This window comes from Micromonospora coerulea, from assembly GCF_016598485.1.
Classification (GTDB): Bacteria; Actinomycetota; Actinomycetes; order Mycobacteriales; family Micromonosporaceae; genus Micromonospora; species Micromonospora coerulea.
Window position 1 is genome coordinate 1 of the sequence record NZ_JAEMUW010000012.1, and the last position, 57,671, is coordinate 57,671.

Here is a 57,671-nt window from a genome sequence, read left to right on the forward strand (position 1 = left end):
CGAAAGGTAACGGTTCGTCGCACAGACCAACTGCCTCTGCCTCAACGCCGGCCTGGTCGTGCAGGGCACCACCATCCACGTCCCGTACGACCGGCAGGTCCCCCGGCCTGCCCGCGCAGTCCGGCGCCGGCGGCGGGTACCTGGCGCCGTCCTCGGTGGCGCAGGCCTGGAACACGTACCAGGGCGCCCTGAAAGGCCTGATGACCTGGTCGATCAACTGGGACGGGTCGAAGGGCTGGACCTTCGGCGACAACGTCAAGGCCCTCCAGGGCCGTTGACCTTGCCGGAGCTTCACCGGCCTCGCGGAGCAGGATGGCGCGACGCCGGTTCCCCGCCGGGGAACCGGCGTCGCCCATGGAGACGCACCCGCACCGCGTGGGCTTCCCCCGCCCGCGGCCGGCGGCCCACCGCCCTGGCCGGGCGGTGGGCGGCGTCCGTCAGGTGCCGTAGACCTCCACCTCGTAGAGGCGGGCCGCCGCATCGGTGGTCTGCGTCGGGGTGAGGATGTTCAGCCGCAGGTACCTCCCGGTGGCCGTGACCGGGTGGTTGCTGACGTCGGCGGTGTTGCCCCGCACCTGCGCGGCGGTCGTCCAGGTGGAGCCGTCGGCGGACACCTGCACGTCGAAGTCCCGGGTGTTCCAGGCACGGTCCTCGCCACCGGCGCCGGCATGGTGGACGGTGACCGCCTGGATGGCGTGGGTACCGCCCAGGTCGACGCGGAGGAACTTGGTGGCACCGAGCGAGCACCACTTGTCGGAGGTGCCGCCGGTGGTGCTGCCGTTGACGGCCTTCTCCGGCCCCTCCGTGCTGGCGCACTGCGAGTCGGCGGTGGCCGACCGGTTCAGCGCCAGGTTGGTCGGGCCGCTGCCGCCGTACACCTCGAACTCGTCGATCCGGGCCGCGGTGTTTTCGTTGTTGGTCGGGGTGCTGACGTTCAGGCGGACGTAGCGGGCCGTCGCCGCGGAGATCGGGTGGTACGTGCGGCTGGACCGGTTGCCGGACGCCGTCGCCCGGGACGTCCAGGTGCTGCCGTCTGTGCTGGTCTGGATGGTGAAGCCGCCGGTGTTCCAGCCGGTGTTCTCGGCACCGAGTCCGGCGTGCTTGACGACGAAGGACCGGAGGGTCTGGTTCGTCCCGAGGTCGACCTGGAGGAACTTGGTGCCGGTGGCGAGGGAACACCATTTGCTGGTGCTGCCGAGCCGGCCGTCGAACGCCTTCTCCGGGCCTTCGGTCGCGGCGCACGGGGTCGAGCCGGTCGCCGGTTTGCCGGCGGCCAGGTTGGTGCCCAGGTCGGCAGCGGCGGGCGGCGGGGTGAACCCGTCGGTGAACGACGGCGGCACATCGGCTGGGTTGGTGCCCCACGACGACGGCGAGCCGCCCATCGTGTACGACAGCGTCGCCCCACCGGCGAGGTCGCCGTACCGCAACCAGGTGCGCTGGGTCGGGGTGCCGTTGACCGACAGGTTCTGGACGTACTGGTTGCCCTGGCCGGCATTGACGGCGTTGATCTGGAGGTCACCGGTCGGCCGATCGACCAGGATCGACGGGAACAGCGGGCCGTGCAGGGCCAGGGTGTCCGCTCCCGGCGTCGGCGGGTACATCCCGAGCGCGGACCAGACGAACCACGCGGAGGTGGCGCCGAGGTCGTCGTTGCCGGGCAGTCCGCCGGCGCCAGTGGTGAACGACTCGTTCATCACCCGCCGGACCACGGCACTGGTGCCGGCCGGCGCGGCCGCGAAGTGGTAGGCCCAGGGCACGCCGTGCTCCGGCTCGTTGCCGATGTAGAAGTACGGCTGCGACTGGCCACCGTTGGTCTGGGTGAAGTGGTGGTCGAGCCGTTGGAGCGCGGTCTGCCGCCCGCCCATCAGGTTGATCAGGCCGGCGAAGTTGTAGGGGACCATCCAGGTGTACTGGGAGGCGTTGCCCTCGACGTAGTTCGACTGGCTGGCGGGGTCGAGGGGCCACGGCCAGGTGCCGTCGGCGTTGCGCGGGTGGATGTAGCCCGACTCGGTGTTGAAGACGTTGCGCCACCATTGGGCGCGCGCCATGTGGGTGTCGTACGTGGCGGTGTCGCCCAGGGCGCGGGCGAACTGGGCGACGGCGAAGTCGCTGGCCGAGTACTCCAGCGAGTCGGAGGGGTCGCCGTCGATGTACTGGCGCTGGACGTAGCCGCTCTGCCGGCCCCGGATCGGGCTGCCCTGCATGGTGCCACCGTTGGAGCTCTTCTTCATCAGCGCCAGGGCCGCGGCCGTGTCGAAGCCGCGGGCGCCGAACTGGTAGAGACTGTCCGCGATGATCGGCCCGGGGTCGCCGGTCATGACGAAGGCTTCGTTGGTGTTGTGGGACCACTTGGGCAGCAGGCCCCCCTGCTGGCCGTCGAGGACCATGGACTTGGCGATGTCGGTCGCCTCGGCCGGCGCGAGGAACGCGATCAGCGCCGCCCACGAGCGGTAGATGTCCCAGCCGGAGTAATTCTGGTAGACGGTGTGGCCGGCGGCGTGGATGGCGTTGTCGAAGCCGCGGTACTGCCCGTTGACGTCGTTGGACACGTTGGGGTTGATGAGGACGCGATAGAGCGCGGTGTAGAACTTCTGCAGATCGGCGGCGGAGCCGCCGGTGACCTGCACCCGGTTGAGGATCGCGTTCCACTCCGTGTCGGCCCGGGAGCGCACCGCGTCGAAGTCGAAGCTGGACTGCTCGGCGGCGAGGTTGGCCTGCGCGCCGGCCTGGCTGACGAACGAGATGCCGACCTTGACCTGCACGACCGGATTGCTGGACGTGTCGAAGGTCAGGTATCCGCCGGAGCTCGTGCCGCTGGTGGTGGTGGAGCCGGCGTTGACTGTGCCGCCCAGCCAGGTGCCGACGCCGGTCGGGGCGCGGTCGAATTCCATCCGGTAGAAGATCTGGTAGGTCTTGGAGTTGCCGCAGAAGCCTCCTCCAGTGACGCTGCCGGTCACGGTGGAGCCGCTGATCGTGATCGAGCCGTTCCGGTTGCCGGTGGCGCTGCGGCTGGTGTTGATCAGGACCCGGGCGGTGCTGGTCGCCGGGTAGGTCAGGCGCAGCGCGGCGGTGCGCGTGGTGGCCGAGGCCTCCACCCGGGTGTTGCCGTAGTTGCTGAGCACCGCCTGGTAGAAGCCGGGGCGGGCCTGTTCCTGGCTCTTGGTCTGGGTGGCGCGGTAGGACGTCCACGCAGTGCCGGGCGACGTGCCGATGGCGCCGGTCATCGGCAGGATGCCGAGGTCCTCGTTGTTCGCGCAGCCGGCACCGTTGAAGTGGGTGAGGCTGAACTCCTCGATCTGGGCGTCGCTGTACCGGTAACCGGACGGCGAGGCGGTGGGCGTGTCCGGACTGAGCTGCACCATCCCGAAGGGCTGCACCGGGCCGGGAACGGTGCTGCCGCCGGCGCCGCCGGGGACGGGGTTGGGGGCGTTGCTGTCGTCGGTGCCGATGAACGGGTTGACGTACTGGGTGAGGCTGAGCGGCGCCGCTTCGGCGGGTGAGGCGACGGCGAGCAGGGACGTGCTGGTGACGGCGGCGGCCAGCAGGCCGAGCAGACGGGACGGGCCTGGTCGGAACATGGTCCGGTACCTCCTTGGGTGCGCGGGCAACCTCCAGTGACAACGTTGTCATCGAACGCTGTCGAATTCCTGTGTAGACCCTTCAAGAGGCAGGTGTCAATGAAGAGCCGAACGGCTCAGCCGACGTCCGGCTGACCGGCAGGAAGGCGTTCACCCGAGCCACGGGCGAGCAGCCGGGTCGGAAGCACCACTTGCCGGGCCGGTCCACGGTCCCCGTCGATCCGGGCCAGCAGCAGCTGCGCCGCCTGGCGTCCCATCTCCTCCGGGTCGTGCACGATGACACTCACGCCCAGCACCTCGCCGAGGTCCAGGTCGTCGAAGCCGACCAGGGCCGGTGGTGCCGGGTGACCGCGCAGCGCCCGCAGCGCTCCGCTGGTGATCCGGTTGTTCATGGTGAACAGGGCGGTCGGCGCGGGGATGCGGCTCAGCAGCTGGTGTACCGCCCGCTCGGCGGCGTCCACGTCGTGCGCGCTCTCCACGAGATACCGGGCCCAGTCCGCCAGCCCGGCGTCCTCCATCACCTCGGCGAATCCCGCCAACCGGTCCCGGTGGGTGCTCAACCCGGGCAGGTCCCCCACCACCCCGATCCGCCGGTGCCCGGCCGCGATGAGGTGCGCGCCGGCCTGCCGGGCACCACCGTGGTTGTTTAACAGGACCGCGTCCGCGGCGAGGTTGACCGGAGGCCGGTCCACGAACACGAAGGGGATGCCGTGGCGGTGTTCGGCCTCGAGATAGCCGTGCTCGATGGCGCTGGAGGCGATCACCAACGCCCGGACCCGCCGCTCCAGCAGAGCGTCGGCGAGTCGGCGTTCCCAGTCCGGGTCCTCGTCGGTACTCGCGATGACCAGGTGCAGACCGTGCGTGCGCAGTTCGCGTTCGAGGCCACTGGCCAGGCGGGAGTAGAACGGGTTGGCCAGGTCGCCGATGAGCAGGCCGACCAGCGTCGACGTGTTTGCGCCCCGACGCAGCTCCCGGGCCACCCCGTTCAGTCGGTAGCCGAGCTGGTCGGCGGCGTTCCGCACCCGCAGCCGGGTTTCCGCGGCGACTCGCGGCTCATCACTCAGCGCGCGGGAAGCCGTCTTGACCGACACCCCGGACAGTGCGGCCACCTGCCTCAGGCTCGGCCGGCCAGGGGTCCGAGCAGCGGGCATGCCCGAGATTATGACATCGCGCCATAACGCTGCCCTGATGGCCGAGGCATTCCGCGGCTAGGACGGGAACCCATGTGTCGGCCAGCTCGCCCGCGACCAGTCTGCGAGGGCCGTCCCTGACTCCTCGCTCATAAGAGGAACATGCCGCTGGCGTGGCACCTCGGCTGCCTGGAAGCAGCCCAGACTGGACCATCTCACTCACGCCTGCGGCTACTTCCGTCTGAGGCGCTTTCGGCAGGACTCGCATTGTCCGCTGACGTCCGATGGGGTGGGGGCCGGCGGCGAGATCCGTACGAACATGTCCGACGACGGCCGACACCGTTGATGTCAGCCACGGATGTCAATCCCCTCTGCCGCCCGCCGTGCCGACCGCGCGATCAGCTCCTCGGACGGAGCGCGCCAGATCCATCCAGCCGGTTCACTGAATAACGACTCGCGTTCGCAGCCGGCTCGATACTCTCGGGTTCGGGATCCCCACGGACATTCGGAGCCGCTCGATCGGCGAGATCGCCGGTGCCGCAGACGATCGACGTCCCGGCGTGCAGCCGGCTCTCGCCACGACTGGCGCGGAGCATCTCATAGTCGATAGGAGTGCCATGCCCGGGAAGTTACGATCGCCTGTCCTGCACCTCGTCGTCTGCCGCGCTGAGCCCGCCGTCGAGCTCGGGCCGTTCATCACGGCCTGCCAGGAGCTGAGCTGGGAGGTCCACCTCATCGCCACCCCGGACGCGGTGGACTCGATCGACCGGGACGAGCTCGCCGACCTCACCCACCATCCGGTACGCGAAGACGAGCATTCGGAGACGCTCCATCCCCTGCCGCCGGCCGACGCCTTCGCCGTCGTGCCGGCCAGCTTCGACCTGGTGAACAAGTGGGCGTACGGCCTCAACGACAACCTCGGCCTGCGGCTGCTCAACGAGGCGATCGCCGTCGGCCTGCCGGTGGTCGCCGTGCCGGCCCCGGATCCGGCGCTCGCCCGGCACCCCGCCTTTCTGGAGAGCCTGGACCGGCTGCGGCACTGGGGCGTGACGGTGACCCGGCCCGCCGAGCCCTCCGAGGTCGCCGACCCGGTCCCGTGGCACGCCGCCGTGCAGGTGATCTCCGCCTGGACGCGGTTCGCCCGGGTCCCCGGGCAGCCCACCGGAGAGCGACAGCGCAGCGCCGACGACTTGGCGCGACAGTCCGGCTAGTGTTCCGCGCCGGAAGTTCGCCTCATAAGTTGGTGTAAGGCGATGGGATGCCAAGGACCGGGCGTCCCACCGCGCCGCTGGTGCTGACCGATGAGGAACGTTCGACGTTGACCCGCTGGGCAAATGGCGGCGGCGGTTCGATACCTGCGATGGCGCAACGCCAACGTTGTTGACGTTCGCTGCGGATGCGGGCTCGTTCCCGGCGTTGGGCGGCGAGGACGTCGGGGTGGCGGGCGCTGGGGACGGCCCCGAGGCCGAGGCCGCCTGATTCGTTCCTGTCACACCTCGCCGAGCTATTCGGTCTAATAGGTGCAACTCAGCAGATCGACGACCTCGCCGGAAAGGCCGCCCGCGCATGAAGACCATCGTTCTCGTCCACGGCTTCTGGGTGACCCCGCGCAGCTGGGAACACTGGATCGACCGCTACCAGCGGGCCGGCTACCACGTCATCGCGCCCGCCTATCCAGGGTTCGAGGTGGAGGTCGAGGCACTCAACGCCGACCCGACGCCGATCGAGGAGGTGACGGCCCCGGCGATCATCTCGCACCTGGAGGCGGTGGTCGGCGCCCTCGACGAGCCACCGATCATCATCGGCCACTCCGCGGGCGGTGCGTTCACGCAGGTCCTGCTGGACCACGGATTCGGCGCCGCGGGCGTGGCGATCAACTCCGCGGCGACCGAGGGCGTGCTCGTCACCCCGCCGTCCCAGATCAAGTCGACGTTCCCGGTGCTGAAGAACCCGATGAACCGGCACAAGGCCGTCGGCCTGACGCCCAAGCAGTGGAAGTACACGTTCGCCAACACCCTCACCGAGGAAGAGTCCCTCGCGCTCTACCAGCGGTACCACATCCCGGCATCCGGGCGGATCCTCTGGAACAGCGTGCTGGCGAACTTCCAGCCCGGCCCGCAGGACATCCACGTCGACTACCACAACGACAACCGGGCGCCGCTGCTGTTCGTCTCCGGCAGCGAGGACCACCTCATGCCGCCGAGCGTGCAGCGGTCCAACGCCAAGCACTACAAGTCGTCAAAGACCATCACCGAGATCAAGGAATACGAGGGCATGGCGCACCTGCTGCCCGCGCAGAAGGGGTGGGAGGAGGTCGCCGACTACGTCCTGGCCTGGGCCGTGAAGCACGCCGGCTGGCCGGCCGCGGCCGGCGCCTGAAGGACGTCCGGCGTCACGCACATCGGCGGGCCGACGGTCCTGATAGAGGTACACGGGTGGCACCTGCTCGCTGAGCCGACGTCCTCGCGATCACCCTGTGACTGTGCGCTCCATGCCTTGAGCGGTCGCATGGCCACCAACCGCCGCAGCCACAACTCGTCACGCGGATGGCGACGATCGCGGGGCAAGTGGAAATCGAGCCAGCCGTCGGCCGCCGGCAACCCCAGGTCGAGTCTTCAGCGCGTCTCCTCGATCGCCTGCTCGGCAGCGCGGCGTACGTCGTCGAGCAGGATCTCCATGTCGCGGCGGGTGGTGCGGTAGTTGAGCACGCAGCCGCGCAGCGCGAAGCGGCCGTTGATGGTCGCGTTCGACAGGTACGAGCTGCCGGCCTGCTGCAGCGCCAGCATGATCCGTTCGTTGAGGCGGTCGAGTTCCTCCTCGTCGGACTGGGACCGCGAGCCGGCACGTGCGCTCATCGGCAGGTAGCGGAAGCAGAAGATGGAGAGTTCGACCGGGGCGAGCAGCTCGAAGTCAGCGCTGGCGTCGACGAGCTCGGCCAGGTGACGGGCACAGTCGAGGTTGCCCTCGACCGCGTCGCCGACAGCTCGCGAACCAGCGTGCGCCAGCGCCATCCAGACCTTGAGCGCACGGAATCGCCGGGACAGGTCCGGGCCGTAATCCCAGAAGGCGAAGGCCTCGGCCGACTCGGTCTGCATGACCCGGGTGTAGTCGGCGTCCAGGCTGAAGGCGGGCCGCGCCGCCTCGGGGTCGCGGTAGATGAGGCAGCCGCAGTCCGCGGGCAGGTAAAGCCACTTGTGCGGGTCGAGGGCGATCGAGTCAGCCTCCGACATGCCGTCGAAGAGCGGACGAGCCGAGGGGGCAAGCCGCGCGAAGCCGCCATAGCACGCGTCAACGTGCATCCACAGCCTGTACCTCCGCGCGACCGCCGCAATCTCGGCGAGCGGGTCGACCGCGCCGGTGACGACGGTGCCGGCGTTCGCCACCACACAGAACGGTTCCGCCCCGGCGACCCGGTCCTCCTCGATGGCGCGGACGAGGGCGTCGACGTCCATCCGGAAGCAGGCGTCCACCGGGATCTCGCGGACGTTCGCCCGCCCGATGCCGAGCAGCGCGGCGGCCTTGTGGATCGAGTGGTGGGTCTCGGTGGAGGCGTAGACGCGCAGCGGCGCGGGGTGTGCGGCCGCACCGTGGGTGGCGACCGCGTCGCCGCAGTGGCGGTGTCGTGCGGCGGCGAGCGCCGTGAAGTTGGCCATCGAGCCGCCGCTCATGAATAGGCCCCCGGCGCCCGGGTCGCAGCCGAGGGCCTCCTTGATCCAGTCGATGGCCACGTGCTCCAGCTCGGCGGGAGCCGGTGCCGACCGCCACGCGGTGAGGTTCGCGTTCAGCGCCGACGCGAGGAAGTCGGCCACCGCGGCGACCGCGGTGCCCGGCGCCGAGACGTACCCGAAGAAGCGGGGATGCCCGTTGTGCCGGCTGCCGGGCACGACCACCTCACGGAAGACCGTGAGCAGGTCGGTGAAGTCACGGCCCTCGACGGGCAGCGGCTCGGCGAGCAGCTCCTTCAGCGCGGCAGCGGAGGTTCTCGGGCCGATCGGCAGGTCCCGGATCGAGTCGTGGTAGGCGGCGATCCACTCGACGGCGCGGCCACCCATGTCCCGGATCTGCTCCGCCGAGGGGTCCAGGGCGGAGTCGACGCTGCGCCGATCGGGTGAGATCGAAGTCATGCCCCGGAGGATAGTTTGGATCACGTCCTGGCGTTCGCCCGCGCCGCCGCCCCCGCCCCGCCCCAGGTCGTCCTCCGAGAGCATCCGCACGATGGATCGCTTGTACGTACGGACCGGCTTTCCGCGGCCATCAGGAGGGCATGGGTGCGAGGTGCAGTGGTCGCACCTCACCGTCCTGGTCGAATCGCGTCTGGCGGGCCCATTCCCTGTCGGCGTTGAGTCGCTTCACTGCTGCCTTGACCACCTCGAGGCAGAGATGGCCGCTCTCCGGCCAGGTGCTCGAGACCTTGCTCGTGGTCTGCGGGCTTAGCCCGGCCAAGTCCTCGCCGAGGCTGTCGAGGCATCGTCGGTCTTCGGCCGGCTCTGCGTGCGCCGGCTCGTCGGCGTCGGCGTGCTGCTCCTGCTCGCGCTCCCGCTGGCCTTCGGTGAACGTTAGTGGACACCGCACTAGGGCTGAGCACGGCATGGGTCTTCACCCTGCACCGGGTCAGGACGGTGCCGAGCTGTGCCGCGGTCGCGCAGCATCCAGGCGCCGAGCACCGAAAGGCCGAGCAGGGCGATGAAGACCAGGTTTTGCTCCGCTCGCTGTCCGGCGGCGCCAGCGGCCGTGAGGAGCAACGAGGCCGGGAGTACTCCCGCGGCGGCGGCCAGCGTGACGCGACCCCAGCCGAGGTCGGACGTGCCGGCGAGCATGGCGACGGTTTCGGCGAGCACCGGTACCGGCCGGGTGAGAACAACGGCGAGCAACCCGTAGCGGTCGAGCAACGCCTCGGCGCGGGCGCGCTGCGCCGGCGTGGTGATGCGGGTCAGCAGGCCGCGGCCGCGCCGGCCGATGCCGAAGGCGGTGAGCGTGGCCCCGAGCCCGCCCATCATGGAGAGCAGGGTGCCGGGAAGCACGCCGAACAACGCTCCGTTGGCCACCATGATCAGGCTCGCGGGGACGGGCAGCACCACATCCGCCACCAGCAGGGCCAGCCCGGCCGCGGCTGCGGCCGGGCCCGCCGTTCCGAGCATCGGGGACGGATCGGTCAGCAGGGGTACGTCGAGCACCTCCACCGCGGCGAAGACGGTCAGCATCGCCGCCGGCACCCCGGCGAGAACCATCGGGTACCCCCACCGGTACGGCATGCTCACACGTCACTCCGGTACAGGATCGCCTTGGCCGCCATCTCCAGGTAGCACTCGCGGATCAGCAGTTGGTGGCGCGACTTCTCGGCGACGATCGGGAAGGTGATATCGATCACGGCGGGCCGAGCCAGTGTGAGGCCGAGCTGTTCAGCCACGGCGAACCCGCTGATCGCGTCGAGGTTGCTGAGCAACAGAACCCGCATGTGCCGCCACGTCCGGCCGCGCGCGCCCGCCCCCAGGCCCTGCACCTCGCCGATCAGCTCTCGAGCCGTCGCCAGCACCGTCGGGACCACGGGTGTGTCGCTGCCCGCTGTCCCCGGTCTCTTCTTGGATTCCTGGCCGAACGCGCCGTACAGGTCCTCGACGGCTGCCTCGTGCCGCCGCGCGGCGTCGGCGATCTCGTGCAGCCAGGCGCGGATGTGCGGCTCGCCGACCTCGTCGGCGGTGTCCTCCAGCATCTTCCGGTACGCGGACTGCAGAGTGCGGGTCGTGCGGAGCCACGGTGTGACGCGGTCGAGGTAGGCGGTGACGGTGGGGGCGTCAATTTCCACCAGCATCGTGCGGTTCACGGCCGACTTCCATCGCGTACCACGCGCCACAGCACGCCGGTGTGGCCGTAGGACACGTGCGTCGACTCCATGACGCGGGAGACCCCGAAGTCGAGTACGTAGAGGCTGCCATCCGGGGCGAACTTGGCGTCGACCGGCCGTTCCAGGCCACCGGTGCCCAGCGCCGATGCCGGGCCGGGTCGGGGGTTGCGCATGAACGCCTCGGCCGTGCCGTCGGACGGGTCTACCGCCACCACGCGGAATCCGTTCTCGAGGTCCCGGCTGTCCGGGGAGTTCAATGGCGCCAGGGTGCCCCACTCGCAGAGGAACAGCCGCCCGCGGTAACCGAAGGCGTCGCTGCGTGAGACATCCAGACCGGTCAACGCCGAGTGCGGCTTTTCGAGGAACACCGCGGGACCGGCCCACGGCGGTGGGTCCTGGAGGAGCGGTTCGGCGGGCGTTCCGCGACGGGGCCGGTGGGATTCGTGCCAGACGGGTAGGCCGTCACCGCAGATGTCGGGGAAGCCGTACCAGGCCGGCCGGTCGATCGACCCGGGTGGGGTGCGGGCCGCGTCGATGCGCCAGACGCGGTCGGGATCGGCCTGGACGGCCCGGTCCCCCGTCTCCTCGAAGTCGTTGTCGGACACGTACAACTCGCCGTCTTCACCGAAGACCATGCCGTAGGGGTTGCGCAGACCCCAGGCCACGAGCTCCATGTCGGTGCCGTCGGGCTGTGCCCGCCACAACCCGGAGCTGCACTTGAGCTGGCCCTTCACCACTTCGCCGCGCCGGGCCGGCTTGCCGAACGGCTTGAACGGCCCGGTCTCCACAAGGTAGGGGTAGGGCGCGGTCGGATCGTAGGTCTGCACGTTGTTGCCGGTCAGCACCACATCCTCACCGGGCACGTCGTGCACACCCATATGTTTCGCGAGGTCGACCTGGAATCCCTGCGGTAGCACCACGCCCTGCTGCGACACCGAGCCTTGCGCGAAGTAGATCAGGCCGTCCGGGCCGAGCACCGGCCCGCCGGGCTCGTGCCAGCCACCGTTGGGCAGCCCGTCGATGAGCACGTCGCGCTTGCCGCTCTTGAGGCTGACGCGGTCGATCCGCGCGTGCCGGCCGCCCTTGCATGACACCAGGAGAGTGTCGCCGTAGACGAGGACGTGCCGGGGCCCGCCGAGGGATTCCTCGGCCACCACGTCGAGGCGTCCGTCCGGCTCCAGCCGCAGAATCCGGGCGGGCAGGTAGGGACGGGTTGGCCACGTGCTGCCGCCCTCCAACACGAACAGTGTGCCGTCGTCGGCGAAACCCATCCCGCAAGGCATCGACAGGCCGGCCAGCACCACCTCGACGTGGTAACCGTCGGGCACCACGACGTCGGCCGGATCGACCCGCGGGCGGGCTGGCGTCGGTAGTTCCCTCAGCCTCTCGGGCTCCGCCACCGTCACCGACAGCGGCATTGCTGTGGTCATCCCACCTCCATTGAGGGATATCTGTCTTTAGGCACCCGCTCGGTTGAACCAGCCGGTGGTCACAGGTCACAGATCCGATCCCTCCCATAGGGAGGCGTCCGGGGGCCCGGGGGCGCCTCGTTCGGCGGGCCAAGGATCGCGGGCTGACAGGCAATAGCCCGCCGCTCGCCATTCGTAGGTGCTCGCCCCGCGACGGCCGTGTGTGCGGATCGGCGTCATGACCCTATGCAAAGCAGACCGCAGAAGCGGAGAATCCCGGCAAAGGACCCCACTTTCGCGTGCACGACATCGAGCCAATCTGCTGGCCGAGGCGGTCCACCACGGTGTCGAGCGCGCCGACCGCCACTCCGCATAGGTGCGGCACTTCGCCGACGGCAGCATCATGGCCACCCACGTGATCCGGGCCTGGCGCACCAGGATGCGCTTCTTCCTTGACGAGCTGGCACCGTGACGGCCCGGCCGAGTTTCCTCGGCCGGGCCGTCCGCGTGTCACCGCGGGTCGGGCGTCAGACGGACCCGACGCAGCAGCTGCGCGTTGAGCGCCACCACGATGGTGGAGCCGGACATCAGCACCGCGCCGACGGCCGGGCTGAGCGTGATCCCCGCCCAGGCCAGGGCGCCGGCGGCGAGTGGGATCGCCACCACGTTGTAGCCGGCGGCCCAGGCCAGGTTCTGGATCATCTTCCGGTACGACGCCCGGGACAGCCGGATCACACCGGTGACACCCCGCGGGTCGGAGGAGGCGAGGATGACTCCGGCCGACTCGATCGCCACGTCGGTGCCGGCGCCGATGGCCAGACCCACGTCGGCCCGGGCCAGGGCAGGGGCGTCGTTGACGCCGTCACCGACCATCGCCACGGTGAGTCCCCGCGCTTGCAGGTCGGCGACAGCGCGGTCCTTGTCGGCCGGCAGAACCTCGGCGAAGACCTCGTCGACCCCGGGCCGGAAGCCGAGGTCCGCGGCGACCGCCTCGGCGACCGGCCGGGCGTCCCCAGTGATCATCACGATCTTCTTGACGCCCTGCTCGCGCAGCTCGGCGATGGCCTGACGTGCCTCGGGGCGGACCTCGTCCTCGAGGGCGAACGCGCCCACCACCTCAGCCCCGCCGGCTTGCGCAAGGCGGATCAGGTGCAGCACCGCCGCGCCGCGACGGGACCAGCCCTGGGCGGTCGCGGCCAGCTTCTCAGGCACGGTGGCGCCGAGCTCGCGGAGCAGCGCCGGGCCGCCGACGGCGTACGTGGTGCCGTCCACCACGGCCTGGACACCGCGGCCGGTCAGCGACCGGAAGTCGCGGGCAACTGACCGAAGTCCGCGCTCCCGCGCGACCGTGACCAGGGCCCGTGCCAGGGGATGCTCGCTGTCGGCCTCGACCGCGCCGGCGATGCGCAGCACCTCGTCCTCGCCGACGCCGCCAGCGGCGGCGGTTGCGGTGACGGTGTGCGCCCCCTTGGTCAGGGTGCCGGTCTTGTCGAACAGCACCGCATCGACGGTGCGCATCCGCTCCAGCGCCAGCCGGTCCTTGACCAGGATGCCGGCCTTCGCCGACACGGCGGTGGACAGGGCGATCACCAGCGGGATGGCCAGGCCGAGGGCGTGGGGGCAGGCGATCACCAGCACCGTCACCGTGCGGACCACGGACTGGTTGAGGTCGCCGAGCGCCCACCAGGAGAGGAAGGTGACCAGCGCGGCGGCGGTGGCGACGTAGAACAGCAGGGCGGCGAACCGATCGGCAAGTACCTGGGCGCGTCCGCTGCTGGCCTGCGCCTGGGCGACGAGCCGACCGATGCCCGCCAACGCGGTGTCGTCACCGACGGCGTCGACCTGGACCCGCAGGGCGGAGTCGGTGGCCACCGTGCCGGCCACCACCCGGTCCCCGATGCTACGCGGTACCGGGCGGGACTCCCCGGTGATCATGGACTCGTCCAGCTCGGCGGCACCGTCGATGATCCGGCCGTCGGCCGGCACGCGGCCACCGGAGCGCACCAGCATCACGTCGCCGACGCGCAGCTCTGCGACCGGGACCCGCTGTACCGTTCCGTCCTCGCCCACCCGCTCGGCATCGTCGGGTAGCAGCGCGGCCAGCGCGGCGAGGGCGCCCTGCGCCTGGCCGATCGCCTTCATTTCCTGCCAGTGCCCGAGCAGCATGATGGTGACCAGTGCGGCCAGCTCCCACCAGAAGTCCAGGTCGAACGCCCCGAGGCTGGTCGCCAGCGATGCCACATAGGCGACCACGATCGCCATCGAGATCAGCAGCATCATGCCCGGCGCCCGGTCGCGGACCTCTCGGAGACCACCGACGAGGAAGGGCCAGCCGCCGTAGAAGAAGACCACCGATCCCAGAACGGGACCGACCCAGCTCATACCTGGGAACTCAAGGGAGTAGCCGAACCAGTCCATCACCATGTGGCTGGTCGCGACGATCGGCACCGTCAGCGCCAGGCTGAGCCAGAACTTGCGCCGAAACATCTCCGGGTCGTGGCCCGCGTGCTTGTCGTGCCCGCCACCGTGATCGCCGTGCGCTGCATGACCATGCTGCGCCGCCGGCCCGCCGTGCTCACCCGGATGATGGTTCGGCGGTCGCCGCCCCGGCACCTGGTCCTGATGCCGCCCCGCCACCGACGGCACCCCGTGATCGTGCGCATGCCCTGCCGTGCCCAGCGTGGCGGTCGCCGTCTCCTGGCCGTTGTGTTCGTGTGTCATGCCGTCCACCTCCGCTGTCAACTTATACCCCCGGGGGGTATCTGGCAATGGTGGCACAGGACACTTCCGCCACGCCGGACCATGCCGCCAGTCTCGCTACCCATACCCCACCGAGGTAGGGACCTCTGACCCCTCGTGAGGGCATTCCTTCCGTGGCCGCCGCAGGGATGCACGGGCAGGGTCGGTGGTAGGACCGCGGGAAGGAACATGATGAGACGGCAACATCTGCCGCTGTACGCCATCGCGCTCGCGATCGTCGTCGTCGGCGCACTGGCAGCGGGGGTGCCGGCCAACGGGTGCCCGGGCTGACCCAGCGGCCGACCGATGCATCTGCACGGGCATACCTTCGCGGTGACCGGAGGGGGCGCCCGTAAGGACACCACCCTCGTCACCCCGCGGCAGACCGTCACGGTCGACCTCGAGGCCGACAACCCGGGCCAATGGATGACGCACTGCCACAACATCTACCACGCCGCGGCGGGCATGATGATCAATCTGGCCTACCGGACCTGAGCACCGGGCAACGAGTACAGGATTGCTACTGCTGGCTGGCCAGCTGCCAGAGCGGACCCGCCGCGAGACCCGCGGCGAGGCTGAGGGCGGCCGCGACGACGGCGGTGCGCGCGGACCACCGTAGAGGGCTGACCTGCTCCGTAGCCACCATGCCGGCGTCGGCGTGGCGGTAGGCCGGCACGATCCAGCGCAGGTAGTAGAACAGGCTGAGCACAGTGTTGACGAAGACGACGACAGCGAGCCACGCGTAGTCGCCGTCCCAGGCGGCGGTCGCGGTGGTCAACTTGCCGACGAACACCGCCGTGGGTGGGGTTCCCACCAGCCCAAGCAGCGCCACCAGCAACGCTGCGGCCAGCCACGGCCGCCGCCGGGCCAGGCCACCGTAGGCGGTGAGCTCCCGGTGCTCGGGCAGTGCGGCCGTGACCGCGAAAGCGGCGATGTTGGTCACCATGTAACCCGCGAGGTACACCAGCAGCGACGGCAACGCGAGGTCGCTGCGCCCGGCCGCCACCACGGGTACGAGGAGAAAGCCGACCTGGCTGACGGTCGACCAGCCGAGCAGGCGTCGTGGGTCGGTCTGCCAGTAGGCGGCCAGGTTACCCAGGGTCATGCTGGCGACCGCGAAGATCGCCACCAGCAGCGCCCACGACGTGGTGTGGGGAAGCACCAGGACGAACCGGTACACCGCGATCAGGGCGCCGATCTTGGGCACCGTGGTCAGGAAGGTCGCCACCGTGCCGCCGGCACCCTGCGCGGCGTCCGGCACCCAGAAATGAGCCGGTACGCCGCCGGCCTTGAACATCAGCCCGGCGACGATGCCGACGGTCGCCGCCGCGACGGCCACCGCTGGCGCCTGAGTGAGTCGGTCTGTCAGGTCCCCGTAGGTGGTGGTGCCGGTGACTCCGGACAGGATGGTCACGCCGAGCAGCAGGAGGATGCCAAACAGCGCGCCCATCAGGTAGGTCTTCATCGCGGCTTCCGCGCCATTGGCGGTGTTCACCAGACCGATCAGCCCGTAAAGCGGGATGCTGGCGAGCAGGAACCCCACGGCGAGGACGAGCAGGTCGTCTGCGCCCGCGAGGACCACCGTCCCGGTGGTGGCGAAGAGCAGCAGCGCGTAGGTCTCGCTCTCCCGCGCCGAGGCGGCGATCTCGTCGGCGGCGAGGGCGAGGACGAGCAGCGTCCCGAACGCGACGAGGATCCGGGCGACGCCGGTGGTGGTGTCGACGGCGTAGGTGCCCTCGAACGCGCGCTGCGCGGGACCCGCGAGCTGGACCGCGGCGGCGGCCATGGCGGCGACGAGGACCACCACGGTGAGGACCCGGATCAGCCACTGCCGTTGCCGAGGAACGAACGAGCCGCCGATCAGCGCGCCGAGTCCCCCGACGAACAGCAGCATCTCGGGCAGCAGGAGCAGGGGGCGCATCCCCATCTCGGCGTTCACCGGTCACCTGCCGACGAGGCCGACGACGGCGGCGGAGGCCGGCTCGATGACGTCGAGCAGCGGTCGGGGCAGGATGCCGATGACGAGGGAGAGCAGCAGCAGGGGCCCGGCCGACCAGATCTCGCTCGGGCTCAGGTCGGTGAATCCGACGGAGTTCCCTCGGGTTTTGCCGGTGAAGACCCGTTGCACCGCGCGCAGGAACAGCGCGGCCGTCACCAGGATGCCGACCAGCGCGATCGCGGTGACCGGTGCCACGGCGACGCTGCCGGTGAAGATCTGGAACTCGGCGATGAACCCGGCGAACGCGGGCAGGCCCAGGGACGCGAAAGCCCCGACGGCGAAAAGGGTGGCGAACGCCGGTGCGGGCGCGGCGAGTCCGCCGTAGGCGCCCATCTCATAGGTGCCGGCGCGGTCGTGCAGGACGCCGACGAGGAGGAACAGCGCCCCGGTGATCAGGCCGTGGCTGACCATCTGGGTGACCGCCCCGGTGACCGCTACGGTCCGAGCCTGGGTGGTGTCGGCGGCGACCAGCCCGGCGGCGCCGACTGCGAGGGCGATGTAGCCCATGTGGTTGACCGATGTGTAGGCGATCATGCGTTTGACATTGGTCTGGGCCAGCGCGACCAGGGCGCCGTAGATGACCGACACCACGCCGACGACGATGACGACCCACGCCCAGGCTCGCCATGCCTGCGGCAGCATCGGCATGGCGATGCGGACGAAGCCGTAGGTGCCCATCTTCAGCAGCACCCCCGCGAGGACCGCGGAGCCGACGGCGGGCGCGTCGGTGTGCGCGGGTGGCAGCCAGGTGTGGAACGGCACGGTGGGGGTCTTCACGGCCAGGCCGACCAGGATCGCGGCGAGCACCAGCCCGCCGGCGAGGGGCCGGCCGGCCAGCGGCGCGGCGGCGGCGAGCGCGGGCATGTCGAAGGTGTGGGGTTCGGCGGCGACGTAGAGGCCGATGAAACCGACCAGCAGGGCCAGCGAGCCGAGGAAGGTGTAGAGGAAGAACTTCATCGCCGAGTGGCCGCGGTTGCCGTGGCCCCAGCCGGCGATCACGAAGTACATGCCGACGATGGACAGGTCGAAGAAGACGAAGAACAGGATCAGGTCGGCGGCCACGAACAGGCCGAGGCTGACGCTCTGCAGGAACAGGAACAACGCGGCCTGGGCGCGGGGCCGGTGGCGCTCGCGCAGGGCGTACACGGCGCAGGCGAGGAAGATCACCGCGGTCATCGCGACGAGCGGCAGGGAGAATCCGTCGACCCCGAGGTGGTAACTGCTGTTCACGCCCGGGATCCAGGCCGCCCGCTCCTCGAAGGCGAGTCCCCCGGGAGCCGGTTTCTCGTACCCGGCCCACACGACGCTCACGAGCGCGAGGTCGAGGGCCGCCACCGCCACCCAGGCCCACCGCGCCGGCGCGTCGCCGAGCCGGGGCAGGGCGACCAACGCCAGGGCGGCGGCCAGCGGCAGGAAGACGATCAGACTGAGCACTCCTCACCTCAACGCGACGAGTAGGAGGACGCCGACCACGACCACCACGACGGCCTGCAGGTAGTACTGGTGCAGCTGGCCCGTCTGCGGCCGGTGCGCGAGCTGCCCCAGCCGGCGCGTCCCGCCGGCGAACCGCTCCACGGCACCGTCCAGCCACCGGTCGTCGGCGCGGCCGGACCGGTCCGCCACCCGCAGGGTCGCGGCCGCGACCCGCTCGACGCCCCGGTCCAGAACCCGGTCGTCGAAGCGGGCGAGGGCGGCGGCGAGCCGCAGCGTGGGGTGTACGACGAACAACCCGGCGGCTTTTTCCAATCCGAGCCAGCGCAGCGCCCACCGGGGCTCGGGGACCCGCGCGCGGGCCACGACCAGGACGATCACCAGCGCGATGGCGGCCGACACACCGAGTTCGAGCGGAGTGGCCCGGGGCGCCTCCCCCGTTGCAACGGCTCGGCCCAGCAGGCCTTGAACCGGCGGGAGGGCCAGCACACCGAGTACGGCGGCGGCCACCGCGAGCACGACCACGGGCAGCTGCTGGAACAGGCTCACGGCGCCGGTGCCCTGCTCCTCCTCGTCGTGGGCCTCGGCGCCGGCCCGCCGCTGGGCGGGCACCCGTCGCCACATCACGATCAGGATCTTCCCGGCGTAGGCGGCGGACAGGGCGGAGGCGACCAGGCCGACCGCGTAGAGCCAGGGGGACTGCGCCAGTGCGGCGGCGAGGACGGCGTCCTTGGTCGCCCAGAGCGACAGCGGCGCGATGCCAGCGAGGGCGAGCGCGCCGACGGTGGCCGACCAGCCGACCAGCGGCCAGCGCCGGGCGACGCCGGACAGGCCGGTGAGCCGCTGGGTGCCGAGGGTGGTCAGCCAGGCCCCGGCGGCGAGGAACAGCAGCGCCTTGGTGGCGGCGTGCGCGACCAGGTGGGCGGCGCCGCCGGCGACCGTTCCGGCACCGGCGGCCATCACCACGAAGCCGAGCTGCGCGGCGGTGGAGGCCGCCAGCAGCTGCTTGAGGTCCCGTTGGGCGACCGCGACGGCGCCCAGCAGCAGGGCCGTCGCGGCACCCAGCCAGGTGGTCACGGTTCCCGCCCAGCCGGTCGAGACCAGCAACGGCTCCACCCGCAGCAGCAGGTAACCGCCCATGGCCACCATCGCCGCGGAATGCAGCAGGGCACTGACCGGGCTGGGACCGGCCATCGCCCGCGACAGCCAGAACGAAAACGGCAGTTGCGCCGCCTTACCCAGCGCGGCGACCAGGATGCCGGCGGCAACCACGTGTCGCCACCCCATGCTGCCGCCGGGCAGATCGGCGAGGGCCAGGCCCCCGCCGCCGGCGAGCGCGGCGGCCGCGGCGACGTAGAGGCCCAAATCTGCGGTACGGGTGGTGACGAAGGCGGTCAGACCGGCCGACATGCGGTCGTCGTCGCGCCACCAGAAACCGATCAGCGCGTACGAGGCCGCCCCCATGATCTCCCAGGCGAACAGCAGGGTGGGTAGCGTCGCCGCGGTCGCGGTCAGCGCGGCGGAGGAGGCGAACAGCAGCATCAAGCCGTGGAACCGGGCCGGCGCCGGGTACCTTTCCCCGGCCGCGAAGAGCAGCACCAGCGGGGTCACCGCCGCGACCGTGGGCACGAGCACGCCGGCCAGGCCGTCCACGGTGAGCGCGAAGTCGGCGCCGGCCATGAACGGCACCGCCACGCTCGGCCGCTGGAACGCCGCCACCGCCGACAGCGCCAGGGTGAGCGCGGCTGCGCCCAGCGAGACCGGTACGACGACCCGGTCCGCCCGCCGGGCGAGGGCGAGCAGGCCGCCTACAGCGGCCGGCAGGATAACCAGCAGCCAGAGGGAGGCCTGGGCGAGGTGACTCATCCGGACAGGTCCGCGGCCATGTCGGTCATGTCCGCCCGCCGTACCCGATGCAGGTGGGTGGCCACGGCGAACCCCATCGCCATCTCCACGGTCATCGCGACGATGATCACGAGTAGCAGCACCTGCCCGGACGGGTCCGGGGCGAGGAACCACCAGAATCCGGCCGCGGCCAGGATGAGCCCATTGAGCATCAGCTCCAGGCCCATCATCACCATCACCACGACCTGCTGGGACAGCGCCCCGTACAGCCCGACGCTGAACAGCGCCGCAGCCACCAGCAGAACCGTTTGCAGGGTCACCGGCCGACGCCTCCCGGTTGCGGGTCCTTCGCCGGCCGGTGGCGCAGGTCGTCACCGAACCGGTCGTACCGGGTGCGGTGCGCGGCCAACACCACGCCCGCCACGATCGTGGCCGCCATGACCGCGCCAACCACAGCCATGACCAGCATCTTCGGCCCCATCAGCTCCTCGCCGAGCGCCTTGGTGAGGTCAGCGGGTGGGGCATCGCGGCGAGCCGGCCAGGGAATGAGCACCGCCCCGGCGGCCAGGAGCACGAAGGAACCGACGGCAGCAGCGAGGGCGTGCCGCTTGCCGTGCACCATGCTCATCGGCATGAGCGCCGGGTTCATGCCCATGAACATGACCATGTAGACGGCCATCACGGCCATCTCCATGACCATCATCAGGATCGTCACGACCCCGACGTAGTTCTGCTGCAGCAGCAGCACCTGCACGCCCACCGCGATGAACGACACCGCGAGGGCGTAGCTGGCCCGGGCCATCGAGTTGACATAGAAGACCGCGGCGCCAGCGAGCACAGCCACGACCGCGAGGGCCCAGAACGAGATGTGAGTGATCATGGGTCACGCCCTCCAGGCCGCGACGACAGCGACGAGCAGGTCCTGCACGAGCACGGCGGGGAGCAGCACCAGCCAGCCGACCTCCATGAACAGGTCTGGTCGGAAGGCGGGCAGGCGGCGGCGCAGCCACACGAAGACCGCGAGCAGGGCGACGGTCTTCACCAGCACCCACGCCCAGCCGGGCAGCACCGGGCCGGCCCCGCCGCCGAGGAACATCGGCACGGCGAAGGCCGCCCCCGCGGCCAGCAGCGCGTACCGTCCGCCCTGGAACACCAGCCGGTCGGCCCCCGACAGCTCGGCGGTGACACCACCTGCGATGTCGGACCCCAGTGCCGGTGTGAACGGTCCCCAGACCGCGATCGCGACGACTCCGGTGCAGTAGACCAGGAATGCGACAGGCATCCATACCACGAACCACAGGTCCGCCTGCGCGGACGCGACCGTCCCGACGTTCAGGCTCGACGCGGCAACCGCGGGCGCTACCAGCGCGAACATCAGCGGCAGTTCGTATGCCAGCCCGTGCGCCAGGAAGCGGTAGCCGCCGACGAGCGAGTGCACGGAATTGGCGCCCCACCCGGTCAGCCACACGAAGGCCCACGCCAGGACGTCCATCGCGTTGAACCAGATCACCCCGACGTCGAGGTCGAACAGCGTCCACTCCCCCAGCGGCACCACCGTCACGATCATCAGCGCCATGAAGAGCAGACCCGAACTGCCGATCCGCCACAGCAGCGTGTCGGCGGCGACCGTGGTCCTGCGCCGCTGTCGCATGAGCCGAGCCAACTCCCCGAACGGTCGGGTCAGCCCGGACGGCCCTGCGCCGGCGGCTCGCGCGGTGAAGACCCCGTCGAGCACAGCGGCGAAGGTCGCGAGCAGGCCCAAGATGGCAGCCGCAGCCAGTGCCCATCCGGCGGGGACCGTGGTGACCGTGTCAGGCATGCGCCACCTCGCTCGCCGCGGGGAGCGGATCGAGGTCAAGGCTCGCGACGACCAGCCGCGCGGTGGCGATGTCCAGCCCCCGCACCAGGTCACAGACCTTGACGATCGACACGGGGTCGCTGGCACCGCTGCTCCCGCCGTCGGGGCCGGCGATGTCAGCGGTCGCCCGCTCGATCATGCAAAGCAGCCGGTCACAGGTGTCTCCTCGCAGATGGCCGGGAAGACCCAGCCGCGCGAGGTCGGCCTCGGTAAGGAGCCCGACACCTCGCAGCGACCAGCGCAGCAACCACGCGCGCTTGATGCGGCGATGTAGCCGGGCGAGACCCTCTGCCGCCTTCCTCGCGTCCCGGTCGGTCAGCAGCCGGTCGCGCAGACGCCGGGCGCGGCTGGCCGCGTCGTCCCATCCCGCAAGGGCGAGCAGACCCGCGGCGTTGTCGCAGCGACGCGCCGCGCGGTGGTGTACGTCGGGGTAGCTGACGTCGCCCTGGTCGCAGGGGAGGCGGGCGTCGACCAGGGTGACCTCGGCGTCGACAATAAGGTCGCCCTGCAGCGAGCTGCGTAGGACGAGGCCCGCCGGCCAGTGCGGCAGCACCGGGCCCATCCGAAGGTGCAGGACGTCCATCTCCAGGCCGTCACGGTCCTCGCCTCCCTGCGCGAGCGGTATCCCGGCCGGCGCCATGTCCATCCCGCCGTGGCCCATCGCGCCGTGGTCCATCCCGCCGTGGCCCATCCCGCCGTGGCCCATCGCGCCGTGGCCCATCCCACCGTGACCCATCGCGCCGTGACTCATCCCACCCTGGCGGTCGTGCTCGTGGCGCTCCATACCGTCTTGATCTTCGCGCGCCCCGTGGCCGCCGTGGCCCATCCCGCTGTGGTCCATGCCGCCGTGGTCGTCATTCCCGCCCTGGCCGCCCTGCTCGTGGTGGTCCATTCCGGCGTGCTGAGCGCGACCGACCTGATCGGTGTCGCCCCCCTTGCCATCGCCGCCGTGGCCGCCGCGGTGATGGCCGCCGTGGTGCACCTCCCGGTGCTCGTCACGGTGCGGCTCGCCGTCCGGCACGGCGGCTCGGCTGCGACTGTCGTCCTGTTGCCCGCCCACATCGAGAAGCTCGGCCTCAGCCCTGTCGAACGCCGCCGCGAGGTGCGGGGCGTCGATCTCGACTCGGGCGCGTGGCCCGGGCATCTGGTCCCACAGTCGGGCGACTACCGCGGTCATCTCCGGGCCGGAGGTGCCACAGACTGCCAAAACGTCGGCGTTGGCGGGCGTGGACACGGGCAGCCAACCTCGCTCGCGGATGTGCTGCTCGGCCGCGACACGCGTCAGCCAGTGTCCCGGCAGTTCCACCAGAAGGACGTGTGCCTGATCGACCGCATACTTGGCGAGGGCGTCACTCAGACCCACCGCAGGGCCCCCTCCCGCCACGCCCACAGCACCGCGACGAAGACTGCACCGAGGAACAGGAACATCTCGACGATCGCCGTGGCCCCCAGCTCAGCGGCCACGACCGCCCACGGGTACATGAACAGCATTTCCACGTCGAAGGCGAGGAAGAGCAGCGTCGCGAGGTACCACCGGACGTGGTACCGGGACAGTGCGTGTTCCTCGGGCCGCCAGCCCGACTGAAACGGCAGGACCGTGAGGGCGTCGGGTGCCAGGGCGACCAGACGGTGCAGGCCATACAGGCCGGCGACGGCGACCGAAGCGACCAGTGCCATCGCCGCGGCTCCTGAATACATCTGGCCTCCTTGATGGTCGTTACGAGTCTGCCCGTCCGCGACCGGTCACCGGGGGCATATCAGCACCACAGGCAGGATTGTCAAGGCGGCCCCGGCCAGCAGCGCCACGACCGGGAGGCGGATCGCACGATCGAGGAGCAGTGTCCACATCTCAGCGGGAAGCCCACATACCCTGATCTCGGCCTCGGGCTGACGGCGTCTGGTTCCCGTGTGGTCCCGGTCTGGTCCCCTCTGCCAGCCGTGCGGCGACCTCGATCGTCCCGGCGTTGAATCCCTGCGCGGCTATCAGGCGGCCGGTCGAGGGAGCAGCTGAGAGACCCTGGCCGGGCTTCATTCCACCTGGCTTCAGGCGGCAGCCTCGCGGTCAAAGGATCTGCGAGCCCGGAGCAGCTCGATGACGCGGTCGTGGGGCAGTCCGGGGGTGCGGTTACCGTCCCGGCCCACCATCTCGGTGTTGGCGACGATGGCGTTGAGGACGGCTTCCTCCGTCGCCTGCACGGTGGCTTCGTAGAACCGGTCAATGAAGCCCCACGGCACGAACCGCAGAGCCTCGAGCTCTTCCCGGCTCGGATCCGGGTACCGGCTGGCCAGCGCCCCAGAGTTGGCGGTGGAAAAGGCGAGGAAGAGGTCGCCGGAAAAGTGCGAGCCGGTCGTACCGGTCCGGGCCAGACCAAGCGGAACCCGGCGGGCCAGCGCCGCGCATTGGCCCGGCAGCAGCGGGGCGTCGGTGGCAACGATCGCGATGACCGAGCCGGCGCCGGCCGGAGCCGCCCACCTGGTCGGGTCGCCGAGCGGGTCGTCATCGGCCAGTGCACGTCCGGCGGGCACGCCTGCGATGGTGAGCTCGTACCGGGCGCCGAAATTGGCCTGCACGAGTACGCCCAGGCGGTAGTCGTGGCCACCGAACGGGAGGATCCGTGAGGCGGTACCGGTGCCGCCCTTGAAGCCGTAGCAGTTCATGCCGGTACCACCGCCGATCGAGCCCTCCTCCATCCAGCCCGAGGCGGCGGCGTCCAGAGCGGCGACGGCGGTGGCAGGCCGGACGTGGTCGCCGTTGATGTCGTTGAGGTAGCCGTCGTAGGTCTCGGCGACCACCGGCATCAGCCAGGTCTGGGTGAGCGCCGAGCGATCACGGACCAGCCAGTCCACGACGCCCCGGTGGCAGGCGCCGATGGCGTGCGAGTTGGTCAGCAGCACGGGCATGCTCAGGGAGCCGGTCTCGTTGATCCACGCCGTGCCGGTCATTTCGCCGTTGCCGTTGAACGCGGACACACCGGCCGCGCACGCGTCCCCCACGCCGGCGCGCCCGCGCGGCAGGATCGCGGTAACGCCGGTGCGTACCGGACCGAAGCCCGTCCTGAGCGTGCCGTGGCCGTCGATCAACGTCTGCGTGCCGACCTCGACGCCCGGCACGTCAGTGATGGCGTTCCACGGCCCGGTGGTGCCGGCGAAGGGAATGCCGATTGCTCGGGCCCGTGGCTTGCCGGCCGGGGTTTGCAGGTGCGGGTCGACGACGGTCACGAAGGCTCCTCGGATGCGTTGTTCGCCTGCAGGGCGCGGCGGGCCTGCGCGACGGCCGTAGGGTCCCAGCCGGGTCGCGGCACGGAGGCGAGCAGCAGTTGGGTGTAAGGGTGTCGCGGTGCGGCGAGAACGGCTGCCGTTTGTCCCCTTTCGACAACTCGACCCCGGTACATCACGGCGACGTGGTCGGTGACGTAGCGGACGACAGCCAGGTCGTGAGAGACGAAAAGGTAGCCGATTCCGGTCTGCGTGCGGATGTCAGCCAGCAGGTTGAGTATCTGGGCCTGGATCGACACGTCGAGCGCGGCGACCGCCTCGTCCAGGATGAGGAGGCGCGGACGGGCGGCCAGGGCTCGGGCGATGGCGACGCGCTGGCGTTGACCGCCGGACAGTTGGCGCGGCAGGGCGGCGGCCTCCCGGTCGCCCAGTCCCACCTGGTCGAGTAGCTCGTCGACCCGTTCCCGGCGTGCCACCCGTGTCCCGCCGTCGTGTAGGGCGATGACCTCGGTCAACGTCTCGACAGTGGTCAGGCGGGGATCCAGCGACAGGTATGGGTCTTGGAACACCATTTGCACCTGTCGCGCGCGAGCCAGGCGTGCCGCTCGTCCGCGGACGTGAACACCCCGGTCGGTGCCGTCGACACGGACGGATCCACCGTCGGCCCGTTCCAGTCCGGCGACGATCCGGGCAATCGTCGTCTTTCCAGAACCCGACTCGCCGACCAGTCCGAGCGAGCCGCCGTCGGCCACGGAGAATGACACGTGGTCGACCGCCAGCAAGGGTCCAAACCGCTTGCACAGTCCCTGCGCTTCCAGACTCATCCGCCCGCTCCGACTGACTCGTCTGCACGGTGGCAGGCGACGCGTTCAGCGCCAGAGGAATGCAGGTCTGGTGCCGTGGCGGTGCACAGTGCAATGGCGCGGGGGCAACGCGGCGCGAACGCGCAGCCGGGTGGGGTGTCGGTCAGGCTGAGTGGCCGCCCGGAAATCGGCACCAGCCGGCCGCTCGCCTGTACGGCACCGCCTGTCGCGCTGGGCAATGTCGGGGTCGCCGCGAGCAATCCCTGGGTGTAGGGATGCCGCGGAGCGCGGAAGAGCCGGTCGGCGGGCTGTTCCTCGACGATTCGACCGGCGTACATCACCGCGATGCGATGACAGATGCTGGCCGCGAGCTCCAGGTCGTGGGTGACGAAGAGCATTCCCATGCCGCGCTCGGCCTGCAGACGCAGCAGGATCGCCACGATCTCCGCCTGGGTGCTCACGTCCAGGGCGGTGGTGGGCTCGTCAGCGAGTAGCAGCATCGGGTCCACCGCCAGGGCAGCCGCGATCATCACCCGTTGCAGCATTCCCCCCGAGAACTGATGCGGATACCTGCGCATGGCCGCCCCGGGGTCTGCGATCCCGACCTCGCCCAGCAGCTCCACGACTCGGTCCCTCGAACGGGCCCGCGCCCAGCCACGGTTGGTGCGCACCGCCTCAGTCAGGAAGTCGCCGACTCGACGCAGCGGATTGATCGACGCCCGCGGGTCCTGGAATATCATGGCAGCCTGCTCGGCGCGCAGCCGGCGCAGTGCCTCGCCCGCGAGCCCGACGACCTCAGTGCCGGCTACGCGGACCGAGCCCGTGACGCGGGATCGGGCGGGAAACAAACCGAGTGCCGAGCGAGCAGTGACGGACTTGCCCGAGCCCGACTCCCCCACCAGCCCGACGACCTCGCCCGCGCCGATCCGCAACGCGATCCCGTCAACGAGCGGCCGATGGGAGCCACCGGGCAGAACGACCGTCAGGCCGTCGACCTCCAGGACGTTCACGCTGCCTCCCGGCGGGCGACCCGGTCGGCGATTCCTTCGCCGACGATCGTGAAGGCGACCACGACCACGACGATGCACACTCCCGGCGCAACGGACGGGAGGAAGGCGCCCTCGAGCATCGCCGCCTGATTCTCCTTGATCATGGTTCCCCAGTCGGGCGAGGGCGGTTGCACTCCGAACCCGAGGTAGGACAGGGCCGCCAGATCCATCAACGCGTAGCCGAAGTTGAGCGTCGTCTGGGCGAGCACCACCGGAAAGATGTTCGGCAGGAGGTGCCGGGCGTTGACGGCCAGGCCCGAGAACCCTTGCACCCGGTAGGCGGCGATGTACGGCTTGGCCGCCTCCTGGCTCGCAGCCGCGCGGACCAGCCGGGCGATGTACGGGGTGTACGCGATGGCCATGGCGATGACGGGCGCGGTGAGGCCGGGCCCGACGAGGGCCACCGCGAGGATGGCCAGGAGCAGTCCGGGAAATGCGAAGACCAGTTCCATGGACCGGGAAACGAGCCAGTCGACGAGCCCACCACGCCACGCCGCCCAGACACCGAGCAGGATGCCCGTAGCCGTGGAGGCGACGACGACAGCAAGCGGTCCGAGCAGGCTGCTACGGGCACCGTGGAGCAGCCTGGACAGGGTGTCCCGGCCAGACTGGTCGCCGCCGAGCAGGTGATCGGGGCCGGCGGGAGCGAGGGTGTCGGACAGGCTCACCGCGAGCGGATCTGCTGGCGCGACGACGTCGGCGAGTACCGCGACCAGGACCACGATCGCCAGCAGCCCTGCCGCGACGAGGTAGAGCCAGCCGCCCGCGGCGGCACCGCGCAGCCGCCCGCCGAGGCGCCGCCGGACGAGTTCAGGCGCTGCTGTGTTGACGGCGGTCACGGCAGAACCCTCGAATCGTGCCGACCCATCCGCGGGTCGATGAGCGGATGAACCAGGTCCACCAGCAGGTTGATGACCATGAACGCCACGACGACGAGCAACGAGATCGCCTGGACCACGGGGAAGTCCTTCGCCGTGACGGCCTGCACCAGCAACGAGCCGAGGCCGGAAAGCCCAAAGGCGGTCTCGACGATAGCGGTGAGCACGAACATTCCGGCGACGATGAGGCCGGTGAGCACCGTGATGGGGCCGAGCGCGTTGCGCAGCACGTGGCGACGGACGACGGTGCCCGGGGGAATGCCGCGGGCACGGGCGACCTCGACGTGCTCACGGCCGAGCTCGGCGAGCATCGCGGAGCGGGTGACCCGGGCGAGCAATCCGACGGTCGACAAGGCCAGGGCGACGGCGGGAAGGGTCAGGTGCCAAAGGCGATCGGCGAACCCCTCGCCGTTTCCGAAGGTGGGAAACAAGTCCAGGGTCACGGCGAAGACGGCGCTGAGGCCGATGACAGCGACGAATGACGGAGTTGCGGCAGCCACCGTGCTGCCGACCATGATTGTCGTGTCGACAGGGCCTGGTCGCAGGGCCGCCAACGCTCCGAAGAGGACGCCGGCGACGACGATGAGCACGGTCGCGTACCCGACCAGCCAGAGCGTCGTGGGGAGTCGGGCCGCCAACAGCCCACCGACGTCCTGACGGAACTGCAGGGACCGCCCGAAGTCACCAGTCAGAACGCCGGACAGCCACCGCCAGTACTGCACGGGTAACGGCTCGTCAAGATGGTATTGGGTGCGAACGGCGGCCAGCGCCTCCGGCGACACTCCACGGCCACGGAGCAGGAATGACTCGGGGTCACCCGGGGCCACGTGAATCGCTGAGAAAACCAGGAACGATGTCGCCAGCAGGGTCAGCACGAGGCTGACCAGCCGACCCGCAACGAACCGGGAGACGCCGGCCACCGCGCTCATGCTCCCGTGCCCCCGATCTGCGCTGCCCACGGGTAGTACAGGTAGGCGTTCGTCGCCGGGGCACCGCTGATCCGCTTGTTCATGAAGACGGTGTTGGGGCCGTTGACGATGGGCAGCCACACCATGTCGTCCACGGTTATCCTCTGGAGCTGCACGACCAGCTCAGCGCGCTTGACCGGGTCGCTCTGGGCCAGCGCCTCGGCGTAGATCCGGTCGTACTCGGGATTGCTGTAGCCGCCGTAGTTGGCGAAGCTCTTGCTCTCCCAGTTCTGGTAGATCTGCAACGCGTCCGCGACGTCGGCGTACCAGCTGGTGTAGAACAGGTCGATCCCCTTGCGCGCTTCGGCCCCGCCGAAGAGTGCGCCGTACTGGTCCGGGGCGATGGTCTTGAGTTCGACCTTGAGGCCGATCCGCTCGCCGGCGGCCCGTACCTCGTTGGCAAGCGGTGCGAAGATCGGACTGGAGCTGATCGCGAAGACGATGGGCTTCGCCGGGGCGCCGGCTTCGGCGACCAGCTTTTTCGCTGCCTCGACGTCCTGCTTGGCTTCAGGCAGCTCGTTCCACGCCCGCTCGTACACCTCCGGTGCACCACCCCAGGTCAACCGCGACGCGACGGCGCGGGAGGGTTCGGCCCGACCGCCAAGCGCCGCCTTGATGTAGCCCTCGCGGTCGAGCGCGAGCCACAGGGCCCGACGGATCCGGGGATCCTTCAGCGGTCCGGTGAAGTCGTTGACGATCAGATTGATGGTCGACGTGGTGGGCCCGAAGTGGAGGTTCCCGACACCGCTGGAGAGCAACTTCTGCCGGCCTTGGACCGGCGGCGCGTAGACGCCATCCACCTCGCCGGTGGTCAGGGCGTTCAGCTGGGTGGTGGGATCGGAGAGGATGACCAGCTCGAAGTTCTTGACCTTTGCCTTCCGAGCGGGATCCCAGTAGTTGTCGGCGCGGGTCAGGGTGATCGACTGTCCCTTGGTCCACGCCCCGATCCGGTACGGTCCGGTGCAATTCACGGAGCCGTCGGGGCTGCCGTAGCCCTTGCCCTTGCTTGTGACGTACGACTTGCTCTCCACTACTCCGGGCACGACGGCCATCATCTGGTTGAACAAGGCGTCGGGCGAGGACAGCTTCACCGTGACCTCGTGGGGGCCGCTCGCCGTGACGTCCTTGACCTTGGCAAACGCCGTTGACCAGTAGGAGCCGAGCGCTTTGTCGCGGTGCCGGTTGAGGCTGAAGACCACGTCCTGGGCGGTCATGGGGCTTCCGTCATGAAACGTGACGTCGGAGCGCAGCGTATAAACCCAGGTGAGCGGGTCAGGGTTGGTGAACTTCTCGGCGAGGTTGGGGCGGACAGCGAAGTCCGCGTCGATCCGGAGCAGGCTTTCGCAGACGTTGGCCAAGACCGAATTGGGCGGATAGTCGTAGCTGTAGATCCAATCGAGCGATGACGGCTCCGATCCCAGCAGCCAACGGACCGATTCCAGTTCGCCGTGGGCAGCGGGGGTCATGCTGGTCAGTTCGACGTCGGTGCTCTGCTTACTGGGACGGTCGGCGTTGGAACACGCGACGGTTGCGGCCACGGCCAGCGCTGCCAGCGCTGCCCCGCAGCCACGACGCTGTCGAGATTTCACCACGGCTCCTCGGGTCAGTTATTCTTCGTATGGTCCAGCAAAGAACTCCGCCGCGGTGCTGTCAAGGGGCAATCTGGTTGCAGGAGATACGCTGACGGGGAGCTACGACGCCAGCTCGTCGTAGCGGCAATGTCGGACGAGACCGGAAAGATTGGACGATGGCCCGACCGAAAAATCAGGACGAACGGCGCGCTCACCTCGTGCAGGCGGCGCGACGCGCCATCGTCGAGCAGGGTCTGACCTCGGTGCGCGTGCGCGACGTCGCCGACGCCGCAGGCATGGCGCCAGGCTCCGTGACCTACTACTTCCGAGAAATCGGCGACCTCTTCCAAGAGGTGTACAACGAGGCGATCGACCGGTTCGACGCCCGTCGGACCGCGGCGATCGAGTCAGTCACCGATCCACGGCAGCGGCTGCTCGTCACGATCCGGTCCGGGCTGCCGACCGGACCCGACGACGAGCTGTGCTGCCTGCTCTACGAGTTCGCACCGCAGGCCCGCCGACGTCGCGTCGACGCCACGCTCCGCCGCACCCTCTACGACCGGCAGGTCGCGCTCTATCGATCGATCCTCGACACCGGCGCCGGCCTCGGGCACTTCCGGTTGACTGCGCCATCTGTCGAAGTCGCCAGCAACCTGGTCGCCCTCGAGGACGCCTACGGGTACCACGTCATCGCCCGCACATCGATCACACGCGATCGCGCCGAGGGCCACATCGTCAACTACGCCGCCACCGCCACCGGCTGCGACCTGGCCTACATTCCCCAGACAGACGGAGCGATCAGGCGCCTCACTTCGAGCGCATGACGGCACAGCCCTGACGTCCGGCTCGTGCAATCGGTCGGCGACACCTAACGGTCGGACATCGACCGGACCCTGCCGGCGGTGCCGGCGTACTGCCGCTGCCCCGACCGACCCGGTGCCCTTCTTCAGGAACCCCGTCTCGTCCGGGATCAACACACCACCCGGCTCACCCAGGGCGGTCATCGACTCCTCGCACGTCCGTGCGGCCAGACGTGCCAAAAGCGGGCCGAGCCCGGTCGACCGCGCCCGCCCAGGCTCGAAGCGACACCTGCTGACCGAGGGCGCCGGTATCCCCCTCGCTGTGGCGTCGACCGGCGGCAACCGCCACGACGTCACCCAACTACTCCCGCTGATCGACAAGATCCCACCGGCACACGGACACCGCGGCCGGCCACGCAGGCGCCCCGACGAGTTGTACGCCGACCGCGCCTACGACCACGACCACGACCGCAAAGCCGTACGAGCCAAGGGCATCCGCCCACACATCGCACGCCGCAGCCAACCCCACGCCTCGGGCCCGGGCGTGTACCGGTGGGTGATCGAGCGCACCATCACCTGGTACCACGGCATGAAACGGCTACGCATCCGATGGGAACGCCGCGACGACATCCACGAAGCCTTCCTCGCCCTCGCCACCTGCATCATCACGTACCGACACGTCGTCCGACTTTGTTAGGACCTCTTAGTGTCCGGACCGCGATGGGGGCGGAAAACCTCCAGGCGGAGTCGGATGGTTTCCGGCTTCCGACCGCCGACGGCGCTGCCTAGCGTGGATCGTGTGATCGAACTACGTGAGCTGACGAAGCGCGACGGCGACCGGGTCGCCGTTGACGGGCTGAGCGTCCAGGTGCAGCCGGGGGTGGTGACCGGCTTCCTCGGCCCGAACGGATCCGGCAAGTCGACGACGATGCGGATGATCCTCGGCCTAGATGCCCCGGACCATGGCGAGGCACTGATCGGCGGAGTCCGGTACCCGGACCTGAACTGGCCGTTGAAGACGGTCGGCGCGCTCCTCGATGCCGGGGCGTTCCATCCCGGCCGCAGCGCCCGTGCGCACCTGACCGCGCTGGCCGCGAGCAACGACATCCCCGGTTCCCGGGTCGAGCAGGCGCTGCGCATCGTCGGTCTGTCCGACGCGGCAACGCGGCGTGCCGGTACGTACTCGCTCGGCATGCGCCAGCGGCTCGGCGTCGCTGTGGCCCTGCTCGGCGACCCGGGCGTCCTCCTGCTCGACGAGCCGGTCAACGGACTGGATCCGGAGGGCATCCGCTGGATCCGGGACCTGCTGCGCGGACTCGCCGCCGAAGGCCGGACGGTGTTCGTGTCCAGCCACCTGATCGCCGAGATGGCGCTGACCGCCGACCGGCTGGTGGTCATCGGCCGCGGCCGGCTGCTGGCCGAGACGACCGTCGCCGAACTCGCCGCCGGCGACGACAGCCTGGAGGACGCGTTCTTCCGGCTCACCTCGCAGGCCACCGACTATCGCGGAGTGGGAGCGTCATGAACGGGTACGGATTCCGGCACGCGGCCCGGATGGAACGGATCAAGCTGAGCAGCGTCCGGTCGACGTGGTGGCTGGCGATCGCTGCGGTGGTCTCGATGGCCGCGGCCGGGGCCGGGGTGGGACTCGGATACCGATCGCACACCCCGGTCGCCACCGCCGCCCAGATCCTGAACAACAGCCTCGGCGGCGCCATTGTGGCCCAGCTGCTCCTCGGAGCGCTCGGCGTCCTGACGGTGACCGGCGAATACGGCACCGGGATGATCCGCTCGACGTTCGCCGCCGTCCCGCGGCGTCGGATCGTCCTGGCCGCGAAGGTCGCCGTGTGCGGCGGCGCGGCTCTCACCGTCGGCCTGGTCGCGAGCTTCGCCGGCTATCTGAGCGGGCAGCTCGCGATCCGCGGCACCGCCATCCCGGCCGCATCCCTCGGGGACCCGGCGATCCTGCGCGCGGTCGTGTTGACCGGCGTCTATCTGGGCGTCACCGCGCTGATCGGGGTCGGCATCGGGGCGATCGTGCGGCATTCGGGCGCCGCGATCGGCACGCTGTTCGGTCTGATGTTCGTCCCGATGATCGTGGCCGGCCTGTTCGGCGAGAGTGGAATCCAGGTCGGCCGCTTCGTCCCGCTGTTGATGCTGCTCAACTCGATCGCGGTGACCTCGCCGGTACCCGGGCTGTTCTCCAGCTGGATCAGCGCGCTGCTGATGTGCGGGTACGCGGCGGTAGCGATCCTGTGCGGCGGCGTGCTGCTCCGCCATCGCGCCGCGTGACCAGCGACAATGGGCCGATGACAGCGTTGCGCGCTCCGTTCACCACACTGGCCCTGCGCCGGGCGGTGTTCTGCGTCGTCGGCGTGGTCAGTGCGGCCGCGATCCTGAGCGTACCGGCGATCGTGCCGGCCCTGGGCGTCCTCATCCTCTGGGCGACCGGAGCCATGTCCAACCAGCCCGCACCTGCCGTCGCCCCGGTGTTCCTGGTCCTGTTTCCGCTCACCATCGCGCTCCTGGTCGGGCTGGCCGCCCCGACCGGGCGCGCGATGGGAGCCGTGCATCGCTCACTCGCGGACCGGCTGCTCGACGTGCAGGTGGACGCCCCGCCGCCCCGGCTCTCGAAGCGGATCAGCGCCGTGGTCTCCGACGGGCCGGGCTGGCGCGCCGTCGGGTACGGCCTGCTCAAGGTGCCGCTGGCCATCCCCGAGGGCTACGGCGCGTTCTGCTACGTGTTCGGCCTGGTCAACCTCAGCTACCCGGTGTGGTGGCCGCTGTTTCGCAACCACCCGCCCGGAACGCGCCTCGGACCGGTGTGGGCGCTGACGCCGTTCGGCACTATCGGTACGCGGACGTTCGCCGGAACGTTCCTCATCGCCGCGGCCGGCCTCGTCATGCTGCTGGTCGCACCGTGGTTGATGCGGGCCGGTACGACACTGGACCTTGCCGCGATGCGACTGCTGCTCGGTCCGCGTCGGCTCGCCGAGCGGGTACGCGAACTGCAGGTCACCCGGGCCCGCGCGATCGACGACGCGGCCGCGATGATGCGCAGGCTGGAACGGGACCTGCACGACGGCGCGCAGATCCGGCTGGCCACGCTGGCGATGAACCTCGGCATGGCGACCGAGAAGCTCGGTGTCGACGGCCCGCCACCCGACCTCGCACAGGCCCGCGAACTGGTCGCGCTCGCCCACTGCGGAGCGAAGGATGCCCTCGCCGACCTGCGCGACCTGGTGCGCGGGATCCACCCGCCGGTCCTCGACAACGGTCTGGGCGATGCGCTGGCGACGCTCGCGACGAGCAGCGCCATCCCGGTCGCGGTGAACGTCGAGCTGCCCGACCGCCCGGCGCCCGCGATCGAGACCATCGCTTACTTCTGCGCCTCCGAGCTGCTCGCGAACGCGGCCAAACACAGCCGGGCGACCCGTATCGGGCTCGGCGTCGTCCGATCCGGCGAGCGCCTGATGCTGACCGTCAAGGACGACGGCATCGGCGGGGCGATCCCGGACGGTCCCGGCCTGTCCGGCCTGGACCGCCGCATCGCCGTCGTGGACGGCCGGATGCGCGTACACAGTCCGACCGGCGGTCCGACCCGGGTCGAGATCGAGCTGCCCACACAGGTGTGAACGGAGGCGACGACATGCGGGTGGTGATCGCGGAGGATGCCGCGATGATGCGCGAAGGGCTGGTCCGGCTGCTCACCGACCGCGGTTTCGAGGTGTGCGCGGCGGTGGCCGACGCGGATGCGTTGCGGTCCGCGATTGCCGCCAACGTACCGAATGTAGCCATCATCGACATCCGGATGCCACCGACGCACACCGACGAGGGACTGCGCGCCGCGATCGACATCCGACGCGACCATCCCGACGTCGGTGTGCTGGTGTTCTCCCAGTACGTGGAGACCCGCTACGCGACCCGCCTGCTCGCCGACCGGCCGACCGGTGTCGGATACCTGCTCAAGGACCGCGTCGCCGACGTCGCCGATTTCGTCGACGCGCTGACCCGGGTGGCATCCGGTGGCACCGCACTGGATCCGGAGGTGGTCGGCCACCTGATGCGGGCCGGGCAGGACACGGCCGGGGTGGCGTCGCTGACCCCCCGGGAGCGTGAGGTGCTTTCGCTGATGGCCCAGGGACGATCCAACGCCGGGATCGCGGCGGCTCTTGTCATCACCTCCGGAGTCGTGGAGAAGCACGTGGTGAACATCTTCGCGAAACTCGGATTGCCGTCCTCGGACAGCGACAACCGCCGGGTCCTGGCCGTCCTCCGCCACGTCGGCGGCGCCTGATGTCACGTGATGCTGTTGTCCGCAGGTGACGATGGTGTGGTTGGCAGTCGGGGGGAGTTGACGGCGGAGCAGCGTGCTGAGCTTCCTGCGCTCATGACCAGCACGGAGGTGCGCCACCCACGACCATTTCTGCCGCCCACTGGTCGTCCACGCACTCGCCCGGACCGTCACCCCTCCGCCGAGGAACGACGTGGTCGATGTCGAGATCCGAGGCGGCGTACCAGGTCGCCCCGTAATACGGGCTGTACCAGCGCCCGGACACGGCCGCGCAGGAGCTGTCCACGACAACGGAGATGCCGTCGCGCTTGAAACCTTCTCGCGGGTGTTGCCGGTGCCGCTGATGGTGATCCAGTGCGGGAACTTGTCCCGCGAGTACCCAGTCAGCGTCGCATTCCGCCGTTAGCTCGCACCGCGCCGGCTCGGGTCACCCGAGCTGTAGCCAGGGGTAGCGAGCGGCGTCCTGCCCGGCGTAGTCGGGATCGAGGTAGATGAAGACACGCTGGATCTTCCAGTCCCGGATCTCAAACACGTCGCACCAGCGTCCGGCGCCCCACTCGGGAAGCCCTGCACGCCACGGTCCGTCCCGGTGCTCGCCGTGGCTGGAGCCCTCGCACACCACGGTGTCGGTTCCCGAGAAGAGCCAGTTGAAGTGCGAGTAGTGGTGCTCGATTTTCTTGATCGTGCCACCCACCTCGGCGAACAGTCTGCCGATCTGTTCCTTTCCGGTGGCCAGTCCCCACTTCGGGAAGTACACCTGGGCGTCGTCGGCGAACAGGTCCAGGATGCTGCCTCCGGTGGACGTCACACCACCGTTGTCGAAGGCTTTCAGGTATTCCAAGGCGACCGACTTGCGCTGTTCATCGGTCATGGTCTGGGTGGTCAGGGCCATGGTCGGTTCCTTTCGATTCGATGGTTTTCCGGGCGGCTTGAGCGGCTCCTGGTGCGCCGCCTGGGCGGCTCGGTACGCGAAGGCGATGATCGGGCCGAGCGTGGCGCCGCCGGCCCAGTACGCCCGCGCCTGATGGCGATGCCGACGCCGTACAGTCCGGGATTCGGGTGGGCTTTGTCCACGCCTGCGTGTCAGGTGCCGGTCATCGGTCTCCTTCGCGGGTCCGATTCAGCAGCGGCACCTCGAGAAGACGCACCAGCTCGTCGAACGTGCAGTCGAACAGCTCCCGTACTGCCACACCCTCGTCCTCGATGAGGAACACCGCGAGGTCGGTGTAGACGCGGCTGACGCACCCCACACCGGTCAGCGGGTAGGTACATTCCGGCACCAGCTTCGGAACCCCGTCCCGCGACAGCAGATTCATCATCACGAACGTCTCCTTGGCCCCGATGGCAAGGTCCATCGCGCCGCCGACGGCCGGGATGTCGTCGGACCGGCCGGTGTGCCAGTTCGCGAGGTCACCGCGGGCCGACACCTGATAGGCGCCGAGCACGCAGACGTCCAGGTGACCGCCGCGCATCATGGCGAAGGAGTCGGCGTGGTGGAAGTACGAGGCGCCGGGCAGTTCGGTCACGGGTACCTTGCCGGCGTTGATGAGGTCGAGGTCGACCGCATCCCCGTGCGCCTCAGGCCCCATGCCCAGCATGCCGTTCTCCGTGTGCAGCACGATGCCGCTGCCCGGGGAGAGGTGGTTGCTGATCCGGGTCGGGAGCCCGATGCCGAGGTTCACGAAGGCTCTGTGTGGGATGTCGCGCGCGATGCGGGCGGCCAGCTCGTCCTTGCCGAGCCCGCGCCGGCTCTCCCCGGTCACTGACCCGCTCCGATCGACTCAGGCACCGGGGCGGGCGCCGGCACGCGGACGATGCGGTCGACATAGATGCCCGGCGTGACGATGACCTCGGGGTCGAGCGCACCGACCGGCACCAGGTCCTCGACCTGCACGATCGTCGTCGTCGCGGCCGCCGCCATGATCGGCCCGAAGTTGCGGGCGGTCTTGCGGTAGACCAGGTTGCCGAGCTCGTCGGACCGGTACGCCTTCACCAGCGCGTAGTCCGCTCGCAGCGGGTACTCCAGCACGTAGTGCCTTCCGTCGATCTCGCGCACCTCCTTGCCCTCGGCCAGCGAGGTCCCGTAGCCGGTGGGGGTGTAGAAGGCTCCGATGCCGGCACCGGCGGCGCGGATGCGCTCGGCAAGGTTGCCCTGCGGAACGAGCTCCAGCTCGATCTCACCGGCGCGGTACTTCTGGTCGAAATGCCAGGAGTCCCGCTGGCGGGGAAAAGAGCAAACGATCTTGCGTACGCGGCCCGCACGGATCAGCGCCGCCAGGCCCACGTCCCCGTTTCCGGCGTTGTTGTTCACCACGGTCAGATCCGTGGCGCCCGACGCGATGAGCGCCTCGATGAGCTCGACCGGCTGACCGGCGGTGCCGAATCCGCCGATCATCACCGTGGCGCCGTCGGCGATCCCCGCGACCGCCGCGGTCGGGTTGTCCAGGATGCTGGCCACGTCAGGTGTCCAGGTTCTCGAGGACCATGGCGAGCGCCTGCCCGACCCCGATGCAGATCGCGGCGACTCCCCACCGCTTGCCCGAAGCCCGCAGCGAGCGGGCGAGCGTGCCGAGCACGCGGGTCCCGGAGGCGCCCAACGGGTGGCCGATGGCGATGGCACCGCCGTGTGCGTTGACGATGTCGGGGTCGATGCCCCAGGCGTTGATGCACGCCACGGTCTGGGCGGCGAACGCCTCGTTCAGTTCCACCGCGCCCACCTCACCCCAGCCGATGCCGGCGCGCTTGAGCGCCAGGTTGGCGGCCTCCACCGGCGCGAACCCGAAGTACTGCGGGTCGTTCGCGGCAGCCCCGCGACCGGCGATGCGCGCCAGCGGCGACCGACCGACGATCTTCTCGGCGGACGGGCTACCCAGCAGCACCGCGGACGCGCCGTCGTTGAGGGGCGAGGAGTTCCCGGCGGTCACCGTGCCGTCCTGCTTGCGGAACACCGGTTTGAGCGCGGCGAGCTTCGTCAGGCTGGTGTCGGGCCGGATGGACTCGTCGCGGGCGAGGTCAACCCCGGGCACGCCGACGACGAGGTCGTCGTAGAACCCTTCCTCCCAGGCCCGGGCAGCCGCTCGGTGCGAGCGCAGTGCGAAGGCGTCCTGCGCTTCGCGGCCCACCTGCTCACGTGTCGCGAGCAGCTCGGTGGCCTCGCCCAGCGAGACCGTCCACTCCGGATTCATCCGTGGGTTCACGAGCCGCCAGCCCAGGGTGGTGGACACCAGCGCCGCATCCCCGGCCGGGTACGCCTTTTCCGGCTTGGGTAGCACCCAGGGCGCTCGGCTCATTGACTCCACGCCCCCGACCAGCACCACGTCCGCCTCGCCGAGGGCGATCTGCCGGGAGGCAACGATGGCGGCGTCCAGACTGGAGCCGCACAGCCGGTTCACCGTCGTGGCCGGCACCGACGTTGGCAGGCCGGCCAGCAGGCCGGCCATGCGGGCGACGTTGCGGTTGTCCTCCCCGGCGCCGTTGGCGTTGCCCAGCACGATCTCGTCGACGCGGTCCGGTTCCAGCGCGGGCGCCCGCTCGACCAGCGTCCGCAGCACGTGCGCCGCCAGGTCGTCCGGCCGCACACCGGCCAACGCACCGCCGTACTTCCCGAAGGGGGTGCGTACGGCGTCGTACACGTACACGTCGGTGGGCACGGGTCAGGCCTCCTCGTGAGCCGCGGCCGCGGGCGCCAGGACGATGTCGAACCGCACGCGTGACCACGCGCGGTCTCCCAGGTCGCGGCCATCGGGAGTGGGGGAACCGGCCGGCTGGGACTCGAAATCCATCACCAGCGAGTCCCGTACTCCGAAGACGCTGTCGCGGTCCAGCAGCTCATCCCCGCGGACGAAGATGTGCGTCACCAGGGTTCGGTATCCCTCCCCCTGGATCATGAAATGCAGGTGTGCGGCCCGCATCGGGGACCGTCCGGTGGCGGCCAGCAGCCGACCGACCGGGCCGTCGTGCGGGATCGGGTACGGCGTCGGGGTAACCCCCCAGAAGCGGTAGCTCCCGTCCGCGTCGCTGGACAGGTGACCACGGGCGGAGACCCGGTCGTCGCCGTACTGGACGTCGTAGAAGCCGTCCTCGTCGGCCTCCCAGACCTCGATCCGGGCGTGCGGCACCGGCTTGCCGTCCGTGTCGGTGACCGTGCCCTCGACCCAGCACGGCTGCCCGGACGCTCCGGCCGCGATGTCCCCGCCGAGCTCGATCTCCGGTGAGCCATCGACGAAGAACGGGCCGAACACCGTCGCCTCAGTGGCGTTGTCGTACGCCTCGTTGTTGACGGTGATGGTCTGCATCGAGGCGCCCAGGACGTCGGAGAGCAGGATGAACTCCTGACGCCGAACGTCGGTGATGTGCCCTGTGGCGGTGAGGAACTCGATGGCGCGCTGCCATTCCTGTTCGGTCAGCCGCACCTCCCGCACGAAGGCGTGCAGGTGCCGGGTGAGCGCCTGCATCAGCTCTCTGACCCGCTGATCCGGCGCGCCGTCGAACGACGCGACCACCCGTTCGACGAGCTGCGACTCGCGGTGCTGCTGCTCCAGGGTCATACCGGCTCCCCTCCGTCCCATGCTCGGTGTAACAAGTGCTCAAGGTTGTCGCGGGTGACCGGCGCCGGGTTGTTCGGCGGTACGGCCGCCAGGACCGCGTCGACGGCGGCCGGGATGTCGCTCTCGCGCAACCCGTAGTCCCGCAGGGCGCGAGGTGCCTCCACCCGCTCCCGCAGGCGCTGCAACCCGTCCAGGGCGGACGCCTCACCGAAGGCCGCCGCCATCCGCTGCTCGCTGTCGGGGACCGACGGTGCGTTGAGCGCGAGGACGTACGGCAGCACCACGGCGTGGGTCTGCGCGTGCGGGAGGTTGTACATCCCGCCGAGCACGTGGCAGATCTTGTGGTGCAGCCCGGAGCCGGCCGAGGCGAACGCCACTGCGGCCAGATAGGCCCCGTACAGCGTCTGCTCGCGCCCCTCGATGCCCTGGGGATCGCGCACGACCTCGGGGAGTCCCTGGCGAAGGGCGCGGATGCCCTCCAGAGCCAGGGCCTGGTCGATCGGGTCGACCCGCGGCGCCCACATCGAGTCGACACAGTGCGCCAGCGCGTTCAATCCGGAGGCCACGCTCAGCGGCAATGGCAGGGAGAGCATCAGGCTGGCGTCGTAGACGACGGACCGCGGCAGTACGCGGGCGTCGACCCCGGTGGTCTTGCGACCGCCCTCGGTCAGCCCCCAGACGTTGGTGGCCTCGGAGCCCGCGTACGTGGTCGGAACGGCGACGATGGGCAGCCCGGTGGTCAGCGCCACCGCCTTGGCCAAGCCGGTGGTGGAGCCGCCACCGATGCTGACGAGGACGTCGACGTTGTGTTTCTCGGCGGCCGTGCGGGCCCGCTCGGCAACGTCGGTGGGCACGTGCATCACCACCTCGGCATGGCGCACCGCGGCCGGCAGGGCGGCCACCAACGGGTCGGCCAGCGCGCTGTCGGCCTCTGCGGCGATCACCATCGGGCGGGCGGCGCCGAGCCGGGACACCTCGTCGGCCACGTGACCCGCCGCCTCGTACGACGCGAATACCACCCGCTGCGGCAGCGTCTCGTGGGTGAAGCTGACTCTCACGCCGCACCATCCCGGCCGAGGAGCGCCGACATCGCATCGCGCAGCGCCCGCTCCGGATCGGCGGGCAGCCGCATCGACCGCCAGCCGATGTGCTTGTCCGGGCGCACCAGGAGCACGCCGTCCTCCTCGACCTCCCGCACTCGCGCCCAGTCGTAGTACAGGTCGGTCACCTGACGCCCGGGGCCGATCACCACGGCCTCGAGCGGCACGCCGAGCTCCTGGCCGACCTTCTCGGCAGCCGCCACCCACGGCTCCCCGGCGATGCCGGTCAGCACCGTGAACCGGGTCATCGGCGCCAGGTCGAGCGTGGAGACCTTGTGCCGGGCATCGCCCACCCAGGCGTGCGGCAGCCGGGATCCCGGGACCGTGGACGGCTCGTAGTACAGCTCCGGGTCCCGGCTCGGTTCGGGCCGGCGGGTGAAGTCGGAGACCACGGCGTCGGACTCGTAGAACTGCCCCAGCTCGACACCGTGGGCGTTGAACTCGTAATGCTTCAGCTCCATGGCCGACAGCAACGCGGCCCGCTTGGCCGCCCCCTCGGGGGTGTTGGCTTTGCGCTCCTCGATGCGCGCGGCCATCTCGGTCTCGTCCTTGGCGTCGAGCAGGCCCAGCGCCTCGAAGAACTGGACGAACTCGCGGCTTGACTTGTTCGCGCGCTGAACGATCTGCCTGGCCACCGGCGCCCGTTCCACCGAGTAGGTCTCCAGCAGCGAAGGTGTGGCCTGCCCACGGAGGACGGCTGCCAGCTTCCAGGCGAGGTTGTAGGAGTCCTGGATCGAGGTGTTCGACCCCAGTCCGTTGCTCGGCGGGTGACGATGGATCGCGTCCCCGACGCAGAACACCCGCCCCGACTGCAGATGCGTCGCGTACATCTCGTTGTTGCCCCACAACGACGTGCCGGTGATCTCCACCTCGATGTCCGGCAGCCCCAGCAGGTTGCGCACGATCTGAATGGCGGCGGCCTCGTCGACGACCGGTGGGGGTTGGCTGATGTCGTAGCCCCAGACGATGAGCCACTCGTTCCAGGGCCGCACCATCCGCACCAGTCCGGCCCCGATTCCACCGACGTTCGAACCGGGCTGGATCACCCAGTAGAGCACCGATGGCCGGTGTCCGACGTACGCCGAGATGTCGGCCTTGAAGGTGATGTTCATCGAGCCGGCGATGTCCATCGCACCCTCCATCGGAAGGTCGAGGTCGGCGGCGACCTTGGAGCGGGCGCCGTCGGCACCGATGAGGTACCTGGCCCGGATGGTGTATTCCTCGCCGGTGAGGCGGTCCCGAACCTCGACGCTGACGCCATCGGAGTCCTGCCGGTGCCCCAAGTACTCCGTGGAGAATCGGGCCTGAGTACCCCGCACCACGGCGTTGCGCAGGAGGATCGGTTCCAGGTGGGTCTGGGGAATGTCGACCGGCAGGCACGGTGACGCGAGGCGGTAGTCGGCCTGCCGGGCGGGATGCGTACCCCAGGTGAGGATTCGCCCGATCTCCTCGCCGGCGATCGAGGTGCAGAAGACGGTGTCGCCCATCAGCTCGTGTGGAGTGGCGTCGGCGAGCACCTGATCCTCGATGCCCAGATCCCGGAAGGTCTCCATCGCGCGCTGGTTGGTGATGTGCGCCCGCGGTGTGTTGGCCGTCCAGCGGTACTTCGTGATCATGATGTTCGGGATTCCCAGCGTGGACAGGAACAAGGCAGCTCCTGCCCCGGCCGGGCCCGAGCCGATGACCACGACGTCGGTCGTCACCATCGATCCCTGGGGTAGCGGCGTCTCGGCCATCCCGTCGCTGAACTCTGCCATCAGCTCACCCACTCCACTGCTCGGCGTGTGGTCCTGGCCACTCGCTCGACCAGTGTGCGGCGGTGCTCCGCCGTCGCAGCAAGGGCTGAAGCCGTAACACGGCGGAAAGGCGAAGCTGTGGCGGAATCCGAGAACTAACTGAGCCGGCCTGCCCGGGCCTGCCGACGTAGGTCCGTGGCGCGCATGCCGAAGCGCGCCCGGAATGCCTGCGAGAAGTGGGTGGCCGACCCGAAGCCGCAGCGGGCCGCGACCTCACCGACTGGCAACTGCGGCGAGGAGGCGAGCAGCGCACGGGCGCGTTCCAGCCGCCGCGCCAGCACGAACTGCGGAACAGTGGTGCCAGTGGGGGCGAACGCCCGGGACAGATGGCGCTCGCTGATACCGATCCCGGCCGCGACGCGGGCAGCAGTCAGGCCGCTGTCGGTCAGGTGATCCTCGATGAACGTACGCGCGTTGGCCAGATGCACCGTGCCGAGGTTTATCGGCTGACTGCCTGCCATGCTGGCGAGCAGCTCGAGCGCCATTCGTTCGTCAACGGGCTCGCCTCCCCCGGGACGCAGGGCACGGTCGATCAGCCTCGCGAACGTCCGTGCCGGTACATCACCCCCGGCGGAGTCGCGCACCAGCGGGGTGCTCAGCGAGCCGAGCCCGGTCAGCTCCCGGAACAGCGGCCGCGGCACCTTGATCGCGAGTTCCTCCAAGCCACGCGAGAAGCCGCGCATGAACGGACGATCTGCATCGCAGATCAGGACCTGTCCCGGTCGCAGGGTGAGCACGCCGTCGCTGTGGTAAAAGAATGCCTCCCCGACGAGCGTCAGGTAGACCGCGACCGCGTCCGCCGGATGCCTGCGGATCACTTCGGCCGGACGTTCGACGACGTGCGCGTTGCTGCGGACGCGGGCCAGGTGCATCTGCTCGAGCTGAAGGTTGAGCTCGGTCCCGTCGAACGGCGCGTCGCCCAGCGTGTGACACCGCAGGCCGATCAACGCGTGCGCGTTGTGGTCCTCCCACAACGCGATCCTCTGGGCCTCCGGGAGCCCCGTTGTGCTGAAGCTCACCGGCCGCCGGGCCGTCGCCGAACCCGTCGTCACGTCACCCCCAACTGTTTCGGGCTCAAATACTACAGCCACCGCAATGTGATGAATGGCACACGATGCACCTCGCGGACGCGGGCCTTGCCCAGCCGCTGATCGATCCGGCTGGTCGGGTCGAGGGATCGGACTGACACAGCGGGCGACTGTTATGTCCGGTGTCTGCCTGGGCATCGGTACTGGTCATGGAGACCGGGCAGTTGCTCAACGGTCGCTACCGGCTGGTGGACCGCTTGGGCGCCACCCGAACATGGCGGCGGAAGCCGCGACCGAGGGCTGCCCCGCGGACCCGGTGAGGGTGTCGCGGCGCGGTGGTGGGAACCGTGTGCGGCACATGGCTGACCGGACCTGACGGGTTGGTCTCCTGGGGTGTCCGTCCCGCCGGACGCTGACCCAGGTTGGGTGAGTTCCTACGTTGGTGTTGTGGGTCTTGGGGCGACGGCGGGGATCGGTGGAAGTCGGCGCAGTGCTCGGATGGCTAGTACGGCGAGCGGTACGCCTACCGCTAGGACGGCGATAACCTCCACGGAAGCAATCGTGGTGAGTGTTGTGCGCTGCGCCTGATTGCTGTAGTCAGGCAGGGTTGCGGTTCGCAGGGCGAGCGCGGTTACGGCGAGCAGGGTAAGCGCCAGTGACCATGGCAGCGTGCGAGATGAACGATTGGTTACTCGACCGACCAGGTGGACCACCATGGCGACAGTGACCACCGCGCAGGACAGGCCCGGCCAGTCCAGCAGCCTCAGCGCCGGTCTGGTCGCCTGGATGGTGAACAGCGGCACGGGGACGAGGAAAATGCCGATCGGCAGCGCGAGGAGCCAGGGGCGGCGCGGCACCGGTGGGGCGCCGTGGTGAAAGGCCGCCATGGCGAGTAGCAGGACGACGTCGATGAACCGCATCGCCCAGGGCGACAGGGACAGCGGTACGTCACCGGCGGCTTGTTCGACGGCGGTGGTGATGGCGGGCGGCACGATGGCGAGCAGGGCGACCGCTTGGGCCACGCGCCGGTGTCCGAGGACGAGCGCAATGTAGGCCGGTAACCACGCGTAGCCGGCGAGATTCCACGCGGTGTGCCAGATATTCGACGGCGGGCTGAGTGGCCATTCCAGTGCAGGAGCCGGCAACCAGGCGATCTTCCCGGAGAGCCACAGTGTGACGGCGATGCCGGCGGTGACCATGACGGCGTGGGCCAGCATCGCCATCAGGGTCGACAGTCGCACGGCTTGCCCCCAGGCGTACGAGCGGGGTGGCGCGTCAGCCCCGCCGAGACGCAACCGAACGGCGAGGGACACGATGCTGGCGACCTCGGACAGGGTCGGCCGGCCGTAGTCCGTGACGTACGCGGTCGTCTCGGGATCGCCGGTGTCCATGCTGTCCAGGAAGGCGGCGACCATGTCGTCTTCCCATTTCTGGCGGTAGGCGGCGGGCAGCAGCCGCAGAACGAACCGGTAGCGCTCCTCCAGCGGGCTCACGACGGTGTCCCCGCGATCGGGTCCCGCCGCTCGCGCAACCGGGTCGAGGCGAGGCGTGCGTTGGCGGCCAGGCGTTGAGCCTCGGCGTCGAGGGCATGGCGGCCCCGCTCGGTCAACCGGTAGTACCGGCGTAACCGTCCTTGCCATGCCTCCTCGCGGTCCAGTTCGACCAGGCCATCACCGACGAGTCGGTCCAAGACCCCGTACAGGGAGCCGATCTTCAGCTGCACGCGGCCGTGCGACAGTTCTGCCACCTCGGCGACGACTCCGTAGCCGTGGCGCGGAGCGTCGAGCAGCGCGGTGAGGATGAAGAAGGCTGGCTCTGTCATCGCCCGAGAACTCATCCACCTAATATAGTGGAAGGCAAGATATCCGGCTACGCCGGAGTCAAGCTGGCGCCGGTGGGTTTCACCCGTGCCCCGGCACGCGCCGAGCCTCAACGAGCGCGTCGACGTCAAACACAAGCGCAGCCAACGCCCGCAGCGGCGGCAGTGCTGCCCTCTGGGCGGTCTCGGCCACTGAACGTCGGCATTGTTGCTGGTCAGAGCCGCATTGGCCGCCGGGTCCGGGCGAGCGATTCAGACGCGGTGACCTCTTCGCCAACCTGCACACACCAGCAAGACCTGATTGCCCCCAGTTCCTTGTCGCTCTAACTGCAGACACTCTCCCACCCGGCCATATAGAGCACGCCGTTACTGCTCAATGCCGTTGGGTGCAGTTGACCGAAACGGGACGCTAAACCACCTCTGAGCTGGGAAAACACGGAGCCGCACCTGATCGAGGGTGCCGTTGGGTGCATTTCAGTGCCGTAGGTGCAGTTCAGCGCGGTTGAGGGCACCCCGTTGCTCCCAACTCGCTCCCTGCCGGGGGAAGCGCCGGCCGAGCGACTGGCCGAGCGCGACCGGTGCGAACGCGAGCCGACCGCGCTGATCACGGGGGACCCGCGCGGGGGCGCGCTGAGCGCCGCCCTGCCCGGCCCGTACGAGCTGGCTCACCACGCCGACGACCTGTGGGCATGGGCGGGACCATCCGCCCGAAGTGCCGTCCGCAATCCGCCGGCTCATCACATAAATCCGAGGTGTACGCGATTGCCCGATGTTAGCTTTGCCTCCTGTCCATCCCGGTCCAAGAAGATCGGATCTGGGCAATTCCGACATTAAGCACTAAACCGCTCGACCATGCGCGGGTTCACGGGGGAAGAGGGGCTGATGGCAGGCACATCCAATGTCACCGCTGGCGGTACGAGGAAGACCGACTTCGCACCACCGAACGGTCTCGCGGCGTCCCCTGGGAAGGGGGATCCGGTGACACTGAACCGGGACATCGACCCTCACGTCCCCAGCCTGCTGTCCACGCCGCCACTCACGGCACCACCGCCGGGCCGTGCCGACCGGCCCCTGAGCATCCTGCGGATGCGGGAACGCCCGGAGAGCGACACCGCGGTCGGCAACGTCGGTCCCGAGCGACAGACCGTGAGCGTGGTCATCCCGACGCTCAACGAGGAGAAGAACATCAGGTGGGTGCTCGAGCGCATCCCGCCGATCGTCGACGAGGTGGTCCTCGTCGACGGGCACTCGTCGGACCGTACGGTGGAGGTGGCCCGCGCCGTCCGGCCGGACATCGTGGTGGTGACGCAGAACTGCCGGGGCAAGGGTGACGCGGCGCGGGTGGCGTTCGCCGCGGCCACCGGCGACCTGATCGTGATGATCGACGCCGACGGCAGCATGGATCCCGCCGAGATCCACTGCTTCGTCACCCCGCTCCTGAACGGCTACGACTTCGTCAAGGGCTCCCGGTTCCTGGCCGGCGGCGGATCGACCGACCTGACCCCGCTGCGCCGGACGGGAAACCAGATGCTGGTGCGGCTGACGAACAGCCTGTTCCTCGTCCACTTCACCGATCTGTGCTACGGCTTCTGCTCGTTCCGTCGCGACTGCCTGCCGGCGCTCGCCCTGACCGCGCACGGCTTCGAGATCGAGACCGAACTCGTGGTCCACGCCCTGAAGGCGAACCTGCGCATCGCCGAAGTGCCGAGCAACGAACTCCCACGCCGCTGCGGCACCTCGAACCTGCACACCTTCCGGGACGGTCAGCGGGTGCTCCGGACCCTGATCCGGGAGCGGGTCGTACGGCGCCCTCGACCGGTGGTGGACCCGATCGACCACCGGGTGCTGCACCGGTGGCAGCCCCTGACAACCGAGCCGGCCGGCACGGCACTCAGTGAGGTGACCAGCTCATGATGCGTTCACGTGCCCGGGTGACGGGCGGCAGTTTCGCCCTCGCCCTGCTGGTCGGGGTGCTGTTCGGTGCCGCACCCGTTCCCGGTGGGCTCCCCGCACCGGCCGGCGCCGCCGCCGGCGACATCGGCTTTGTCGGTCCGTCCACCTCGGGCGACGGTTCGGCGGCGACCGCCGAGAAGCCGGAGAGCAAGCTGTGGTGGAACGACGGCGCCTGGTGGGCGGTGCTCTTCCACACCAGCAGCCAGACCCACCACATCTTTTGGCTGGATCGCTCCACAGAGCAGTGGGTCGACACCGGGACCATCGTCGACAACCGGCCGAAAACCCGCTCCGACGTGCTGTGGGACGGCACCAGGCTCTACGTCTCCTCGCACGTGCGGGCCAGCTCCTCGACCGGCGCGGCGTCCGGAAACCCCGCCCGGCTCTACCGCTTCAGCTACGACGCCGCGACGAAGACCTACACCCGTGACACCGGCTTCCCGGTGCCGATCAGCAACTACTCCAGCGAGACCCTGACCATCGACAAGGACTCGACGGGCGTGCTGTGGGCGACCTGGACCCAGGGCTCGAAGGTCTACGTGAACAGCACGACGGGCGGGGACGCGGTCTGGGGCGTCCCGTTCGTGCTTCCGGTGGCCGCGGCCGCCAACCTGTCCAGCGACGACATCTCGGCGGTGGTGAGCTTCGGCGGCGGCCGCACCGGCGTCATGTGGAGCAACCAGGTGGCGTCGGCGATGTACTTCGCCGAGCACACCGGCGGCACGTCGCGCTCCAGCTGGGACGTCACGCGTACGGCGATCCAGGGTCCGAACAGCGCCGACGACCACATCAACCTCAAGGCACTGCAGGCCGACGCCTCCGGACGGGTGTTCGCGGTCATCAAGACCGGGCTCGACGACGCCGGCGCCGCGTCCTCAGCGCCCTTGATCATGCTGCTCGCCCGGGACCCGTCGACCGGCGACTGGTCCAGCTATCCGGTCGGGCGGATCAGGGACTGCCACACCCGGCCGGTCCTGCTGCTCGACTCCGAACATCAGACGCTGTACGTCTTCATGACCGCGCCGGACAGTGGCTGTCCCTACTCGGGCTACCCGGGAACGATCTTCATGAAGAGCTCCCCGATGGACGCCATCGCCTTTCCCGACGGCCGCGGTACCCCGGTCATCAGGGACGCCCTCTCGCCCAACATGAACAATGTGACGACCACCAAGCAGGACGTCACCAGCGCCACCGGCATGGTGGTCATGGCCAGCAACGACGCCACCCAGCGCTACTGGCACGCCGACCTCCGGCTGGGCACGTCGTGAGCGCGGGGACCCGGCTCGAGCCCCGCCTCGGGCCGGCCCCCGGCGACCCGCGACCGCTGCGGGTGACGAGTCCAGCCCCGGTCGACGCGTGGGAGCAGGTGCTCGCCTCCGCGCCGACCGCCCTGCCCAGCCAGACGCCGACCTGGCTCCGCTGCGTGTGCGCGGTCGAAGGCTACGAGGACGTCTCGCGGCTCTACGAAACCGTCGACGGAAGGCGCCTCGTCCTTCCGCTCGTACGACGCCCGGGGCTCGGTCCGATCCTCGCGACGGACTTCGGGCTCCCCGTCGGTTGGGGACCGGGCGGGCTGGTCTGCGACGGCGGTGAGCTCCGCCCGGAGGACGTCCGGATGGTGGTCGCCGACCTGGCGCAGCGGCGCGTACTGAGCACCCTGGTCCGCCCCGACCCGGCGACCGCCGGGACCTGGGACGCGGTGGTTCCGGCGAGCGTGCTGCGCGAGGAGCGGATGACGCAGACGCTCTTCCTCGACGGCGGCTTCGACGAGGTCTGGCGCAAGCGGTTCCGCAGCGACACCCGCAACCGGATCCGCCGGGCGGAGCGGGCCGGCGTGGTTGTGGAGCGTGACGACGAGGGCCGTCTGGTCGCCGTCTTCCACCAGCTCTACAGCGAGTCCGTCGACCGCTGGGCGCGGCGGGACCGTCTCCCGGTCCCGCTCGCCCGTCGGTTGGCGGCCCGCCGGGAACCGCACCGGAAGCTGCGCACCGTCGCGGCCATGCTGGGCTCCCGGTGCCGGATATACGCCGCATACCATGAGGGACGACCGGTCGCCGCGATCGTCGTGCTCCTCGGTGAGACGACGGCGATGTACTGGCGCGGCGCGATGCTGGAGAAGCTCGCCGGCCCGGTCTACGCCAACTACCTGTTGCACAAGACGGCGATCGCGGACGCCGTCGACGCCGGACGCACGGCCTACAACATGGGCGACTCGGCACGGGTTTCCTCGTTGGCGCTGTTCAAGAGCCGCTTCGGCGCCGTCAGCCAGGACTACGCCAGCTACCACTTCGAGCGGATGCCGATCACCCCGCTGGTCCAGCATGTCCGCGGCGGGGTACGGCGGATCCTGGCGCTCCGGCCGGTACGGGAGTAGTACATGAGCCCTACACCGCCTCGCTGGTCGGGCCTGCCCCTGCCAGCCGTCCCCCGCTGGCTGGTCCTCGCCGCGGCCCTGACCGCGATCACGCTGCTCGGGATCTTCAGCCGCCCCGCCCCGGATGCTCCCCACGGCGCCGAACCCTCCCCGATCGGCTCCGACGCGGCCGGATACGACTGGTCCGCGCCACAGGGCCACCGCCCCGACCCGGGCACGCTCTCCATCGGCGTCACCCACACCCGGTACTCGATCGACCACTGGGGCAGCCCGCCCGCCATCGCCTCCGCCAAGGCCATTCTGACCACGACGGCCAGCTACCAGAACCAGCACATCTTCGGCTGGGGGACGGAGAACCCGGAGCCGAGCCCAGGGAGGTTCGACTGGTCCTCGCTGGACCGGCGGATGGAGCTGATCAGGTCGACCGGGGGCACCCCGGTCATCACCCTCTGCTGCGCGCCGGACTGGATGAAGGGTGGACGCCCCGGGCAGACCGACTGGAACCGACTGCACGCCGCGCCCCGCCCACAGCACTACGCCGACTTCGCCGCGCTGGCCGCGGCGGTCGCCCGGCGCTACCCCGACGTACGGCACTACCAGGTCTGGAACGAGATGAAGGGCTTCTGGGACAAAGCCCGGAACCGCTGGGACCACGAGTCCTACACCAACCTCTACAACGTGGTGTACGACGCACTCAAGGCGGTGGACCCCGCCATCGCCGTCGGCGGTCCGTACGTCGTCATCGACATCTGGGCGAGCCGGAAGACCGCCAGTCACCCGTCGGAGCTCGCCGGAGCATGCGGCGTGGCCGACCAGCGTGGTCTCGACGCGCTGGACTACTGGCTCCGGCACAAGCACGGCGCGGACTTCGTCGCCGTCGACGCCGGGCTGTCGACCCGCGACCAGGGCAGGATCACGGCGACCACCACCAGCAGCGCGCTCTTCGGCGCACTCACCCGATGGCTGCGCCAGCGGACGTCCCTGCCGATCTGGTGGAGCGAATTCCACGTGGGCCGGGCCGACGCCGCCGGCCAACGGAAACTGACCGCCCGGGCCGTCGCCGCCCTGCTGCACATGGCCGACCAGGGGGCCACGACGGCGTTGATCTGGGAACCCCAGGGCGACACCGGCAAGGAGTACGGGCCGGCGCTGTGGAGCTCGACGAACCGCCACGACGAGGGCCGCCCCCTCCCGTACGCGGAGGCGGTCGCCCGGCTGCAGCAGGTGCTCGCGGACCGCGCCGGGCCCGACCCCGTCTCCTGGCCGGTGCCGGAGCTCGGCCTGATCCGGGGCCGGCAGGGCGTCCTCCTGGTGCACACCGAGGACGCGCCGATCGACCTGGAGATGCAGGGACGGCCGCTCCGCCTCGGGCCGTACGAGGTGCGATACGTCCCCCTGCGGACCGACACACCCGTGGAGTTCACGTTCCCCGTCGACCCGGGGCCGTCGACGCCCGCCGTACCGACGGCCCAGTGCCTCCGCCTGACCGAGGCAACCGCGCAGCTTTCGGAGACGCGATGAGAGGCGACGAGACGACCGTCCCGGCGACGACGATGGTGGCGGGCCATCCGGAACCGCCAGGGCCGGCGGAGCCGGCGACGGCCGCGCGCGGACTCGCCCGGGCGGTGCTGGCCGGCCTCGACGGGGCCGACGTGCGCTGGTGCCTGCTGCGCGGCGGTCCGGCGACACTCATCGCCCCCGGAGACCTGGACGTCCTGGTCGCGCCGGCCGATCTCACACGGGCCGTGGCCGTCGTCGAGGCCCACGGCCTGATCCGCCTGACCAGTCACGGCCGGGGCACCCACCGGTTTTTCCTCGGCCTCGACCCGGCCACCAGCTCGTGGCTCGAACTCGACCTGGTGACCGAGCTCGCCTACGGCCGCCACTTCGAGGTGCGCACCCTGGCGGCCGACGAGTGCCTGGGCCGCCGCGAACGCCAGGACGGCGTGTGGGTGCTCGCGCCCGGGGACGAGTTCTGGGCGCTGCTGCTGCACTGCGTGCTCGACAAGCGCAGCATCGCCGACCACCACCTTCGTCGGCTGCGACAACTGGAGGGCCACGCCACGCTCGACGGTCCACTCGCCCGGGCGTTGCCGGAGCGGGCGGGCCGGATGCTTCTGGCGTACTGGCGGGCCGATCGCCCGGCGGCGCTGCCGGCCGTACGTCGGCAACTGCTCGCCGCCTGGTGGCGGGCCCGTCCGGCGAGCGCGGCCCGCCGTCTCGTCGGCTCGGCCGCCCTGCGCTCGATCGAACGGCCGCTGCAGGCGTGGAGCCGACGGGGTGTCGGCGTCGCCCTGATCGGCCCCGACGGCTCGGGCAAGTCCACGCTGGCCCAGGGTCTCGAGTCGAGGTTCTACTTCCCGGTACGCCGCGTCTACATGGGGCTCTGGCCGTCGAACGAGGCACCGCGCAGCACCGCCGAGCAGGGGGTACGCATCCTGCTGCGCCCGTTCACCGTGTGGCGCCGCTACCTGACGGCGCTGCGCCACCGGGCGCTGGGCCGGATGGTGGTATTCGACCGCTACGTCTACGACGCCCTGCTACCGCCGCGCGGGCCGCTGGTCTGGCTCAAGCGGCCGTACTTCCAGCTGCTGAGCCGGCTCTGCCCGGCACCGGACGTGGTGCTGCTGCTGGACGTCCCGGGCTCGGTCATGCACCGCCGCTCCGGGGAGTACGACCCCGAGCACCTCGAGGCGGAACGCGAGCAGTACCGGCGCCTGCGCCGGCGAATCCCACACCTGGAGCGCGTGGACGCCGACCGGGCTCCGGAACTGGTGCTCGGGGACGCGCTCGGCCGGATCTGGCGGCACTACGTCGAGCGGACGGCCCGGTGAGGGGCGCCGTGCAGTGGGCGCAGCCGGTCCTGCGGGATCGGCTCACCTGCTGGCTGCACCGGCCGCAACGGAGCTGGACCGCCGCCGTCGCCCCTCGCCTGGTCGCCCGGGCGACCGGCACCGACGACACGCGGTGGCGCACCGAGACCGTCGCCTTCACCAGCACGTCCGTCGCCGTGGCCACGGTGCGGGGTAGCGGAGCCGGCGACCGCTACATGGTCAAGGTGCCCTGGACCGACCGGGCCGCCGAGGGGCTGCGGCGCCAGGCCGAGGTGCTCGACCTGCTGTGGACGAACCCACGCCTGCCCGGCCTGCGTGGGGTCCTGCCGTACTGCGCGGCTCAGGGAACGGCCGAGGGGCGTTACTACTGCGTGGAGGGGGCGCTGCGGGGCGCTCCGGCGAGCGGGATGATGCTGCGGCGTACCCGGCGAACCGCCCTGCTCGCCTCCGCCAGCCGGGTCATCCGCGACCTCCACCTGCGCACCCGGGAGCGGACCCTGCTCGACCGGGCCGCGGTGGTGCAGTGGGTGGACGCCCCGCTCCGACGGCTGGAGGGGTTCGCCGGCACCCACCCGCAACGCGACCGGCTTCTCGACGCGGTCTGGCGGCTGCGGGAGGAGCTGGTCGCCGCCCTCGTCGGCCGCACCGTGCACACCTGCTGGATCCACGGCGACTTCTGGCCCGGCAACCTGCTGGCCACCTCGCCCGACGGGCAGGTGACCGGGATCGTCGACTGGGACCGGGCCGCGGCCCGTCAACTCCCCCTGCACGACCTGCTGCACCTGCACGTCCTCGCCCGCCGGCTGGCCCGCGGCGAGGAACTCGGCGAGATCGTCGTGCACGCGCTGCGGCACGGCATCGACCGGACGCTCGACGTCCCCGCCGGCGAGGCCGCCGCCTGGCTGGACGGCATCCCGCCACGACCGGCCCTGCTCCTCTACTGGCTGCGCCACATCCTGCTCTTCATCGACTCGGAAGGTGACCATGACGATCCACGCTGGATCCGCGGCAACGTCGAACGCGTCCTCGTCAACGTCTGAGCTGGTCTCCGTCCTCGATCCCGAGGCGCCGGCCGGGCACGAGGTAGCGCTGACCGTCACCGTCGTCATCTGCGTCTACACCGAACGGCGGTGGCCGCAGATCGTCCGGGCGGTCCGCTCCGTGCTGGCGCAGGACGTACCGGCGGCACAGGTCGTCGTGGTCGTCGACCATAACCCGGCGCTGCTGGAGCGGGTGCGCGCCACGTTCCCCGAGCTGACCATCGTGCCGAGCACCGGTCCGCGCGGCCTCTCGGCTGCCCGCAACACCGGGCTGGCCCAGGCGAGCGGCGAGATCGTCGCCTTCCTCGACGACGACGCCGAGGCCGAGCCCGACTGGCTGGCCCGGCTGCTGCCGCACTATCGGGACGAACGGGTGCTGGCGGTCGGCGGCCACGCCGTACCGGCCTGGGAGGAGGAGCGGCCGCGCTGGCTGCCTGCCGAGTTCGACTGGGTCGTCGGGTGCAGCTTCACCGGGCAGCCCACGGAGGTCGCCCCCGTCCGCAACGTGATCGGGTGCAACATGTCCTTCCGCCGGTCGGTCCTGGACCGCACCGCCGGCTTCGACCCGGCGCTCGGTCGGGTCGGCCGGACGCCGGTCGGCTGCGAGGAGACGGAGCTCTGCATCCGCATCCGACAGCTCGAACCGGACGGCGTGGTGCTGTACGAACCGGCGGCCCGGGTCCGGCACCGGGTCACCGTGGACCGGGCGACCTGGCGTTATTTCCGGCAGCGCTGCTTCTCTGAGGGGCGGTCCAAGGCGGTCGTCGCCCGGCTGGTGGGCAGCGACGCCGGGCTCGCCACGGAGCGCACGTACACCCGCCGCACCCTCCCGGCAGGGGTGCGGCGTGGACTGCGCCAGGTCCGCGGCGGCGACCGCGCCGGGCTGCTGCGGTCCGGGGCGATCGTCGCCGGGCTGCTCGTGACCGCCGCGGGCTACGTCTCGGCCCAGGCCCTGCGCGCCTCCCAGGCGGTCGGCGGGCCCGCCCCCCGGCGCACGGCGAATCCGGTGCCGGCGCGGGTGCTCACCGTCGAGCTCGCCGAGGGGATGCCCGACGTGCCGGACTCGGGTGGCCCGGACGGCACCCGGTACGGCGGGGCGCAGGTCCTGGTCCGGCTGCACGGGCAGCCGCTCGGGCTGGTCGACGTCGCGCTGCCGGCCGGCGGACTGACCGCGCCGGCGCTCGCCGCCGCGATCCGGGCGCGCCTCTCCGCGGCGATCGACGAGCACCTGCGACACGACGGCCTCCCCCCGCTCGACCGGCTCGGCCCCGGCCCGGTCGGCGCGACCGACAGTGCTGGGGAGGTCAGCCTCGCCGGAGCGGCCGCACCCGTCGGCGCCGGGTCGTGTCCTTCCGGCCGATCGGCGGTGGGGCCCGCCCCGTTCGTCAGCGTGGTCGTGCCGACCTGCGGCCGCACGCCGCGCTTCGCGGCCACCCTCGACTCGCTCGCCGCGCTCGACTACCCCCGCTACGAGATCGTCGTCGTCGACAACGCGCCCCAGGTCGCCGACACCGCGCGGATCGTCGCCGAGCGCGCCACCGGCAATCCCCGGCTCCGCCGCACCAGCGAGCCGCGGCCCGGCGTCGCGCACGCCCGCAACCGGGGGCTGACCGAGGCGCGGGGCGAGATCGTGGCCTTCGCCGACGACGACGTCATCGTCGACCGGGGTTGGTTGCGCAGCCTCGTCAACGGTTTCACCGACGACGACGTGGCCGGAGTGACCGGTCAGGTCCTCGCCCGGGAACTCGACACGCCGTCGCAGATCTGGCTGGAGCAGTACGGCGGCTACGGCAAGGGCTGCCAGCGGCGGCGGTTCGAACGGGCCGGGTTCGCCACGCTCTACGAGGGCGGCGCGCGTCGCGTCGACCTGCCAGCGCCGACGCTCTACCCGTACCTGCCCGGATCGTACGGCTCCGGCGCCAACATGGCGTTCCGCACCGACGCGCTGCGCCAGCTGGGCGGCTTCGATCCGCGGCTGCGCAGCGGGGAGGACATCGACGTGCTGCTGCGTACGGTGCTGGCCGGCCACGCGCTGACCTACGAACCGGGGGCCCTCGTCTGGCACACGCACCGACGCGAGCTACGGGCACTGCGACGAACCATGTACCGGTACGGGGTCGGCCTCGGCGCCGTACTGACGAAGTGCCTGGCGACCGACCCCACCGCCCGACGTGAGCTGCTGGGGCGGCTGCCCCGCGGCGTCGCCTATGCCCTGCGGCCCGGCTCGGAGAAGAACGGCCGCAAGCAGGAGGGCTACCCGGCCTCGCTGACCGCCCTCGAACTCTGCGGGCTGGCGCTGGGACCGGCCTACTACGCCGCCGCCGCAGCCCGATCCGGACGGAGCCGCACGTGACCCGTGCACCGAAGACTGTCATTCCCGTCCTCTGCTACCACAGCGTCGGCGACGTACGCCGCGACGGCACGCTGCGCTGGTCGGTGTCGCCGGGCGACTTCGACGAGCAGATGGCGCTGATCCGGGAGCGCGGGCGCACGCCGATGACGGTGAGCGGCTACGCGGCCGCGCTGCGTGGGCTGGCCCCGCTGCCGCCGCGACCGGTGCTGATCACCTTCGACGACGGCTTCCCCGACCTCGCCGAGACCGCGCTGCCGATGCTGCGCCGGCACGGGCTCGCGGCGACCGCGTACGTCATCGCCACTCGCGTCGGTGTGGCGCCGCCACCGGACGCCGATCCGTCGCTGGACTGGGACCAGCTCCGGGAGCTGCGCTCGTACGGGGTGGAGATCGGGTCGCACAGTGGGAGCCACCGCGCGCTCGACTGTCTCCGCCCGACCGAATTGCACCAGGAGATCGCGGGGAGCCGACAGGTGCTTCAGGACGGAACGGGGACGGCGGTCCGATCGTTTGCCTATCCGTACGGCTACCACAGCACCGCCGTGCGGACCGCGGTGCACGCCGCGGGCTACTCCTCCGCCTGCGCGGTCAAGAACGCGCTCAGCCATCCGGACGATGACGTCCTCGCCATCGCCCGGGTGCTGATCGAGCGGGACACCGGCGTCGCCGGGATCGCGGCCCTGCTCGACGGCACCGGCTGGCCGCTGGCCTGGCGGGGCGAGCGGTTGCGCACCCGGGGTTGGCGCGCGTACCGACGGGCCCGCCACCTGGTGCACAGCGCGCGTCCGCGGCTGAGCCAGCCGACCTCGTGACGGCAGGGAGAGCGCACCAGGGACGGGGAGGAGGGGTGACCTCGTGAGCGCCCAACGGGCCGGGACCGCCGACGCGTCGGTCGGTCGCGCGGCTCCCGGCGTCGGCACCGTCGCCGAGCCGATCGGCGTACGGCTGCGCCAGCACCTGCGCGATCCGCTGAACGGCAACGTCTACGCGCTGATGCTCAACACGGCGGTGAGCTCGCTGCTCGGCATCGCGTACTGGGCTCTCGCCGCCCGCCTCTACTCACCGGCCGAGTTGGGCATCGGCGCGGCGATGGTGTCGACGATGTCGTTCCTGAGCAACCTCTCCCAGCTCAACCTGAACGGGGCGCTCGCCCGTTTCCTGCCGGCCGCCGCCGGGCAGGGCAGCCGGCTGGTCGGGTACGCATACGGGGTCAGCTGCCTGGCGGCGCTCGTCCTGAGCGGTGCGTTCCTGCTGCTCGCACCCCTGGTCGCCGACCGGCTCGAATTCCTGCACCGCACTCCCCTGCTCGCGGTGACGTTCGCCCTCTGCGTCGCCGGCTGGTCCGTCTTCACCCTGCAGGACAGCGTGCTCACCGCCCTGCGCGGGGTGGTGTGGGTGCCGGTCGAGAACACCGCCT

General features: G+C 70.4%; 50 protein-coding genes and 2 pseudogenes (1 of these 52 running past the window's edge). 19 read left to right on the top strand and 33 right to left on the bottom strand.

Annotation, left to right across the window (positions count from 1 at the left end):
* Positions 1–155 precede the first annotated feature (155 nt).
* Positions 156–278 carry a hypothetical protein gene (locus I8N68_RS33630; protein ID WP_267909599.1) on the top strand — a complete coding sequence of 41 codons (123 nt, stop codon included), beginning with the start codon at positions 156–158 and terminating at the stop codon, positions 276–278.
* 159 nt (positions 279–437) lie between these two features.
* On the opposite strand, the gene I8N68_RS16720 is transcribed toward I8N68_RS33630, so the two are convergent.
* Together I8N68_RS16720 and I8N68_RS16725 are read right to left on the bottom strand one after the other, a co-directional pair.
* Entirely contained in the window at positions 438–3,578 is a 3,141-nt protein-coding gene (locus I8N68_RS16720; protein WP_200210927.1) for a GH92 family glycosyl hydrolase, read from the bottom strand.
* A gap of 116 nt (positions 3,579–3,694) precedes the next feature.
* A complete protein-coding gene (locus I8N68_RS16725) occupies positions 3,695–4,687 on the bottom strand; it encodes a LacI family DNA-binding transcriptional regulator (RefSeq protein ID WP_307812848.1) in 993 nt (330 codons plus the stop codon).
* 638 nt (positions 4,688–5,325) lie between these two features.
* On the opposite strand from I8N68_RS16725, the gene I8N68_RS16730 reads away from it, so the two are divergent.
* Entirely contained in the window at positions 5,326–5,919 is a 594-nt protein-coding gene (locus I8N68_RS16730) for a flavoprotein (protein ID WP_200210929.1), read from the top strand.
* Positions 5,920–6,274: 355 nt separating this feature from the next.
* Complete coding sequence (locus I8N68_RS16735; RefSeq protein WP_200210930.1) at positions 6,275–7,087, top strand: alpha/beta hydrolase; 813 nt, start codon at positions 6,275–6,277, stop codon at positions 7,085–7,087.
* A gap of 236 nt (positions 7,088–7,323) precedes the next feature.
* Here the strand turns inward: I8N68_RS16735 and I8N68_RS16740 are convergent, their stop codons facing one another.
* The 6 genes from I8N68_RS16740 to I8N68_RS16765 all read right to left on the bottom strand — a co-directional run bounded on the left by I8N68_RS16740 (position 7,324) and on the right by I8N68_RS16765 (position 14,680).
* Positions 7,324–8,832: a pyridoxal phosphate-dependent decarboxylase family protein gene (locus tag I8N68_RS16740; RefSeq protein ID WP_200210931.1), complete on the bottom strand. Its 1,509-nt coding sequence runs from the start codon at positions 8,830–8,832 to the stop codon at positions 7,324–7,326.
* Positions 8,833–8,962: 130 nt separating this feature from the next.
* Entirely contained in the window at positions 8,963–9,280 is a 318-nt protein-coding gene (locus I8N68_RS16745; RefSeq protein WP_200210932.1) for a hypothetical protein, read from the bottom strand.
* On the bottom strand, positions 9,280–9,960 hold the full coding sequence (locus I8N68_RS16750) for a TVP38/TMEM64 family protein (protein WP_234039964.1): 681 nt from the start codon (positions 9,958–9,960) through the stop codon (positions 9,280–9,282). The genes I8N68_RS16745 and I8N68_RS16750 overlap by 1 nt, the downstream gene beginning before the upstream one ends.
* Positions 9,961–9,962: 2 nt before the next feature.
* Positions 9,963–10,529, bottom strand: a complete 567-nt coding sequence (locus I8N68_RS16755; protein ID WP_200210934.1) for a hypothetical protein — start codon at positions 10,527–10,529, stop codon at positions 9,963–9,965.
* Entirely contained in the window at positions 10,526–11,854 is a 1,329-nt protein-coding gene (locus I8N68_RS16760; protein WP_200210935.1) for a PQQ-dependent sugar dehydrogenase, read from the bottom strand. Before I8N68_RS16760 ends, I8N68_RS16755 begins: the two co-directional genes overlap by 4 nt.
* 615 nt (positions 11,855–12,469) lie before the next feature.
* The gene (locus I8N68_RS16765) at positions 12,470–14,680 is read right to left on the bottom strand and encodes a heavy metal translocating P-type ATPase (RefSeq protein ID WP_234039921.1); all 2,211 of its coding nucleotides are present in this window, start codon (positions 14,678–14,680) and stop codon (positions 12,470–12,472) included.
* Positions 14,681–15,001: 321 nt separating this feature from the next.
* On the opposite strand from I8N68_RS16765, the pseudogene I8N68_RS16770 reads away from it, so the two are divergent.
* Positions 15,002–15,193 (top strand): annotated as a pseudogene (locus I8N68_RS16770) (multicopper oxidase domain-containing protein); the annotation flags it as partial.
* Positions 15,194–15,218: 25 nt separating this feature from the next.
* On the opposite strand, the gene I8N68_RS16775 reads toward I8N68_RS16770, so the two are convergent.
* The 14 genes from I8N68_RS16775 to I8N68_RS16840 form a co-directional block, all read right to left on the bottom strand.
* Complete coding sequence (locus tag I8N68_RS16775; protein WP_234039965.1) at positions 15,219–16,625, bottom strand: NADH-quinone oxidoreductase subunit N; 1,407 nt, start codon at positions 16,623–16,625, stop codon at positions 15,219–15,221.
* Positions 16,626–16,640: 15 nt separating this feature from the next.
* Entirely contained in the window at positions 16,641–18,131 is a 1,491-nt protein-coding gene (locus I8N68_RS16780; RefSeq protein ID WP_200210937.1) for a complex I subunit 4 family protein, read from the bottom strand.
* A gap of 3 nt (positions 18,132–18,134) precedes the next feature.
* Positions 18,135–19,994, bottom strand: coding sequence for a proton-conducting transporter transmembrane domain-containing protein (locus tag I8N68_RS16785; protein WP_200210938.1), 1,860 nt, complete (start codon positions 19,992–19,994; stop codon positions 18,135–18,137).
* On the bottom strand, positions 19,991–20,293 hold the full coding sequence (locus I8N68_RS16790) for an NADH-quinone oxidoreductase subunit NuoK (RefSeq protein WP_200210939.1): 303 nt from the start codon (positions 20,291–20,293) through the stop codon (positions 19,991–19,993). Before I8N68_RS16790 ends, I8N68_RS16785 begins: the two co-directional genes overlap by 4 nt.
* Positions 20,290–20,853 carry an NADH-quinone oxidoreductase subunit J gene (locus I8N68_RS16795; RefSeq protein ID WP_200210940.1) on the bottom strand — a complete coding sequence of 188 codons (564 nt, stop codon included), beginning with the start codon at positions 20,851–20,853 and terminating at the stop codon, positions 20,290–20,292. The genes I8N68_RS16790 and I8N68_RS16795 overlap by 4 nt, the downstream gene beginning before the upstream one ends.
* Positions 20,854–20,856: 3 nt before the next feature.
* Positions 20,857–21,792 (bottom strand): complex I subunit 1 family protein, encoded by a 936-nt coding sequence (locus tag I8N68_RS16800; protein ID WP_200210941.1) that lies wholly within the window; start codon positions 21,790–21,792, stop codon positions 20,857–20,859.
* Positions 21,785–23,194: a hypothetical protein gene (locus I8N68_RS16805; protein WP_200210942.1), complete on the bottom strand. Its 1,410-nt coding sequence runs from the start codon at positions 23,192–23,194 to the stop codon at positions 21,785–21,787. Before I8N68_RS16805 ends, I8N68_RS16800 begins: the two co-directional genes overlap by 8 nt.
* Positions 23,185–23,529, bottom strand: a complete 345-nt coding sequence (locus tag I8N68_RS16810) for an NADH-quinone oxidoreductase subunit A (RefSeq protein ID WP_234039923.1) — start codon at positions 23,527–23,529, stop codon at positions 23,185–23,187. The genes I8N68_RS16805 and I8N68_RS16810 overlap by 10 nt, the downstream gene beginning before the upstream one ends.
* Positions 23,530–23,874: 345 nt before the next feature.
* Positions 23,875–25,050, bottom strand: coding sequence for a DmpA family aminopeptidase (locus I8N68_RS16815; protein WP_200210943.1), 1,176 nt, complete (start codon positions 25,048–25,050; stop codon positions 23,875–23,877).
* Positions 25,047–25,871, bottom strand: coding sequence for an ABC transporter ATP-binding protein (locus I8N68_RS16820; RefSeq protein WP_200210944.1), 825 nt, complete (start codon positions 25,869–25,871; stop codon positions 25,047–25,049). The genes I8N68_RS16815 and I8N68_RS16820 overlap by 4 nt, the downstream gene beginning before the upstream one ends.
* Complete coding sequence (locus I8N68_RS16825; protein WP_307812849.1) at positions 25,868–26,860, bottom strand: ABC transporter ATP-binding protein; 993 nt, start codon at positions 26,858–26,860, stop codon at positions 25,868–25,870. Before I8N68_RS16825 ends, I8N68_RS16820 begins: the two co-directional genes overlap by 4 nt.
* Entirely contained in the window at positions 26,857–27,738 is an 882-nt protein-coding gene (locus tag I8N68_RS33915; RefSeq protein WP_200210945.1) for an ABC transporter permease, read from the bottom strand. Before I8N68_RS33915 ends, I8N68_RS16825 begins: the two co-directional genes overlap by 4 nt.
* A complete protein-coding gene (locus I8N68_RS16835; protein WP_200210946.1) occupies positions 27,735–28,706 on the bottom strand; it encodes an ABC transporter permease in 972 nt (323 codons plus the stop codon). Before I8N68_RS16835 ends, I8N68_RS33915 begins: the two co-directional genes overlap by 4 nt.
* Entirely contained in the window at positions 28,703–30,334 is a 1,632-nt protein-coding gene (locus I8N68_RS16840) for an ABC transporter substrate-binding protein (protein WP_200210947.1), read from the bottom strand. The genes I8N68_RS16835 and I8N68_RS16840 overlap by 4 nt, the downstream gene beginning before the upstream one ends.
* A 158-nt stretch (positions 30,335–30,492) precedes the next feature.
* On the opposite strand from I8N68_RS16840, the gene I8N68_RS16845 reads away from it, so the two are divergent.
* Entirely contained in the window at positions 30,493–31,140 is a 648-nt protein-coding gene (locus tag I8N68_RS16845; RefSeq protein WP_200210948.1) for a TetR/AcrR family transcriptional regulator, read from the top strand.
* A 59-nt stretch (positions 31,141–31,199) separates the two neighbouring features.
* Here I8N68_RS16845 and I8N68_RS34485 read toward each other — a convergent pair.
* Positions 31,200–31,311, bottom strand: a pseudogene (locus I8N68_RS34485) (transposase); the annotation flags it as partial.
* Between the two features lie 7 nt (positions 31,312–31,318).
* Between I8N68_RS34485 and I8N68_RS16850 the strand changes: the two are divergent.
* From I8N68_RS16850 to I8N68_RS16870, 5 genes are all read left to right on the top strand, one after another.
* The gene (locus tag I8N68_RS16850) at positions 31,319–31,813 is read left to right on the top strand and encodes an IS5 family transposase (protein ID WP_443673261.1); all 495 of its coding nucleotides are present in this window, start codon (positions 31,319–31,321) and stop codon (positions 31,811–31,813) included.
* 102 nt (positions 31,814–31,915) lie between these two features.
* On the top strand, positions 31,916–32,641 hold the full coding sequence (locus I8N68_RS16855) for an ABC transporter ATP-binding protein (protein ID WP_200210950.1): 726 nt from the start codon (positions 31,916–31,918) through the stop codon (positions 32,639–32,641).
* Entirely contained in the window at positions 32,638–33,408 is a 771-nt protein-coding gene (locus I8N68_RS16860; protein ID WP_200210951.1) for an ABC transporter permease, read from the top strand. The genes I8N68_RS16855 and I8N68_RS16860 overlap by 4 nt, the downstream gene beginning before the upstream one ends.
* A gap of 17 nt (positions 33,409–33,425) precedes the next feature.
* Positions 33,426–34,751, top strand: coding sequence for a sensor histidine kinase (locus I8N68_RS16865; protein ID WP_200210952.1), 1,326 nt, complete (start codon positions 33,426–33,428; stop codon positions 34,749–34,751).
* A 14-nt stretch (positions 34,752–34,765) separates the two neighbouring features.
* On the top strand, positions 34,766–35,413 hold the full coding sequence (locus tag I8N68_RS16870) for a response regulator transcription factor (RefSeq protein ID WP_200210953.1): 648 nt from the start codon (positions 34,766–34,768) through the stop codon (positions 35,411–35,413).
* 424 nt (positions 35,414–35,837) lie between these two features.
* Here the strand turns inward: I8N68_RS16870 and I8N68_RS16875 are convergent, their stop codons facing one another.
* From I8N68_RS16875 to I8N68_RS16920, 10 genes are all read right to left on the bottom strand, one after another.
* Positions 35,838–36,302, bottom strand: a complete 465-nt coding sequence (locus I8N68_RS16875) for a nuclear transport factor 2 family protein (protein WP_200210954.1) — start codon at positions 36,300–36,302, stop codon at positions 35,838–35,840.
* 202 nt (positions 36,303–36,504) lie between these two features.
* Complete coding sequence (locus I8N68_RS16880; RefSeq protein WP_200210955.1) at positions 36,505–37,173, bottom strand: 3-oxoacid CoA-transferase subunit B; 669 nt, start codon at positions 37,171–37,173, stop codon at positions 36,505–36,507.
* Positions 37,170–37,868, bottom strand: a complete 699-nt coding sequence (locus I8N68_RS16885) for a 3-oxoacid CoA-transferase subunit A (protein ID WP_200210956.1) — start codon at positions 37,866–37,868, stop codon at positions 37,170–37,172. The genes I8N68_RS16880 and I8N68_RS16885 overlap by 4 nt, the downstream gene beginning before the upstream one ends.
* 1 nt (position 37,869) lies before the next feature.
* Positions 37,870–39,060: a thiolase family protein gene (locus tag I8N68_RS16890; protein ID WP_307812850.1), complete on the bottom strand. Its 1,191-nt coding sequence runs from the start codon at positions 39,058–39,060 to the stop codon at positions 37,870–37,872.
* A gap of 3 nt (positions 39,061–39,063) precedes the next feature.
* Positions 39,064–39,957 carry a hydroxyquinol 1,2-dioxygenase gene (locus I8N68_RS16895; protein WP_200210957.1) on the bottom strand — a complete coding sequence of 298 codons (894 nt, stop codon included), beginning with the start codon at positions 39,955–39,957 and terminating at the stop codon, positions 39,064–39,066.
* Positions 39,954–41,015 (bottom strand): maleylacetate reductase, encoded by a 1,062-nt coding sequence (locus I8N68_RS16900; RefSeq protein WP_200210958.1) that lies wholly within the window; start codon positions 41,013–41,015, stop codon positions 39,954–39,956. Before I8N68_RS16900 ends, I8N68_RS16895 begins: the two co-directional genes overlap by 4 nt.
* Entirely contained in the window at positions 41,012–42,814 is a 1,803-nt protein-coding gene (locus tag I8N68_RS16905) for an FAD-dependent oxidoreductase (RefSeq protein ID WP_234039925.1), read from the bottom strand. Before I8N68_RS16905 ends, I8N68_RS16900 begins: the two co-directional genes overlap by 4 nt.
* 134 nt (positions 42,815–42,948) lie before the next feature.
* Complete coding sequence (locus I8N68_RS16910; RefSeq protein WP_200210959.1) at positions 42,949–43,905, bottom strand: helix-turn-helix domain-containing protein; 957 nt, start codon at positions 43,903–43,905, stop codon at positions 42,949–42,951.
* Positions 43,906–44,315: 410 nt separating this feature from the next.
* On the bottom strand, positions 44,316–45,374 hold the full coding sequence (locus tag I8N68_RS16915) for a hypothetical protein (protein ID WP_200210960.1): 1,059 nt from the start codon (positions 45,372–45,374) through the stop codon (positions 44,316–44,318).
* Positions 45,371–45,703, bottom strand: coding sequence for a PadR family transcriptional regulator (locus I8N68_RS16920; protein ID WP_200210961.1), 333 nt, complete (start codon positions 45,701–45,703; stop codon positions 45,371–45,373). Before I8N68_RS16920 ends, I8N68_RS16915 begins: the two co-directional genes overlap by 4 nt.
* Positions 45,704–46,678: 975 nt before the next feature.
* Here I8N68_RS16920 and I8N68_RS16925 point away from each other — a divergent pair.
* From I8N68_RS16925 to I8N68_RS16965, 9 genes are all read left to right on the top strand, one after another.
* Positions 46,679–47,614, top strand: a complete 936-nt coding sequence (locus tag I8N68_RS16925) for a glycosyltransferase family 2 protein (protein ID WP_200210962.1) — start codon at positions 46,679–46,681, stop codon at positions 47,612–47,614.
* The gene (locus tag I8N68_RS16930) at positions 47,611–48,921 is read left to right on the top strand and encodes a hypothetical protein (RefSeq protein WP_200210963.1); all 1,311 of its coding nucleotides are present in this window, start codon (positions 47,611–47,613) and stop codon (positions 48,919–48,921) included. The genes I8N68_RS16925 and I8N68_RS16930 overlap by 4 nt, the downstream gene beginning before the upstream one ends.
* Positions 48,922–48,983: 62 nt before the next feature.
* Complete coding sequence (locus tag I8N68_RS33920) at positions 48,984–50,027, top strand: GNAT family N-acetyltransferase (RefSeq protein WP_200210964.1); 1,044 nt, start codon at positions 48,984–48,986, stop codon at positions 50,025–50,027.
* Between the two features lie 3 nt (positions 50,028–50,030).
* On the top strand, positions 50,031–51,548 hold the full coding sequence (locus I8N68_RS16940; protein ID WP_200210965.1) for a GH39 family glycosyl hydrolase: 1,518 nt from the start codon (positions 50,031–50,033) through the stop codon (positions 51,546–51,548).
* Positions 51,545–52,861 (top strand): hypothetical protein, encoded by a 1,317-nt coding sequence (locus I8N68_RS16945; protein ID WP_200210966.1) that lies wholly within the window; start codon positions 51,545–51,547, stop codon positions 52,859–52,861. The genes I8N68_RS16940 and I8N68_RS16945 overlap by 4 nt, the downstream gene beginning before the upstream one ends.
* A complete protein-coding gene (locus I8N68_RS16950) occupies positions 52,858–53,901 on the top strand; it encodes a phosphotransferase family protein (protein ID WP_200210967.1) in 1,044 nt (347 codons plus the stop codon). The genes I8N68_RS16945 and I8N68_RS16950 overlap by 4 nt, the downstream gene beginning before the upstream one ends.
* Positions 53,846–56,254, top strand: a complete 2,409-nt coding sequence (locus tag I8N68_RS16955) for a glycosyltransferase (RefSeq protein ID WP_200210968.1) — start codon at positions 53,846–53,848, stop codon at positions 56,252–56,254. The genes I8N68_RS16950 and I8N68_RS16955 overlap by 56 nt, the downstream gene beginning before the upstream one ends.
* Complete coding sequence (locus I8N68_RS16960) at positions 56,251–57,066, top strand: polysaccharide deacetylase family protein (RefSeq protein ID WP_200210969.1); 816 nt, start codon at positions 56,251–56,253, stop codon at positions 57,064–57,066. The genes I8N68_RS16955 and I8N68_RS16960 overlap by 4 nt, the downstream gene beginning before the upstream one ends.
* 43 nt (positions 57,067–57,109) lie before the next feature.
* A protein-coding gene (locus I8N68_RS16965; RefSeq protein ID WP_200210970.1) for a lipopolysaccharide biosynthesis protein crosses the window boundary here: on the top strand, positions 57,110–57,671 show its 5' portion. The gene runs 782 nt beyond the window's last position; 562 of the gene's 1,344 nt are visible here — the first part of the coding sequence; its start codon is at positions 57,110–57,112; its stop codon lies beyond the right edge, outside the window.

Excerpts from the sequence above, each read along its gene's own strand:
- I8N68_RS16720 (WP_200210927.1), bottom strand. The coding sequence starts at position 3,578 with ATGTTCCGACCAGGCCCGTCCCGTCTGCTCGGCCTGCTGGCCGCCGCC.
- I8N68_RS16730 (WP_200210929.1), top strand. The coding sequence starts at position 5,326 with ATGCCCGGGAAGTTACGATCGCCTGTCCTGCACCTCGTCGTCTGCCGC.
- I8N68_RS16735 (WP_200210930.1), top strand. The coding sequence starts at position 6,275 with ATGAAGACCATCGTTCTCGTCCACGGCTTCTGGGTGACCCCGCGCAGC.
- I8N68_RS16740 (WP_200210931.1), bottom strand. The coding sequence starts at position 8,832 with ATGACTTCGATCTCACCCGATCGGCGCAGCGTCGACTCCGCCCTGGAC.
- I8N68_RS16750 (WP_234039964.1), bottom strand. The coding sequence starts at position 9,960 with ATGCCGTACCGGTGGGGGTACCCGATGGTTCTCGCCGGGGTGCCGGCG.
- I8N68_RS16765 (WP_234039921.1), bottom strand. The coding sequence starts at position 14,680 with ATGACACACGAACACAACGGCCAGGAGACGGCGACCGCCACGCTGGGC.
- I8N68_RS16775 (WP_234039965.1), bottom strand. The coding sequence starts at position 16,625 with ATGGGGATGCGCCCCCTGCTCCTGCTGCCCGAGATGCTGCTGTTCGTC.
- I8N68_RS16785 (WP_200210938.1), bottom strand. The coding sequence starts at position 19,994 with ATGAGTCACCTCGCCCAGGCCTCCCTCTGGCTGCTGGTTATCCTGCCG.
- I8N68_RS16795 (WP_200210940.1), bottom strand. The coding sequence starts at position 20,853 with ATGATCACTCACATCTCGTTCTGGGCCCTCGCGGTCGTGGCTGTGCTC.
- I8N68_RS16800 (WP_200210941.1), bottom strand. The coding sequence starts at position 21,792 with ATGCCTGACACGGTCACCACGGTCCCCGCCGGATGGGCACTGGCTGCG.
- I8N68_RS16810 (WP_234039923.1), bottom strand. The coding sequence starts at position 23,529 with ATGTATTCAGGAGCCGCGGCGATGGCACTGGTCGCTTCGGTCGCCGTC.
- I8N68_RS16820 (WP_200210944.1), bottom strand. The coding sequence starts at position 25,871 with ATGAGTCTGGAAGCGCAGGGACTGTGCAAGCGGTTTGGACCCTTGCTG.
- I8N68_RS16835 (WP_200210946.1), bottom strand. The coding sequence starts at position 28,706 with ATGAGCGCGGTGGCCGGCGTCTCCCGGTTCGTTGCGGGTCGGCTGGTC.
- I8N68_RS16845 (WP_200210948.1), top strand. The coding sequence starts at position 30,493 with ATGGCCCGACCGAAAAATCAGGACGAACGGCGCGCTCACCTCGTGCAG.
- I8N68_RS16860 (WP_200210951.1), top strand. The coding sequence starts at position 32,638 with ATGAACGGGTACGGATTCCGGCACGCGGCCCGGATGGAACGGATCAAG.
- I8N68_RS16865 (WP_200210952.1), top strand. The coding sequence starts at position 33,426 with ATGACAGCGTTGCGCGCTCCGTTCACCACACTGGCCCTGCGCCGGGCG.
- I8N68_RS16870 (WP_200210953.1), top strand. The coding sequence starts at position 34,766 with ATGCGGGTGGTGATCGCGGAGGATGCCGCGATGATGCGCGAAGGGCTG.
- I8N68_RS16875 (WP_200210954.1), bottom strand. The coding sequence starts at position 36,302 with ATGGCCCTGACCACCCAGACCATGACCGATGAACAGCGCAAGTCGGTC.
- I8N68_RS16895 (WP_200210957.1), bottom strand. The coding sequence starts at position 39,957 with ATGACCCTGGAGCAGCAGCACCGCGAGTCGCAGCTCGTCGAACGGGTG.
- I8N68_RS16905 (WP_234039925.1), bottom strand. The coding sequence starts at position 42,814 with ATGGCAGAGTTCAGCGACGGGATGGCCGAGACGCCGCTACCCCAGGGA.
- I8N68_RS16920 (WP_200210961.1), bottom strand. The coding sequence starts at position 45,703 with ATGACAGAGCCAGCCTTCTTCATCCTCACCGCGCTGCTCGACGCTCCG.
- I8N68_RS16930 (WP_200210963.1), top strand. The coding sequence starts at position 47,611 with ATGATGCGTTCACGTGCCCGGGTGACGGGCGGCAGTTTCGCCCTCGCC.
- I8N68_RS16940 (WP_200210965.1), top strand. The coding sequence starts at position 50,031 with ATGAGCCCTACACCGCCTCGCTGGTCGGGCCTGCCCCTGCCAGCCGTC.
- I8N68_RS16945 (WP_200210966.1), top strand. The coding sequence starts at position 51,545 with ATGAGAGGCGACGAGACGACCGTCCCGGCGACGACGATGGTGGCGGGC.
- I8N68_RS16955 (WP_200210968.1), top strand. The coding sequence starts at position 53,846 with ATGACGATCCACGCTGGATCCGCGGCAACGTCGAACGCGTCCTCGTCA.